This window comes from Microbacterium testaceum, assembly GCF_001476655.1.
Taxonomy (GTDB): domain Bacteria; phylum Actinomycetota; class Actinomycetes; order Actinomycetales; family Microbacteriaceae; genus Microbacterium; species Microbacterium testaceum_C.
This window is the reverse complement of the sequence record NZ_LDRT01000008.1, coordinates 1-45,179: the sequence shown is the minus strand read 5'-3', so window position 1 is coordinate 45,179 and position 45,179 is coordinate 1. Positions and strand designations below refer to the sequence as shown.

At 69.9% G+C, this 45,179-nt stretch carries 45 protein-coding genes; 33 read left to right on the top strand and 12 right to left on the bottom strand.

Annotation, left to right across the window (positions count from 1 at the left end; genetic code table 11):
• Positions 1-1,844: DUF6531 domain-containing protein (locus NS220_RS01895; RefSeq protein ID WP_193755242.1), on the bottom strand; the 1,844-nt coding region annotated here is incomplete at its 3' end.
• Positions 1,845-2,081: 237 nt separating this feature from the next.
• Here NS220_RS01895 and NS220_RS01890 point away from each other — a divergent pair.
• Both NS220_RS01890 and NS220_RS01885 read left to right on the top strand, forming a co-directional pair.
• Positions 2,082-2,717, top strand: coding sequence for a hypothetical protein (locus NS220_RS01890; RefSeq protein WP_058622410.1), 636 nt, complete (start codon positions 2,082-2,084; stop codon positions 2,715-2,717).
• Complete coding sequence (locus NS220_RS01885) at positions 2,714-3,088, top strand: amino acid transporter (RefSeq protein WP_081322933.1); 375 nt, start codon at positions 2,714-2,716, stop codon at positions 3,086-3,088. The genes NS220_RS01890 and NS220_RS01885 overlap by 4 nt, the downstream gene beginning before the upstream one ends.
• 29 nt (positions 3,089-3,117) lie before the next feature.
• On the opposite strand, the gene NS220_RS01880 is transcribed toward NS220_RS01885, so the two are convergent.
• Positions 3,118-4,158 (bottom strand): zinc-dependent alcohol dehydrogenase family protein, encoded by a 1,041-nt coding sequence (locus tag NS220_RS01880; protein ID WP_058622412.1) that lies wholly within the window; start codon positions 4,156-4,158, stop codon positions 3,118-3,120.
• 132 nt (positions 4,159-4,290) lie between these two features.
• On the opposite strand from NS220_RS01880, the gene NS220_RS01875 reads away from it, so the two are divergent.
• A complete protein-coding gene (locus NS220_RS01875; protein WP_058622409.1) occupies positions 4,291-4,599 on the top strand; it encodes an LPXTG cell wall anchor domain-containing protein in 309 nt (102 codons plus the stop codon).
• A 19-nt stretch (positions 4,600-4,618) separates the two neighbouring features.
• Here the strand turns inward: NS220_RS01875 and NS220_RS01870 are convergent, their stop codons facing one another.
• Positions 4,619-5,263: a hypothetical protein gene (locus NS220_RS01870; RefSeq protein ID WP_081322932.1), complete on the bottom strand. Its 645-nt coding sequence runs from the start codon at positions 5,261-5,263 to the stop codon at positions 4,619-4,621.
• Between the two features lie 143 nt (positions 5,264-5,406).
• On the opposite strand from NS220_RS01870, the gene NS220_RS01865 reads away from it, so the two are divergent.
• The 3 genes from NS220_RS01865 (at position 5,407) to NS220_RS01855 (ending at position 9,865) form a co-directional block, all read left to right on the top strand.
• The gene (locus NS220_RS01865) at positions 5,407-6,621 is read left to right on the top strand and encodes a HupE/UreJ family protein (RefSeq protein WP_058622407.1); all 1,215 of its coding nucleotides are present in this window, start codon (positions 5,407-5,409) and stop codon (positions 6,619-6,621) included.
• Positions 6,622-6,740: 119 nt separating this feature from the next.
• Positions 6,741-8,732, top strand: a complete 1,992-nt coding sequence (locus tag NS220_RS01860) for a purple acid phosphatase family protein (RefSeq protein ID WP_058622406.1) — start codon at positions 6,741-6,743, stop codon at positions 8,730-8,732.
• A 59-nt stretch (positions 8,733-8,791) separates the two neighbouring features.
• Positions 8,792-9,865: a WxL protein peptidoglycan domain-containing protein gene (locus NS220_RS01855; RefSeq protein WP_058622405.1), complete on the top strand. Its 1,074-nt coding sequence runs from the start codon at positions 8,792-8,794 to the stop codon at positions 9,863-9,865.
• A gap of 155 nt (positions 9,866-10,020) precedes the next feature.
• Here the strand turns inward: NS220_RS01855 and purB are convergent, their stop codons facing one another.
• From purB to NS220_RS01840, 3 genes are all read right to left on the bottom strand, one after another.
• Positions 10,021-11,400 (bottom strand): adenylosuccinate lyase, encoded by a 1,380-nt coding sequence (gene purB, locus NS220_RS01850; protein WP_058622404.1) that lies wholly within the window; start codon positions 11,398-11,400, stop codon positions 10,021-10,023.
• A 27-nt stretch (positions 11,401-11,427) separates the two neighbouring features.
• The gene (locus NS220_RS01845) at positions 11,428-11,934 is read right to left on the bottom strand and encodes a low molecular weight protein-tyrosine-phosphatase (RefSeq protein WP_058622403.1); all 507 of its coding nucleotides are present in this window, start codon (positions 11,932-11,934) and stop codon (positions 11,428-11,430) included.
• 147 nt (positions 11,935-12,081) lie between these two features.
• Positions 12,082-12,486, bottom strand: coding sequence for a phage holin family protein (locus tag NS220_RS01840; RefSeq protein WP_058622402.1), 405 nt, complete (start codon positions 12,484-12,486; stop codon positions 12,082-12,084).
• Positions 12,487-12,587: 101 nt separating this feature from the next.
• On the opposite strand from NS220_RS01840, the gene NS220_RS01835 reads away from it, so the two are divergent.
• The 4 genes from NS220_RS01835 (at position 12,588) to NS220_RS01820 (ending at position 17,335) form a co-directional block, all read left to right on the top strand.
• Positions 12,588-13,658, top strand: a complete 1,071-nt coding sequence (locus tag NS220_RS01835; RefSeq protein ID WP_058622401.1) for a histidinol-phosphate transaminase — start codon at positions 12,588-12,590, stop codon at positions 13,656-13,658.
• A gap of 123 nt (positions 13,659-13,781) precedes the next feature.
• A complete protein-coding gene (locus NS220_RS01830) occupies positions 13,782-14,912 on the top strand; it encodes a thiamine pyrophosphate-dependent enzyme (protein ID WP_058622400.1) in 1,131 nt (376 codons plus the stop codon).
• A complete protein-coding gene (locus NS220_RS01825; protein ID WP_058622399.1) occupies positions 14,909-15,886 on the top strand; it encodes an alpha-ketoacid dehydrogenase subunit beta in 978 nt (325 codons plus the stop codon). The genes NS220_RS01830 and NS220_RS01825 overlap by 4 nt, the downstream gene beginning before the upstream one ends.
• 114 nt (positions 15,887-16,000) lie before the next feature.
• On the top strand, positions 16,001-17,335 hold the full coding sequence (locus tag NS220_RS01820) for a dihydrolipoamide acetyltransferase family protein (protein ID WP_058622398.1): 1,335 nt from the start codon (positions 16,001-16,003) through the stop codon (positions 17,333-17,335).
• Here the strand turns inward: NS220_RS01820 and NS220_RS01815 are convergent.
• Positions 17,283-17,840, bottom strand: a complete 558-nt coding sequence (locus tag NS220_RS01815) for a hypothetical protein (RefSeq protein WP_153004108.1) — start codon at positions 17,838-17,840, stop codon at positions 17,283-17,285. The two genes, NS220_RS01820 and NS220_RS01815, sit on opposite strands and share 53 nt — an antisense overlap.
• A gap of 191 nt (positions 17,841-18,031) precedes the next feature.
• On the opposite strand from NS220_RS01815, the gene NS220_RS01810 reads away from it, so the two are divergent.
• Positions 18,032-18,802 carry an SDR family NAD(P)-dependent oxidoreductase gene (locus tag NS220_RS01810; protein ID WP_058622396.1) on the top strand — a complete coding sequence of 257 codons (771 nt, stop codon included), beginning with the start codon at positions 18,032-18,034 and terminating at the stop codon, positions 18,800-18,802.
• Between the two features lie 3 nt (positions 18,803-18,805).
• Here the strand turns inward: NS220_RS01810 and NS220_RS01805 are convergent, their stop codons facing one another.
• Positions 18,806-20,209, bottom strand: coding sequence for an MFS transporter (locus NS220_RS01805; RefSeq protein ID WP_058622395.1), 1,404 nt, complete (start codon positions 20,207-20,209; stop codon positions 18,806-18,808).
• A 209-nt stretch (positions 20,210-20,418) separates the two neighbouring features.
• On the opposite strand from NS220_RS01805, the gene NS220_RS01800 reads away from it, so the two are divergent.
• The 14 genes from NS220_RS01800 (at position 20,419) to rpsN (ending at position 31,086) form a co-directional block, all read left to right on the top strand.
• Positions 20,419-21,321: a MetQ/NlpA family ABC transporter substrate-binding protein gene (locus NS220_RS01800; protein WP_058622394.1), complete on the top strand. Its 903-nt coding sequence runs from the start codon at positions 20,419-20,421 to the stop codon at positions 21,319-21,321.
• Positions 21,318-22,343 (top strand): methionine ABC transporter ATP-binding protein, encoded by a 1,026-nt coding sequence (locus NS220_RS01795; RefSeq protein WP_058622393.1) that lies wholly within the window; start codon positions 21,318-21,320, stop codon positions 22,341-22,343. Before NS220_RS01800 ends, NS220_RS01795 begins: the two co-directional genes overlap by 4 nt.
• Positions 22,340-22,999, top strand: a complete 660-nt coding sequence (locus NS220_RS01790; protein ID WP_153004107.1) for a methionine ABC transporter permease — start codon at positions 22,340-22,342, stop codon at positions 22,997-22,999. Before NS220_RS01795 ends, NS220_RS01790 begins: the two co-directional genes overlap by 4 nt.
• A 121-nt stretch (positions 23,000-23,120) precedes the next feature.
• The gene (locus NS220_RS01785) at positions 23,121-24,122 is read left to right on the top strand and encodes a metal ABC transporter solute-binding protein, Zn/Mn family (RefSeq protein WP_058622392.1); all 1,002 of its coding nucleotides are present in this window, start codon (positions 23,121-23,123) and stop codon (positions 24,120-24,122) included.
• Positions 24,119-24,934, top strand: a complete 816-nt coding sequence (locus tag NS220_RS01780) for a metal ABC transporter ATP-binding protein (RefSeq protein ID WP_058622391.1) — start codon at positions 24,119-24,121, stop codon at positions 24,932-24,934. Before NS220_RS01785 ends, NS220_RS01780 begins: the two co-directional genes overlap by 4 nt.
• Positions 24,931-25,791: a metal ABC transporter permease gene (locus NS220_RS01775; RefSeq protein WP_058622390.1), complete on the top strand. Its 861-nt coding sequence runs from the start codon at positions 24,931-24,933 to the stop codon at positions 25,789-25,791. Before NS220_RS01780 ends, NS220_RS01775 begins: the two co-directional genes overlap by 4 nt.
• A gap of 43 nt (positions 25,792-25,834) precedes the next feature.
• A complete protein-coding gene (locus NS220_RS01770; protein WP_043361219.1) occupies positions 25,835-26,248 on the top strand; it encodes a Fur family transcriptional regulator in 414 nt (137 codons plus the stop codon).
• Positions 26,229-27,263, top strand: coding sequence for a permease (locus tag NS220_RS01765; protein WP_058622389.1), 1,035 nt, complete (start codon positions 26,229-26,231; stop codon positions 27,261-27,263). Before NS220_RS01770 ends, NS220_RS01765 begins: the two co-directional genes overlap by 20 nt.
• Positions 27,256-28,113 carry a TIGR03943 family putative permease subunit gene (locus tag NS220_RS01760; RefSeq protein WP_058622388.1) on the top strand — a complete coding sequence of 286 codons (858 nt, stop codon included), beginning with the start codon at positions 27,256-27,258 and terminating at the stop codon, positions 28,111-28,113. The genes NS220_RS01765 and NS220_RS01760 overlap by 8 nt, the downstream gene beginning before the upstream one ends.
• A gap of 88 nt (positions 28,114-28,201) precedes the next feature.
• A complete protein-coding gene (locus NS220_RS01755) occupies positions 28,202-29,533 on the top strand; it encodes a hypothetical protein (RefSeq protein WP_242864498.1) in 1,332 nt (443 codons plus the stop codon).
• A complete protein-coding gene (locus tag NS220_RS01750; protein WP_058622386.1) occupies positions 29,530-30,231 on the top strand; it encodes a DNA-3-methyladenine glycosylase in 702 nt (233 codons plus the stop codon). The genes NS220_RS01755 and NS220_RS01750 overlap by 4 nt, the downstream gene beginning before the upstream one ends.
• 138 nt (positions 30,232-30,369) lie before the next feature.
• The gene (rpmB, locus tag NS220_RS01745) at positions 30,370-30,606 is read left to right on the top strand and encodes a 50S ribosomal protein L28 (protein WP_013584774.1); all 237 of its coding nucleotides are present in this window, start codon (positions 30,370-30,372) and stop codon (positions 30,604-30,606) included.
• Positions 30,606-30,776 (top strand): 50S ribosomal protein L33, encoded by a 171-nt coding sequence (gene rpmG / locus NS220_RS01740; protein WP_013584775.1) that lies wholly within the window; start codon positions 30,606-30,608, stop codon positions 30,774-30,776. Before rpmB ends, rpmG begins: the two co-directional genes overlap by 1 nt.
• Positions 30,777-30,780: 4 nt before the next feature.
• The gene (gene rpsN / locus NS220_RS01735) at positions 30,781-31,086 is read left to right on the top strand and encodes a 30S ribosomal protein S14 (RefSeq protein WP_022878196.1); all 306 of its coding nucleotides are present in this window, start codon (positions 30,781-30,783) and stop codon (positions 31,084-31,086) included.
• Positions 31,087-31,164: 78 nt separating this feature from the next.
• On the opposite strand, the gene NS220_RS01730 is transcribed toward rpsN, so the two are convergent.
• Positions 31,165-32,607 (bottom strand): helix-turn-helix transcriptional regulator, encoded by a 1,443-nt coding sequence (locus NS220_RS01730; protein WP_058622385.1) that lies wholly within the window; start codon positions 32,605-32,607, stop codon positions 31,165-31,167.
• 408 nt (positions 32,608-33,015) lie between these two features.
• Here NS220_RS01730 and NS220_RS01725 point away from each other — a divergent pair, with 408 nt between their 5' ends.
• Both NS220_RS01725 and NS220_RS01720 read left to right on the top strand, forming a co-directional pair.
• Complete coding sequence (locus NS220_RS01725) at positions 33,016-33,303, top strand: HU family DNA-binding protein (RefSeq protein ID WP_013584778.1); 288 nt, start codon at positions 33,016-33,018, stop codon at positions 33,301-33,303.
• A gap of 154 nt (positions 33,304-33,457) precedes the next feature.
• Positions 33,458-35,452 carry a cytochrome c oxidase assembly protein gene (locus NS220_RS01720; RefSeq protein WP_058622384.1) on the top strand — a complete coding sequence of 665 codons (1,995 nt, stop codon included), beginning with the start codon at positions 33,458-33,460 and terminating at the stop codon, positions 35,450-35,452.
• 26 nt (positions 35,453-35,478) lie between these two features.
• Here NS220_RS01720 and NS220_RS01715 read toward each other — a convergent pair whose 3' ends face one another.
• Positions 35,479-36,564, bottom strand: a complete 1,086-nt coding sequence (locus tag NS220_RS01715; RefSeq protein ID WP_058622383.1) for a hypothetical protein — start codon at positions 36,562-36,564, stop codon at positions 35,479-35,481.
• A gap of 9 nt (positions 36,565-36,573) precedes the next feature.
• Positions 36,574-37,425 carry an NAD(P)/FAD-dependent oxidoreductase gene (locus tag NS220_RS01710; RefSeq protein ID WP_058622382.1) on the bottom strand — a complete coding sequence of 284 codons (852 nt, stop codon included), beginning with the start codon at positions 37,423-37,425 and terminating at the stop codon, positions 36,574-36,576.
• Between the two features lie 50 nt (positions 37,426-37,475).
• Here NS220_RS01710 and NS220_RS01705 point away from each other — a divergent pair, with 50 nt between their 5' ends.
• Together NS220_RS01705 and NS220_RS01700 are read left to right on the top strand one after the other, a co-directional pair.
• The gene (locus NS220_RS01705) at positions 37,476-37,910 is read left to right on the top strand and encodes a MerR family transcriptional regulator (RefSeq protein ID WP_058622381.1); all 435 of its coding nucleotides are present in this window, start codon (positions 37,476-37,478) and stop codon (positions 37,908-37,910) included.
• A 9-nt stretch (positions 37,911-37,919) separates the two neighbouring features.
• Entirely contained in the window at positions 37,920-39,302 is a 1,383-nt protein-coding gene (locus NS220_RS01700; protein ID WP_058622380.1) for an ATP-dependent DNA helicase, read from the top strand.
• Here the strand turns inward: NS220_RS01700 and NS220_RS01695 are convergent.
• Complete coding sequence (locus NS220_RS01695; protein ID WP_058622379.1) at positions 39,290-39,943, bottom strand: heme oxygenase (biliverdin-producing); 654 nt, start codon at positions 39,941-39,943, stop codon at positions 39,290-39,292. The two genes, NS220_RS01700 and NS220_RS01695, sit on opposite strands and share 13 nt — an antisense overlap.
• 205 nt (positions 39,944-40,148) lie before the next feature.
• Here NS220_RS01695 and NS220_RS01690 point away from each other — a divergent pair, with 205 nt between their 5' ends.
• The 4 genes from NS220_RS01690 (at position 40,149) to NS220_RS01675 (ending at position 45,051) form a co-directional block, all read left to right on the top strand.
• The gene (locus NS220_RS01690; RefSeq protein WP_058622378.1) at positions 40,149-41,420 is read left to right on the top strand and encodes a serine hydrolase domain-containing protein; all 1,272 of its coding nucleotides are present in this window, start codon (positions 40,149-40,151) and stop codon (positions 41,418-41,420) included.
• 7 nt (positions 41,421-41,427) lie between these two features.
• Positions 41,428-42,336 (top strand): EamA family transporter, encoded by a 909-nt coding sequence (locus NS220_RS01685; RefSeq protein WP_058622377.1) that lies wholly within the window; start codon positions 41,428-41,430, stop codon positions 42,334-42,336.
• A 120-nt stretch (positions 42,337-42,456) separates the two neighbouring features.
• A complete protein-coding gene (corA, locus tag NS220_RS01680) occupies positions 42,457-43,455 on the top strand; it encodes a magnesium/cobalt transporter CorA (protein ID WP_058622376.1) in 999 nt (332 codons plus the stop codon).
• Between the two features lie 72 nt (positions 43,456-43,527).
• Positions 43,528-45,051: an amino acid permease gene (locus tag NS220_RS01675; RefSeq protein ID WP_153004105.1), complete on the top strand. Its 1,524-nt coding sequence runs from the start codon at positions 43,528-43,530 to the stop codon at positions 45,049-45,051.
• Positions 45,052-45,179 lie beyond the last annotated feature (128 nt).

The window sequence follows — 45,179 nt, the reverse complement described above, 5'->3', positions numbered from 1 at the left end:
CCGTCGGGGGTGACGGTGCGGGTCTTGCGTCCGCGGGTGTCGTACGCGTGGACGGTGATGCGTCCTTCACGGTCGGTGACGGAGACGAGGTTGCCGGTGGGGTCGTACGCCATCGACTGGCGGTTGCCGTCGGTGTCGATGATCCCGACCAGGCGGCCCTTGCGGTCGGCGATCCACGTGTTCGCGTTCGACCCGTCACTGTCCGCGACCTCGGTGACCCGGCCGGAGAGGTAGGTGAAGCGAGTGTGACGCCCGAACTCCGTGGTCTGCTCCCGCACCCGCCGCTGCGCGTCGTACACGTTCGTGCACTCGATGACGCCGGTCGCGGCGGTGACCTGGTCGATGAGGTCGTCGTCGTTCCACCGGTACGTCCGCGTGCCGCCCGGACCGGTCACGGCGGTCAGGCGACGGCCCTCGTCGTAGAGGTACTCGACCCGGCGGCCATCCGAGGAGGTGACGGATGCGACGAGCCCGTCCGCGTACTCCACGTCGACGCGGCGGTCGCGGGAGTGCTCCAGCGCGACGATCGCGCCGGCGGCATCCCGGAGGACGGTGACGACGTTGCCGGCCCCGGCACCGGCACCGAGCCAGTCGCCGCCGGTGGTGAACGCCCACCACCCGCCGGCGTTGTCGGTGACGAGCAGCCCGTCGGGGGCGTCGAGGCCCCGGGCGCGGAGGTCGGCGGACGGCACGCGCGCCAGCCAGTAGTTCTCCCCCGTCGCTCGCGCCCACTCGCGCCCATCGACACCGAACACGACCTGCCGCCCGTCCGCCATCACGAACCGGGCATCATCGTCCGACAGCAACAGGGTGACGTCGAGGACCGACGACCACCCGACACCGAACACCCCCGCACCCTCGTTCAACGAGTTGTACATCCGTGTCAGCGACAACAGGCCCGTCGCCGCCGGGAACGGGAGATCGTTCTCCGGCTCCAAGAAGTTTCCCGTCGCAGAGTTCACGGGGTCGTTCACGAACCCCGTCGTCGGAGCCCCACCCCACGCCGTCGGCGGGTCGATCACCAGATCCTGCCGGGTCGCGGACACCCCCGCCGCCGCCAGCGACGCCGCCAACGCGGCATCCGACACCGTCCCGATCCCCCCATTGGTCCCGGCGTCCTCGAACGCCTGCGCGATCGTGTTCGCCCACGCCGAATCGTTCGCATTCGCATCCAGCCACGCCCGGAACCCCGACACCACGGGACTGACATCGATCCCACCGAAATCGCACGTCGACATGAAGTCGCTCGTCCACTCCGAGAGTCGACCCGGATGCGCCGACAGTCCCGCGTCCAGCTCCGCGTTGCCGGCGGCGAACGAGCGGAGGTTCTCCGGCCGCGCCGACGACGTCCCGCCCCCGCCTCCGCCACTGCCCGGTGCCGGCGTCTGCCGCGCCGAGGGCGTCAGAGCCGTGGACTGGAACACCGGCGGGCTGATCTCACCCGCGGTGGGCGGCGGCTCCTCACCGAAGATGTCATCCCACGTGGCATCCAGCCAGTTCGACCGCCGCGCCTCCACACGGTCGCGCCACTCCCGCGCCCGCTTCCGACGGGCGTTCTCCTCGCGCGCCGCATCGCTCAACCGCCCCATGAACGACGCGATGTCGCGCAGCCGGTACACCAGCTCACGGGCATCACCCGCGGCGATATCGGCGTTCGCGTTGAACAACTCCGAGAAATACCCCGAGAAATCCGTCCGCGCCGTCGCCGCATACGAGATCCGCGAGGCAGTCTGATCCTCGACGGAGTTCGCGGCCGCGTTCGCGGCGGACACAACGGCATCCGCCGCCGCAAAGTCATACGTCAGATCCGGCGCCCCATACACCTCGAGATCGACATCGCTCATCGAAACCCCCCCCATAGACGACGTGCGGCCACCCACCAACCGCTCATGGCGTCAGAAAGACTAGCTCGCGGGTCTGTGGCGAGCGGAAGACTTGCTTTTGGGCGTCGTCTGCGCCTAGGAAAAGCCACCTCGGCTGGGGATTGTCGATGAGGTCGACGGCATCCAGGCTCCCCGGAGGTCGGCCGCTCCCCGAGGAATAGACTGGATGCCATCGACACCGTTCTTCCGGGATCTTCCGTGGCCACTTCCTCTTCTGCGCGCGCTTTCGACGTGCGTCACCTGCAGCTCGCGCGCGCCCTTTTCGCCGCCATCGCCGCAGCGATGGTCACGTTCTCGTCGGATCACTCCGCGCCCGTCGGCCTCGCGGTCTTCAGCGGCTTCGCCCTCGCCACCGCGCTCGTCTTCGCGCTCTCGGCCTGGCTCGTCTTCCCCCACGGGCAGCGCGCGACGGTCATCGTGCTCGCGGTCGTCTCGGCGGTGGCGGGTATGGCGGCGAGCGTGCCCTCGTGGCGCGAGACCGGCTTCTTCTTCGGCATCGTCATCTCGTGGGCGGTCGTCAGCGGCCTGATCGAGGTCATCGCCGCTGTGCGCGACCGCCGAGCCGGTCGCACGGCCGCCGCCCCGCGCGACGGCCTGCTGATCGGCATCCTGACGCTCGTCCTCGCGGTCGTCCTTCTGATCACCAGCCCGCAGTACTCGCTCGGCTACGCCATCGAGGGCGCTGGCTCGTTCACCCTGACCGGGATCGTCATCGCCGTGGGCCTCTTCGGTGGCTACGCGGCGGTCGTCGCGGTCTTCCTGGCGATCGCGGGGTTCTCGCCCCGCCGCCCCGAGCCGATTCCGGCCGCACCCACCGAGGAGGCCGTGTCGTGACCGACAAGCCCGCCGAAAAACCGACCCGCCGCGACCTCATGAAGCCGATTCAGCTCCTGGGGCTCGCTTTCGGCGCCGCCCTGTTCGCCGGCTTCACCACGCTGATGTCGATGGGCTTCTTCCAGACGCGCCCCGCCGATGAGATCCAGCGCGCCCTGGTCGTCGGACTCGTCGCGGCCGGCGTGACGTTCATCGTCGTGCTCATCACCGTCGCGCTCCTCCTGCTCGTCGTCGATCCCGCGAAGGTCACCACGACCGTCGACCGGCCGTTGCTCCTGCCCCGCGACACTCCGGATGCCGCCGCCCCCGAAGCCGCGGGCACCCCCGAGGCTCCGCGCGCCGACGACGGCCCCGAGAAGTCCCGCGGCTGAGCCCCGCGCGTCAGGCGCGGCCCCGCGCGTCAGGCGCGCCGCGGGTCGATCATCGTCATGCCCGCCGGTGAGGCCGTGTCCATCGCGGGAAGCAGGGTCGTCGCCTCGCCCAGCCCGATCACGCGCTCGACGAGGTCGTGCGGGCGCAGGGCTCCGCTTTCGATGAGAGAGAGCATCTCGGGGTAGTCGACCGCGGCCATGCCGTGGCTGCCGAGAAGGTCGAGCTCCCACGCGATCACGCGCGCCATGGGCATGGCCGTCATCCCGTCGGCGGTGGGCAGCAGCCCGATCTGCACGTGACGTCCCCGTCGGCGCAGGCTCAGGACGGCGTCGCGCGAGGTCTGGGCACTCCCGACCGCGTCGACGGACACCTGACTGCCCCCTCCCGTGAGTTCGTGCACGGCGGCGGGGATGTCGGATCCGTCGGCGAGCAGTGTGTGCTCGGCGCCGAGCCGGGCCGCTGCCTCGAGGGCTGCGGGGGTGCGATCGACGACGATCACCCGTGCACCGAGAGCCACCCCGATCATGACGGCGCTGAGACCGACGCCCCCGGCGCCCACGACGGTGATCCACTCGCCGGCCTGCACGCGCGCCCGGCCGGTGAGGGCGCGATAGGCGGTGGCGAAGCGGCACCCCAGGGCCGCGGCCGCCTCGAACGAGACGCCGTCGGGGATCCGCACGACGTTCGTGTCGGCCGCGCGCAGCACGACCCGCTCGGCGAACGACCCCCACTGCGTGAAGCCGGGCTGCTGCTGGTCCGGGCACACCTGCGCGTTGCCGCCCACGCACCACTCGCACGCTCCGCAGCCCATCACGAACGGCACCGTGACACGATCGCCGACGTTCCAGCGCTGCACGCCTTCCCCGACCTCGACGATGACCCCCGCCAGCTCGTGGCCCGGCACGTGGGGGAGCGCGACATCATCGTGCCCGACCCACGCATGCCAGTCGCTCTTGCAGAGTCCGGTCGCGTGCACCTCGACCACGACCCCGCCGTCGGGGGCGGCCGGGGCCTCGACCTCACGCACCTCGAGAGCGGCGGCCAGGGCATCCATGATCATCGCGCGCATGGCATCCATTCTCCCGCCCTCGTCGAAGGCCGTCAGGACGCAGGTTCTTCGCCCCGCGTTTGACGGTCGGTTGATCGGTGCGGGAGCGTCGGCCACCTCCGCCCGGCACAGTAGGCCGAGGAAAGGGGTCTCGTGTCCGGGTTCTCGCGGGTCGCGCTGGTGTTGACGGTCGTCCTCGCCGCGGCACCGACCGCGGACCCCGGCACGGCCTCCGACACCCAGACCATCGTCGTAGAGGTGCCGGCGAGCAGTCGGCAGAGCCCCGCACCCACCCCGGTGCCATCCTCTCTCGACGGTGGGTCTTCCGCGGCCCCGGAGACGCGCGGGAACCTTCCGGCTACGGGACAGGATGCCGGGATGCTTGTCGTGGGGATCATCCTCGGGGTGGGGGCCCTCGCCGCCGGCGCCCTCATCGCGCGCTCCCGCCGTCGCGCCGGCTGACCGTCGTCGGCCCGCCGTGTCACTGCATCCAGAGCACGATTCCCCGTTGCCCCGTGAGCACCGAGGCGACGCCCGCGCGCACGGCCGCAGCCGCGCGTTCGGGCGTGAAGGAGGCGGGGTCGTACGCGGATGCCGTGCCGAGGCCCTCGCCACGGTAGGCGGCTCCCGTCCAGTCGGCCGCCGTCACGTTCTCGGTCGGCTCGGCCAGCTCCGCACCGACGACGAGGAACTGCCGATCGAGATGGCTCGCGGTCACCGTGGCGAGCGGGTCGACCAGGGCGTCGCCGGCGCTGATGATCAGGTCGGGATTCATGTTCATGGCGGCGACGATGCCGTCGATCATGTCGGCGTCGGCGTGCACGACCTCCAGGTCGGCCCGGGTCTCGGTCGCCCATTCCTGCACCGCCCGGACGAGCACGGCGGTCGGCGCGTCGTCGCCGACGGTGAGCAGGACGACACGGTAGCCCTCGGGCGCGCCCACTCCGTCCCACGATCCGGGCGACGGGGTGTGAGTCGACTCGGGCGCGGGAGGCGTGGCGGGGAAGAAGCCCGCACCGGGTGAACCGATAGGCGAAGGCTCCGGCCGCATCTCGCTCCATCCGGGCTCCGTGGAACACCCGGTCAGCAGGGTCAGGGCGACGATCGTCGCCACCGCGGTCATCATGCGCCTCACCGTCTCACTGTGCGCTCGCCGTGAGCGATGCGGGTGGCGCGCGGGAGAACGGCGGGCGCACGTTTCGTTTCCGTTCTCTCCGCCGCGTCCCGCCGTTCAGCACCGCGGAGCACCCTCGTGGCGGAAAGGTGTTCATGTCTTCAGTGGTCCGGCGCGCGGCGCGCGCCCTTCTCTTCCTCGTCGGTCTGGTCGCGCTCCTCGCCTCGGCGACGCCGGCGTCGGCGCACGGCATCCTCTCGGTGGTCTACGCCGACCTGTCCAGCGGCGGTCCGGGCGTCGTGCACACGAAGCTGCAGGTCGAGTACGACCTCTTCGTCGTCTCAGCGGCGGACGCGGCGAAAGACGACCCGCTGTACCGCGCCGGCATGGATGCCTTCACCGCCGGGGACAGCGACCAGCAGATCGCCGTCCTCCAGGCGCACCGTCCCGCCGTGTCGTCGTACGTGACCGAGCGCTTCCGCATCGACGCCGGGGGACAGGCGTGCGCCCCCACGCTCGCGGACGACATCGCCATGACGACGCAGGACGGCGTGCCCTACGCCGTGCTCGAGCTGGACGACGCCTGCCCGCCGTCCGAGAACGGGCACGAGGTCGTCTCCACGCTCTTCCCCGACAGCGAGGGCTTCGTCACCGACACCAAGACGATCCTCACCTACGCCCTCGACCTGCACGAGGGGAGCACGGTCCTGGATGCCGAGCACCCGTCGTTCACGACGGCGCAGTCGCCGCTCGAACGCTTCTGGGAGTTCTTCCGCCTCGGCGCAGAGCACCTGCTGACCGGGATCGACCACATCCTGTTCCTGCTCGCGCTGATCGTCGGCTCCAGGCGGTTGCGCGAGGTCGTGATCGCCGCCACGACGTTCACGCTCGCCCACTCGGTGACGTTCATCCTCGCGGCGACCGGGGTCGTCGCGGCCCCTCCCGAGCTCGTCGAGCCCACGATCGCGCTCTCTATCGCCGTCGTCGGCGCCTGGTACCTCTGGCGGTTGTGGCGCGGCGGCAAGGTCGATCAAGACCTGTCGCACGCCCACGGGTTCCTCCGCCTCGATCGAGCGGGATGGCTGCGGGTGGGGGTCGTCTTCCTCTTCGGACTCGTGCACGGGCTGGGCTTCGCCTCGGCGCTGGGCATCGACGAGCCGTGGTCGTGGACGCTGCTCTGGTCGCTGCTGGTGTTCAACGTCGGCATCGAGGCGGTGCAGATCGGCATCATCGTCGTCGCCTTCCCGCTGCTCGTCCTGCTGCGACGCCATTACCCCCGCATCGGGATGTGGGCGAGCGGTCTGCTCGCGGTCGTCGTCACGGTGGCCGGACTCGTGTGGTTCGTCCAGCGCGTCCTGGGCATCGAGTGACGAGCGTTGAGCGATTCGATAGGTGCACTGAGTCAAGCATTCATCCGATGGTCACCGCGCGGGCGGAGCGTGGGGGAGCCCGCCATCGCGGGTTCCCCCACCTAGAGAAATGGACAGTCATGCTCCCTTTCGCATCGACGTCGCACGGGACGCGCACGCGTCCGCGCGCCACGTGGATCGCAACGGCCGTCGTCGGCGTCTCGCTCGTGCTCTCGGGCACAGCGGTGGCATCGGCCGCGCAGGCCGACTCCCCGGCGACCCTCTCCGGCGTCATCCTCGGCGTCGGAGCCGACGAAGCACAGCGCATCGTCACCTGGTACTCCTCGGCCGACACCGCGCAGTCGGTGCAGGTCGCCCCGACCTCGACGCTCGTGAACGGCGAGTTCCCCGCGTCGGCCACGACGTTCTCGGCATCCGGGACCGCCAACATCGCCACGAGCGGCGGGTACAACCGCCACGCCACGATCACGGGCCTCGCGGAGAGCACGGGGTACTCGTACCGCGTGGGATCCGACGGCAACTGGTCGCCGACCTACGCGTTCAAGACGCAGTCGTTCGAGGGCGACTACGACTTCCTCTTCTTCGGGGACCCGCAGATCGGTTCGTCCGGTGACGTCGCGAAGGACCAGGCGGGGTGGCAGGACACCACGAAGGTCGCCCTCAGCGCCAACCCGAACGCCGAACTGCTCGTCTCGGGCGGCGACCAGGTCGACTCCGCGAACAAGGAAGACCAGTGGAGCGCCTTCCTCGCTCCCGACGAGCTGCGCCAGTACCCCTGGGTCGCCACGATCGGCAACCACGACGTGGGCGGCAAGGCCTACGAGCAGCACCTGTACACCCCGAACACCGACCGCTCGGGCGCGTACTACCGCAAGGGTGCCGCGAGCACCGGGACCGAGTCGGGCGGTGACTACTGGTTCATCTACAAGGACACGCTGTTCATCGACCTCAACAGCAACAGCTACGCCACCTCGCAGGGCGGCGGCGGCGACGACGCTCACGTGGCCTATGTCACCGACGTCGTGAACAAGCACGGCGCCGAGGCGAAGTACACGGTGCTCGTGTACCACCACGCGATCTACTCGCCGGCCGATCACGCGAAGGACGCCGACAACAAGGTCCGCCGTGTCGACTTCCCGACCGCGTTCTCGAAGCTCGGCGTCGACCTGGTCCTCCAGGGTCACGACCACAGCTACTCGCGCTCGTACGAGATCAAGAACGGCGCGAAGGCGAACGCCGGCGAGAAGCCGGGCCAGGACGAGGTCTTCGAGGGCCCCGGCGGCGTCGTGTACGTCACCGCGAACTCGGCATCCGGATCCAAGTACTACGACATCACCGCGCCGGACAACAGCGGCACGAGCGGTGCGGGAAACGGCGCCGACCCGCTGAACCCGAACAACTACTGGTACAACTCCGTCGAGAACCAGGAGCACGTCCGCACCTACGTCAAGGTCCAGGTGCAGAAGGACCAGCTCGTCGTCCAGAACATCCGTTCCGGCGACTGCTCGGCCCCGAACGCCGCCGTCGAGCTGAACCGCGTGCTGTGGTGCGGCCCGCAGAACGGCACGCAGCCGGCCGAGGCCGTCGGGTCGATCCAGGACGAGGTGACCATCCACCCCAACCACGGTGACGGACAGGACATCCAGGTCGACGTGCCCTCGGGTGCGCCGGGCGAGTTCGGCTGGACGATCAACGGCCACAACGGTCTGGTCGACCTCGGCACCGCCGAGGAGAAGAACCTCCAGTACTTCGAGGCGACAGGTCAGATCAACCCGATCGCCGTGACCGACACCCGTCGCAGCAAGGCGGCCTGGTCGGTCTCGGCGTCGGTGGGCACCTTCACCGACGGCACCAAGACCTTCGAGGGCAAGTACCTCGGCTGGACGCCGAAGGTCGTCACGGCGGGCGCGGGTGCGTCCGCGGGTGCGGCAGTCGGCTCCGGTTACGACGGCGGCGACGGCCTGTCCACCTCGCGGGTCCTCAGCTCCGCGGCCATGGGTCACGACCGTGGCGCGGGCGTCGTGGGCGCGGACCTCGACCTGAAGATCCCCAACTCGATCGACAAGGGAAGCTACCGCGCGACCCTAACCCTCACCGCGCTGGCCGGCTGACCAGCGAACCGGGCCGGCGGGGAGTTCGCTCCCCGCCGGCCTCTTCCGAAGGATCCCTCATGAACCGTTTCCCCCCTCTGCTCGCCGCGGCCCTCGCTCCGCTCGTGATCGCGGGCGTTCTGTTCGGCGGCACCCCCGCGGCCTCTGCCGCGACCGACGACGTCACCTGGACCGTGCGCACGGCGTCGAACGAGCTCGGTGCCGATCGCACGAACTTCTCCTACGCGCTGAACCCCGGGGCCCACCTCGACGACGGCCTCGTCATCGCGAACCGCGGCACCGAGGCCGTCGAGCTCGACGTCTACGCCGCCGACGGGTACACCACCTCGACGGGGGCCGTCGATCTTCGTCTCGCCGCCGAGGAACCGGTGGGCGTGGGCAAGTGGATCGTCGTTCCGCAGCATCACGTGTCGGTGCCCGGCGGGCAGACCGTCGAGGTGCCCTTCACGATCGACATCCCCGCCGATGCCACCCCCGGCGACTACGCCGGTGGCGTCGTGACCTCGCTCACCGTGGCCGATCAGACGGCGAACGTCAACGTCGACCGCCGTCTCGGTATCCGTGCCGGTATTCGCGTGGGCGGCGACCTGGCCCCGGCCCTCGCGGTCGACGATCTCCGCGTCGACTGGGACGGAGGCGCCGTGCCGTTCCTCTTCGGGGACGCCACCGTGCACTATCGCCTCCACAACGCCGGTAACGTCTCGCTCACCGCGACCGACGCCGATGCCGTCGCGGGCCCCTTCGGCTGGGGCGAGGTCGACGCGATTCCCGGTGACGCGGCCCCGGTCCTGCTCCCGGGAGAGTCCTGGCAGCGGGACGTGCGCGTTCCGGCCGTCGCCGCGATGGGGATGGTGTGGGCCTCGGTGACGGCGACGCCCACGGTGACCGATGCCTCGGGATCGACCACGGATCTCGACCCGGTCGTCGCCTCGGCGACGGGCTGGGCCGTGCCGTGGCCGCTCCTCGTCGTTCTGCTGCTCATCGTCGCTGCGGCTGTCTTCGGTCCCCGCTGGCTGCGCGACCGTCGTCGTCGTCGACAGGATGCCGAGGACGCCCGCGTCGCCAAAGCCGTGGCGCGTTCGCTCGCAGAGAAGGAGGCCGTTCCCACCGTGTCGGCGGGGCCGCTCTCGTAGTCCTCCGAGGGGTGCCGGCCACCCGGGTGTGGATGAACCGGCCGCCCGCTCGCAGAGGTCCCCTCAGGCGGAGTGCACGGCGGACACGCCGCGTCCCGGTGCCGCGGCCCGGTGTGTCCGCCGTTCGACTCCGCCCGGCGGCACGTCGCGGCGCTTTACAGCGCGTCGACCACCCGCGACGCCAGGCCCGCGTAGGCGGCGGGCGTCAGGGCGAGCAGGCGCTCCTTCGCGGCATCCCCGATGTCGAGGCCGCGCACGAACTCCGCCAGCTCGGGCCCGCCGACGCGGCGTCCGCGCGTCAGGTCCTTCAGCAGGGCGTAGGGGTCGGTGATCTGCGAGCGGCCGGCGGCGATCTCGGCGCGCACGACGGTCTGGATCGCTTCGGCGAGCACTTCCCAGTTCACGTCGAGGTCGGCGAGCAGCACGTCCTCGGCGAGCGAGATCTCGGTCAGGCCGCGCTGCAGGTTGTCGAGAGCGAGCAGGGAGTGCCCGAACGCGACGCCGATGTTGCGCTGCGTCGTCGAGTCGGTCAGATCGCGCTGCAGGCGGCTGGTGACGAGGGTGGACGCCAGGGTCGAGAACAGCCCGCCAGCGATCTCGAGGTTCGCCTCGGCGTTCTCGAAGCGGATCGGGTTGATCTTGTGCGGCATCGTCGAGGAGCCCGTGGCGCCGGCGACGGGGATCTGCGTGAAGTAGCCGAGCGAGATGTAGGTCCAGATGTCGGTCGCGAGGTTGTGCAGGATGCCGCCCGCGTGACGCGCGCGGTCGTAGAGCTCGACCTGCCAGTCGTGCGACTCGATCTGCGTGGTGACCGGGTTGAAGCCCAGGCCCAGCGACTCGATGAACTCCCGCGTCAGCGACGGCCAGTCGACGTCGGGCTCGGCGGCGACGTGCGCCGACCAGGTGCCGGTCGCGCCGGAGAACTTCGCGAGGTACTCCCCGGCATCCAGCTGACGGATGACGCGCTCCAGGCGCCACGCGAAGACGCCGATCTCTTTGCCCATCGTCGTGGGCGTGGCGGGCTGGCCGTGCGTGCGCGAGAGCATCGCGGCGTCGCGGTGCTGCACGGCGAGCTCGGCGAGAGCGGCCGTGACCGCGCGCAGCTTCGGCAGCCACACGCGCTCGACCGCGCGCTGCACGGTGAGGGCGTAGGCGGTGGAGTTGATGTCTTCGCTGGTGCACGCGAAGTGCGTGAGCTCGGCGAGCCCCGTGAGCCCGAGGGTGTCGAGGCGGTCGCGCACGAGGTACTCGACGGCCTTGACGTCGTGGCGGGTGACCGCCTCTTTCTCCTTGAGCCACGCGATCTCGTCGGCGCCGAACTCCTCGTAGAGCGCGCGGAGCTTCGCGCGGTCGGCGTCGGAGACCGGCGAGGTGCCGAAGAGCGAGCGGTCGGTGAGGGCGAGCAGCCACTCGACCTCGACCTCGACGCGGGCGCGGTTCAGGCCCGCCTCCGACAGGTAGTCGCCGATCTCGGACACGGTGGCGAAGTACCGACCGTCGAGGGGGCTGAGGGGCTGCGGAGGCAGAGAGGACACGGGTCTCCCGGGGGTCGCGCGAAAGGGTCAGCCCGCGGAACGGATGGCGGGCTCGAGCTGCCGGAACAGGGCGCGGCTGGCGCGTTCGATCATACCGAGCACCTCGTCGAACATCGGGGGGCCCGCGTAGTACGGATCGGGGACGTCGAGGGTATCGGCATCCGGGACGAACGACTGCAGCAGGGTGATCTTGTCGGCCGCATCGTCGTCGCGTGCCCAGCCGCGCAGGACGCGCTCATGGCTTCGGTCGAGGGCGACCACGAGGTCGTTGCGCTCGAAATCGGCGTACTGGAACTGCCGGGCGCGATGCGCGGACCCGTCGTAGCCGAGGCGTTCGAGAGCTTCGAGCGTGCGGTGGTCGGCGCGCTCGCCCACGTGCCAGTCGCCGGTACCGGCGGACGACGACGCGACATGCGCTCCGAGCCCGGAGGCATCGGCGAGATGGCGGAAGACCACATCGGCCATGGGGGAGCGGCAGATGTTGCCGCTGCACACGAACACGACGCGGAAGGGCGCGTCGGCACTCGCGGTCATCCCTCCATCATGGCGGGGACGAGGCGCGACCGCACGCCTCGATTCCCGGCGCAGGAGGCGGAGCCCGTCGAAGCATCCGGGTGGATTCGGGTCCCGGTCCCTTCGACGGCCTCGGGGACCTCGGTGGTGCGAGGCGGTCTCACCGCATCAGCGGCGTGAACGCTCGTCTCGACGAGGGCGCAGGATGCCGCCGAGCACGGCGTTGATGATGCCGATCAGCAGCGCCGCCACGACCGTGAGCCAGAACTCCCCGGTGCGCAGGCCCCAGTCCCAGTTCGACGTGATCACGGCGGTCAGCCACAGGAGGAAGCCGTTGATGACGAGCGAGATGAGTCCGAGCGTGAGGATGTACAGCGGGATCGCCACCACTTTGACGACCGTCCCGACGATCGTGTTGACGAGGGCGAAGATGAGCCCCACCAACAGCAGGGTGAGGGCAACCTGCAGCCACTCCCCGGGTGCGAAGGGGATCAGCTGCACCTGCAGAGCGGGAAGCAGTGTGACGATCCAGATGGCGAAGGCGTTGACGGCGACGCGGACGACGAAGCGCATGCTCCCACCCTGGCACGGGCCCCCTTCGCCGCGCAGGGGCTTGCGACAGATCCCGGCGAAGGCACTGACGCTTCCACCTGCCCCGCGGTTAGGCTCGCGGGGTGAGTGAAGAGCCGGTCCTCCCCCGTATCCGCCCCGAGATCGCCGCGCTGCCGGCGTACCGCCAGGGGCGGCAGGCCAGCGCCGACGCGTTCAAGCTGTCGAGCAACGAGAACCCCTTCGACCCGCTCCCGGGCGTGCTCGAGGCGATCCAGGCGGCATCCGGCATCAATAGGTATCCGGATGCCACGGCCGCCCGCCTCCGCGAGCGTCTCGCCGCACGGCACGGCGTCTCTCCCGACGACGTGCACGTCGGTGCCGGCAGCGTCTCGCTGCTCGCTCAGCTGCTCCTCGCCACGTCGGGGCCGGGCGACGAGGTCGTCTACGCCTGGCGCTCGTTCGAGGCCTACCCCTCGCTCGTCGCCGTCGCGGGGGCCACGAGTGTGCAGGTGCCGCTCACGGCGGAGTCCCGGCACGATCTTCCCGCGATGGCCGCGGCGATCACCGAGCGCACGCGCCTGGTGATCGTGTGCAGCCCGAACAACCCCACCGGCCCCACGGTCACGCACGACGACTTCGCCGCGTTCGTCGACGCCGTGCCCGCCGATGTGCTGATCGTGCTCGACGAGGCCTACGCCGAGTTCGTCACCGACCCCACCTCGGTCGAGGGAGACCGCGTGCGCGCGATCATCGCCCGTCCGAACATCGTCGTCCTCCGCACCTTCAGCAAGGCGTACGGCCTGGCCGGGCTGCGCGTCGGCTACGCCATCGGGCACACGCGGGTTCTGGATGCCGCGCGCAGCACCGCGATCCCGCTGTCGGTCACGGCGGCCGCCGAGGAGGCGGCGCTCGCGAGCCTCGCCGTCGAATCGGAGCTGCTGGAGCGCGTGGGCGTGATCGCCGAGCGACGCGACCGTCTCGTCGCACGTCTGCGTGAGGCGGGCTGGTCGGTCCCCGACGCCCAGGGGAACTTCGTGTGGCTGCCCGCGGGGGAGCGCACGCTCGATATCGCCGCGGCCTTCGAAGACGCCGGTCTCGTCGTGCGTCCGTTCGCCGGCGACGGCGTGCGCATCTCGATCGGTGAGGAAGAGTCGCTCGACCGCATCGTCGAGGTCGCCGCGGCGCACCGCTGACCCGCGGTGGCTTCGACGGGCTCAGCCACCGCGGCCCGCTTTGTCGATGATGGATGCCGAATCGCGGCATCCGTTGTACACCTCATGCGGTCGCGGGCATAGGACGAGCATTAGCGTGGGAACATGACCCCGCTCGACGATCCCGCTCTCGTGCGCGTTCTGGCAGCCGACGGCACGCTGGCCCCCACGCCCGCCGCCGAGCGCTACCTGCCGCTCATCGACGCCCTCACCGACGCCGAACTCGAGACGTTCTACCGCGACATGGTCTCGATCCGCGCGTTCGACGTGCAGGCCACCAACCTGCAGCGTCAGGGACAGCTCGCCCTGTGGCCGCCGTCTTTCGGGCAGGAGGCCGCGCAGGTCGGCTCGGCCCGCGCCGCCCGCGCGCAGGACCACATCTTCCCCTCGTATCGCGAGCACGTCGTGACCCGTATCCGTGGCGTCGACCCGCTCGACATCATCCGGCTCATGCGCGGACTCACCCACGGCGGGTGGGACCCGACCGACCCGAAGAACGGCAACACGCACATCTACACGCTCGTGCTCGGCGCCCAGACGCTGCACGCCACGGGCCTCGCGATGGGGCTCGTCTTCGACGGCAAGAGCGGCACGGGCGACCCCGAGCGCGACGAGGCCGTCATCGTCTACTACGGCGACGGCGCCTCGAGCCAGGGCGACGTGCACGAGGCGATGGTCTTCGCCGCGAGCTTCCAGACCCCCGAGGTCTTCTTCCTGCAGAACAACCAGTGGGCGATCTCGGTGCCCGTCGCGACGCAGTCGCGCTCGCCGCTGTACAAGCGCGGCGAGGGGTACGGCATCCCGAGCCTCCAGGTCGACGGCAACGACGTGCTCGCCAGCTACGCCGTGTCGAAGACCGCCCTCGACGAGGCGCGCGCAGGCTTCGGCCCCCGCGCGATCGAGGCGATGACCTACCGCATGGGCGCGCACACCACCAGCGACGACCCCACGAAGTACCGCACGTCCGACGAAGAGAAGGCGTGGGCCGGTCGCGACCCGATCGCCCGCATGCGCGCGTACCTCGAGGGACGCGGCGCCTCGCAGCAGTTCTTCGATGACGCGGATGCCGAGGGCCGCGCGCTCGCCGACGACGTGCGCGTGCGCACCAACGAGCTCGGCTCGATTCCGCGGGCGCACATGTTCGAGAGCGTCTACTCCGAGGCCCACGCGCTGATCGCCGAGGAGCAGCGCTGGCTCGACGACTACGAAGCGTCGATGGAAGGGGGCGCGCAGTGACCGAGAACCTCCCGATCAGTCGCGCGCTGAACGCGGGCCTGCGCCGCGCGCTCGAGACGAACGACCGCGTCCTGCTCATGGGCGAGGACATCGGCCCGCTCGGCGGCGTGTTCCGCGTGACCGAGGGCCTGCAGAAGGACTTCGGTCCCCGGCGCGTCATCGACTCGCCCCTGGCCGAGTCGGGGATCGTCGGCACCGCGATCGGTCTCGCGATGGGCGGCTTCCGCCCCGTGCTCGAGATCCAGTTCGACGGCTTCGTCTTCCCCGCCTTCGACCAGATCACCTCGCAGCTGGCGAAGATCACGAACCGCCACGAGGGTGCGGTGCGCATGCCCGTCGTCATCCGCATCCCCTACGGCGGACACATCGGCGCGGTCGAGCACCACCAGGAGAGCCCCGAGGCGTACTTCACGCACACCGCGGGTCTGCGCGTGGTCAGCCCCTCGAACGCGAACGACGCCTACTGGATGATCCAGCAGGCGATCGATTCGCCCGACCCGGTCGTCTTCCTCGAGCCCAAGGCCAAGTACTGGCAGAAGGGCGAGGTCGACCTCGAAGCTCCCGCCCTTCCGCTGCACGCGAGCCGCATCGTCCGCCGCGGCACCGACGTGACCCTCGTCGGCCACGGCGCGATGGTCACGACCCTGCTGCAGGCGGCGGCGCTGGCCGAGAGCGAGGGGACGAGCTGTGAGGTCATCGACCTGCGCTCGCTGTCGCCGGTCGACTACGGTCCGCTGCTCGACTCGGTGCGCCGCACCGGCCGCATGGTCTACGCGCAGGAGGCGCCGGGCTTCACCTCGCTCGGCTCCGAGATCGCCGCGACCGTCATGGAGAAGGCGTTCTTCGCGCTCGAGGCGCCGGTGCTGCGCGTGTCGGGGTTCGATGTGCCCTTCCCGCCCGCGAAGCTCGAGGGCACGTACCTGCCCGACGCCGACCGCATCCTCGAGGCCGTCGACCGGTCTCTCGCGTACTGACCCGCTCTTCCTCTCCCCGCCATGAACCGCGAGACTGCATCTCGCTGACGAAACCGCGACAGCCCGTCACCGTTTCGTCAGCGGAATGACGTCTCGCGAGCAAAGGACACCACCGTGACCGAGCAGACCTTCGTCCTCCCCGACGTCGGAGAAGGCCTCACCGAGGCCGAGATCGTGCAGTGGCGCGTCGCCCCGGGTGACACCGTCGCCGTCAACGACGTGATCGTCGAGATCGAGACCGCCAAGTCGCTCGTCGAGCTGCCGTCGCCGTACTCCGGCACGGTCGGCGAGCTGCTGGCATCCGAGGGCTCCACGGTCGAGGTCGGAGCGCCGATCATCACGATCGGAGCAGCGGATGCCGCCGCCCCGGCGCCGGCCGAGCCCGTCACCGTTCCGGAGCCCAGCGACCCCGGCGGGGCCGTGCTCGTCGGCTACGGCACCGGTGGCGCCGTGTCGTCGCGGCGGCGCAAGCCCGCCGAGCGCCCGGTGAAGGCATCGGTCGGTGTCGTCGCCAAGCCCCCGATCCGCAAGCTCGCGCGCGACCTCGGGGTCGATCTGTCGGCCGTGACGCCCAGCGGCCCCGCGGGCGAGGTCACCCGCGACGACGTCGTGAAGCACGCCGAGCAGGCGAGCGTCTTCCGCAACATCGAGACGCCCGAGTGGGGCACCGTGCGCGAGGAGACGATCCCGGTCGCCGCTCCCGCGGCGCCCGCGCCCGTGGCATCCGCCCCCGCCCCGGCCGCCGATGCCCGCGAGGAGTCGATCCCTGTCCGCGGCGTCCGCAAGGCCACCGCCAACGCGATGACCTCGAGTGCGTACTCGGCCCCGCACGTGTCGGTGTGGGTCGATGTCGACGCGTCGCGCACGATGGAGCTCGTCAAGCGCCTGAAGGCCTCACCCGACTTCGCCGACGTGAAGATCTCGCCGCTGCTGATCATGGCGCGTGCCGTGATCTGGGCGCTGCGCCGCACGCCGATGATCAACGCCGCCTGGGTCGACACCGAGGACGGCGCGCAGATCTCGGTGCGTCACTACGTCAACCTCGGCATCGCCGCCGCGACCCCCCGCGGCCTGCTCGTGCCGAACATCAAGGACGCGCAGGCGATGAACACGCGCGAGCTCGCCAAGGCGCTTGAGCACCTCACCCTCACCGCGCGCGAGGGCAAGACCAGCCCCGCCGACCAGACCGGCGGCACGTTCACGATCACGAACATCGGCGTGTTCGGCGTGGATGCCGGCACCCCGATCATCAACCCCGGCGAGGCCGGCATCATCGCCCTCGGCGCGATCCGGCAGAAGCCCTGGGTCGTCGACGGCGAGGTGCGCCCGCGCTGGGTGACCACTGTGTCGGGTTCGTTCGATCACCGCGTGGTCGACGGAGACGGGATCTCGCGGTTCATCGCGGACGTGGCATCCGTTCTGGAGGAGCCGGCGCTGCTGCTGGACTGAGGGACGGGAGACTCTCGCGAGCACCGGCTGGCCGCAGCCAACGTCGGGGCCACACGAAGTGCATCGTGCTGAGGCAGAACACGGCCCATCCTGAGACGAGGAACTGCCAGCCGTCCACGCCCGGCGAACCTGCTTCTGCTCCCGCCCGGGCGAGAACCACACCGACGATCAGGACGATGAAACCTCCCACGGCGCCGATCAGCGTGTACTCGCCGTGCGACAGCCACCACCGCCGAATCGGCGGGACGAGCCGGACCGGCAACCCGATCACCAGGCCGATCAGAGCCGACGGGATGGCCACGATGATCGGCAGGATGACCATCCCGATGAGCGTGAGCACCCCGTCGTACTCCGTCCACATCCCCCAGAGTGACGCTGCCGCCCCGACGCCGACGACCGCGCCTCCGCCGAAGACGTTGAGCAACGCCAGAGCGCGGGTGCTCTCGCCCCAGGGCGGCGGAGTCCAGGCTCCTACGGGGGTTTCTGCGGGGCGACCGGCTTCCATATCGTGATCCTGGCAGCCCGGAGGCGACAGCGTTCGCCGATACTTCGACGGCGCCGCATTCGTCTTGTCGCGTCATCGCTCCGAGGGCGACGTGCGCCATGAACGCGGCGTGGTGGCGGGCGACGCCGATATAGTGAAGCGCATTCACTAGGCATCGCCCCTCCATCGCCCGTCCGGGAAAGAGAGCCCCCATGTCCGACTCCCCCGACATCGCCATCGTCACGGGCACCGGAAGCGCCGACGGCATCGGCGCCGCGACCGCGCTCCTGCTCGGTCAGGCGGGCATGCGCGTGGTCGTCACCTCGACCACCGAGCGCATCCAGGAGAGGGTCGCCGACCTCCGCGCGGCGGGCATCGACGCTCGGGGCGTGGCCGCCGACCTGACGGTGCAGGACGGGGTGGATGCCGTACTCCGAACGGCGCGAGAAGCGTTCGGCGAGCCGACGGTCCTCGTCAACAACGCCGGCATGACCTCGGTCTCTCAGGCGGACTCGCCCGCCGCGATCGACGACATCACGATCGACCAGTGGCTGACCTCGCTGGACCGGAACCTCACCACCGCCCTGCGCATGACGCGCGCCGTCGTCCCCGCGATGCGCGCGGCCGGATACGGGCGCGTCGTGAACATGGCATCCCTCTCCGGGCCCGTCATGGCGTACACCGGTGACGTGGCGTACCACGCGGCGAAGGCCGGCATGCTCGGGCTCACCCGGGGCGCGGCGGTCGACGTCGCGGCATCCGGGATCACCGTCAACGCGGTGGCGCCCGGGTGGATCGCGACGCCGTCGTCGAGCGAGCACGAGATCGCGATGGGGCGCGCGACGCCCGTCGGGCGATCGGGGACCCCTCTCGAAGTCGCGGCTGCGGTGGCCTTCCTCGCGAGCCGGGGAGCGTCGTACATCACGGGTCAGCTGCTCGTCGTCGACGGGGCGAACTCCATCAACGAGGAGCGCGGGGCGTAGGGGTCATTCGGGCAGCGAAGCGCGCCTCCCGCTCGGGTTCTCGCGCGTCGGGATGAGAAGCGCCAGCACGAGCGCGACGGCCGCGGCACCGATTCCCAGCAGGAACGACACGTGGAACGCCTCGGCCGTGGGGATGCGCGTGTCGCCGTCGCCGGTCGAGAGCGTCGCGAGGACGACACCGACGATTGCGGCCGCCGTGCTCGTGCCGAGGGACCGGGCGAGGGCGTTGAGCCCGTTCGACGCGCCGGTCTCGCTGGGTGGGACGGCGCGCATGATGAGCATCGGCATGGCGGCGTAGCCGAAGCCGATACCGAAGCCGATGAGGATGTTGGCGACGACGAAGTGCCACACCTCGGTGGAGAAGAAGAGGCTGAAGCCGTACGCGAGGATCAGCGAGATCGACCCGGCGACGAGCAGCACTCGGGGGCCGATCGTGCGGGCGAGGTTGCCCGAGATGGGGGAGAGCACCATCATCACGAGCCCGGAGGGCATGACCACGAGGCTCGCGGCCAGCAGTGACAGCCCGAGGCCCACACCCGTCGCGAGCGGCAGCTCGAGCATCTGCGGGTAGGCGACGTTCGAGGTGAACAGGGCGAAGCCCATCGCGACCGAGGCGAGGTTGGTGAGCAGGACGGGGCGGCGCGCGGCGACCCGAAGGTCGAGGAGGGGGTTCTCGACGCGCAGCTCGTACCAGCCCCAGACGAGGAGGATCAGGATGCCGCCTCCGGCGAGGCCGAGAGTGAGCGGCGACGTCCAGCCCCAGGTGTTGCCGCGCGAGACGGCCAGAAGGACGCCGATCAGGCCGATCGCGAGCCCCACGGCTCCGAGGTAGTCGAAGCGCCCCGCCGTGCGCAGCACGCTCACGGGAACGATCCACACAACGAGCGCGAAGACGACGGCGCCGAGCCCGCCCGCGATCCAGAACAGCCAGTGCCAGTCGGTGTTCTCGGCCACGAGGGCGCTGATGGGCAGGCCCAGGGCGCCGCCCACCCCGAGCGTCGCGCTCATCAGCGCGATCGCGCTGTCGACGCGGTTCTCGTGCAGCACGTCGCGCATGATCGAGATGCCGAGAGGGACCACGCCCACCACCGCGCCCTGCAGCGCGCGGCCGATGATCAGGCCGATGATGCCGCCCGAAACGGCAGCGATCACCGACCCGGCGATCATCACGGCGAGGAGCACCAGCACCATGCGGCGTTTGCCGTACATGTCGCCCAGCCGGCCGGCGATCGGCGTGAAGACGGCCGCCGCGAGCAGCGTGGAGGTCACGACCCAGGCGGTGTCGTCGCGGGAGGCGTTCAGCAGCGTCGGAAGCTGCGACTGAATGGGCACCACGAGGGTGAACATGAACGACGAGCACAATCCCGCGAGGGCCAGGACGGCGACGACCGCCCCCTGGGGCGGCATCCGGGTGAGTCTTCTTCGCGCGTTCTCGTCCCGTGACATCGTTCCCCAGGCTATCTGCGGCTCGGAGGGGGCGGGTCGTCGCGCGGCTTCTGAGCGCGATCCGGCGAGGGGGCTGAGCCGGTTGTTCCGGCATGACACCGCGTGACGACTTGTGACCGCCCGTAACGCCCCGACTTTGGCATCCGCTCTGCGCATGTTCACGTGGAGTCATGACTTCACGCACCACCACGCGCCTGGCCACGATCCTCGGCGCGAGCACCGCAGCCCTTCTCCTGACCCTCACCGGGTGCGCCGGGGGAGCGGCATCCGCAGGCGACTCCTCGCGCATCGTCCTCGGTGCCGACGACGGCAATGAGGCGCACTGGACGGTGCTGAAGCAGAAGCTCGCAGGCGAAGGCATCGACCTCGAGGTGCGCACGATCAACGACGGCGTGCAGCTCAACCAGGGCGTGCAGGACGGCGAGCTCGACGTGAACCTCTTCCAGCACCTCATCTACCTGTCGCAGTTCAACGTCGAGAACAACGGCTCGCTCGTGCCCGTCGGCGCCACCGCCGTGTACCCGCTCGCGCTGTACTCGGAGCAGTACAAAGACGTGAAGGACCTGCCCGAGGGTGCCAAGGTCGCGATCCCGAACAACCCGACCAACCTCGCCCGCGGCCTGCTCAACCTGCAGACGGCCGGTCTCCTCACGCTGAAGGACGGCGGCACCGCGCTGTCGACCCCGGCCGACATCGTCACGAGCAAGGTCGAGCTGCTTCCGGTCGACACCAACCAGACCGTGACCGCTCTCAGGGACGGGAGCGCCCAGGCCGCGATCGTCAACAACACGCAGGCCCAGAAGGGCGGGCTCGGCGACGAGCTCATCATCTTCAAGGAAGACCTGAACAACCCGCAGCTCGCGCCCTACATCAACGCCTTCGTCACCCGCGACGACAAGAAGGACGACCCGCGCTGGGCGAAGCTCGTCGAGGCCTACCACTCGCCCGAGGTCGAGGCCGCGGTGACCGAGCTCAACCAGGGCAACCTCCAGTTCAAGACGGAGTGGACCGGCGCGCAGTTGCAGGACGAGCTGACCAGCCTCGAAGACGCCCTCAAGGCCCAGAAGGGATGACCGCGGTCATCGAGCTGCGGGGCGTCACCAAGAGCTTCCGCACCGATCGCCGCACCTCCTCCACCGCCGTCGACGACGTGTCGCTGATGGTGGAGGAGGGCTCGATCGTCGGTGTCATCGGCTACTCCGGGGCGGGCAAATCGACTCTCGTACGCCTGTTGAACGGCCTCGAGAAGCCGACATCGGGCACCGTCGAAGTGCTGGGCGTGAACGTGGGGGATGCCGGTGAGGCGACGCTCCGCGACCTGCGCCGCCGCGTCGGCATGATCTTCCAGCAGTTCAACCTCTTCTCCTCGCGGACGGTCGCCGCCAACGTCGCCTATCCGCTGAAGGTGGCGGGCTGGAAGAAGGCCGACCGCGACAAGCGCGTCGCCGAGCTGCTCGATTTCGTCGGGATCGGCGACAAGGCGCGGCAGTACCCGCGGCGGCTGTCGGGCGGGCAGAAGCAGCGCGTGGGCATCGCGCGGGCGATCGCGACCGACCCGCGCATCCTCCTCGCCGACGAGGCGACGAGCGCCCTCGACCCGCAGACGACCGCCGAGGTGCTCGACCTGCTCCGTGAGGTCAACCGTCGCCTCGGCATCACCATCGTCGTCATCACGCATCAGATCTCGATCGTGCACGAGCTGTGCGATCAGGTCATCGTGATGGACGGGGGCCGTGTCGTCGACAGCGGCGACACGTACCGCGTCTTCGCGCACCCCCGCGCCGAGCTCACGAAGCGGTTCGTCGCCGCGGTGACCCAGGGCGTGCCGGGGGGCGAGGCGCTGTCGGCGCTCGCCGCGGGCGGGGGCGAGCTCGTCAGCGTCGAGGTGAACGAGTTCACGAGCGAAGACGTGTCGGAGGTGTTCCACCGCCACGGCGCCCGCCACTCGGTCGTCTACGGCGGCGTCACCGACGTGCTCGGACGCCAGCTCGGCACGCTCACGTACCGCGTGCACGCCGACGACATCGACGCGATCGTCGCCGACCTCGCGGCGCACACCGACGTCGTGCTGCCGGCGAGGGAGGTGCGCGCGTGAACAAGTGGGACACCCTCACCCCGGTGCTGCTGCAGTCGATCGGCGAGACCGTCTACATGGTCGCCGTCTCGCTGCTCATCGCGGGCGTCGCGGGGCTGATCATCGGCGCCCTGCTGTACGCCACGCGGCCGGGTAACCTCTTCGAGAACCGCGTGGTCTTCTTCGTCGCGAACCTCGTGATCAACCTCATCCGGCCGATCCCGTTCATCATCTTCCTCACCGCCGTGGCCCCGGTCACGCGCGCGGTGACGGGGACCACCCTGGGGACGGATGCCGCGATCGTGCCGATCACGATCATGGCCACCGTCGTGATCGCCCGCGTCGTCGAGCAGAACCTCGTCGCCGTCGACCCGGGCACCGTCGAGGCCGCCCGCGCGGTCGGTGCGCGACGAATCGGCGTCCTGTTCGGCGTGGTGATCCCGGAGGCGCTGGCGCCGCTCATCCTCGGCTACACCTTCATGTTCATCGCCGTCGTCGACATGTCGGCCATGGCGGGCTACATCGGCGGCGGCGGCCTCGGAAACTTCGCGATCATCTACGGCTACCAGCAGTTCAACGCGCAAGCGACTTGGGTGACGGTGGCGATCATCGTGGTCATCGTGCAGGCCGGTCAGCTGCTCGGCAACGCGCTCGCGCATCGCATTCTCCGGCGGTGAGGTGCGCTCGCGAGGTCGCCGTTTCCTGCCGCCGTCCTTGCGGATGCCACCCCGCACACCGCGTCGGCACCCTCTAGAGGTGAGTTTGAGAACGGTTATCACTCGCTTTAGAGTGAATGTCATGACCCGACGCCTCCTCGCCCCTCTCGTCCTCGGTGCGGCCTCCGCGCTCGCTCTCGCCGGCTGCGCCGGCGCGTCGCCCTCGGCCGATACGACCGCGACCGCGGACGGCAAGGTGGCCGTCGTGGCATCCACCGACGTGTACGGATCGATCGCCGAGGCGATCGGCGGCGACTTCGTCGACGTGACGTCGATCATCACCTCGCCGACGCAGGACCCGCACGAGTACGAGGCGAGCGCGCAGGACCAGCTCACTCTGAAGAACGCGGGCCTCGTGATCGAGAACGGGGCGGGGTACGACTCGTTCATGGACGGACTCATCCAGGCCAGCGGGACGACCGCTCCCGTCATCACGGCGGTCGATTACAACCACGACTACCCGGGAGCCGAGTCGCACAGCGACGGAGCCTCGCCTGCGCCGAGCGAGAGCGGCGACGGCCACGACCACGCGGACGGCGACGGCCACGACCACATCGAGGGCTTCAACGAGCACGTCTGGTACGACCCGCACACCATCGAAGACCTCACCGAGGCGATCGCCGGCGAGCTCGGGAAGCTGTCTCCCGACCACGTGGCGGACTTCACCGCCAACGCCGACGCGTTCACCCAGCAGATCGCCGGTCTCGAGGACTCGCTCGGCCAGATCAAGGCGAAGGATGCCGGAGCGAAGATCTTCGTGACCGAGCCCGTGCCGCTGTACCTGACGACCGCGGCCGGCCTCGACAACGCCACCCCCAACGAGTTCAGCGAGTCGGTCGAAGAGGGTCAGGACGTACCTCCGGCCACCCTCCTCGAATCCCTCCAGCTGCTCGATTCCGGCCAGATCAAGGTCATGATCGTCAACCCGCAGACCGGCGGTGCCGAGGTGACGAAGGTCCAGGACGAAGCGAAGTCGAAGAACATCCCGGTGATCGAGTTCACGGAAACGCTCCCCGAGGGTCAGACTTACATCTCGTGGATGCAGAGCAACATCACAGCGCTGAGCGACGCGCTGGCCGCGTGAGCGCAGCGGCACCGCTGCGCATCCACGGCGCCGCCCTCGAGCGGGGCGGACGAGAGCTCTGGGCCGGGCTCGACCTCGAGGTCGAGCCCGGCGAGCTCGTCGCGGTGCTCGGCCCCAGTGGTTCCGGGAAGACCACGCTCCTGCGTGCGATCCTCGGCCTCGAGCGCTTGAGCACCGGGTCGATCGAGGCGCTCGGCGAACCCGTGCGCCGAGCCGGCAACCGCCACATCGGCTACATCCCGCAGCAGCGCCCGCTCCCGCGCGAAACGCCCCTGCGCGGTCGCGACATCGTCGGGCTCGGGGTCGACGGCCACCGTCTCGGTCTCCCGCTCTCGCGCAAGAAGGACCGCGCGCGCATCGACGAGCTCCTGGCGGCCGTCGGAGCCACCGCTTTCGGCGATCGGCCCGTGGGGCTCCTCTCGGGCGGCGAGCAGCAGCGCCTGCGCGTGGGTCAGGCCCTCGCCGACGACCCCGCCCTCCTGCTCTGCGACGAGCCGCTCACAAGTCTCGACCTCGCGAACCAGCAGGCCGTCGTCCGGCTCATCGACCGGCACCGCCGTGAGCGCGACGCGGCCGTCCTGCTCGTCACCCACGACATCAATCCGGTGCTCACGCGCGTCGACCGCATCCTCTACATCGCGAACGGTCGCTTCACCCTCGGCGCGCCCGACGAGGTGCTGACGACGGAAACTCTGAGCGCTCTCTACGGTGCCCCCGTCTACGTGGTGCGCGCCGGCGGACAGCTCATCGTCGTCGGAGCCCCGGATGCCGATGAGGCCCACCACCATCACCACGACGAGGATCACGCATGAACTGGTCCGACGTCGGCAATGCCCTCTTCGGGGGCGTGAGCCAATACGGGGCGATCCTCGAGCTGGTGCAGAACTCCGTCTACGCGGGGGCCGTCCTGGGGCTCGTCGGCGGTCTGATCGGCGTGTTCGTGATGCAACGCGACATGGCCTTCGCGGTGCACGGCATCAGCGAGCTGTCGTTCGCGGGGGCCGCCGTCGCCCTGCTGATCGGCGCCGACGTGGTCTCGGGCTCGATCGTGGGTTCGTTGATCGCGGCGGCGTTGATCGGCGTCCTCGGCGCGCGTGCCCGAGACCGCAACTCGATCATCGGTGTGCTCATGCCGTTCGGTCTGGGTGTCGGCATCCTGGCGCTGTCGCTGTACAACGGACGCAGCGCCACCCGGTTCAGCCTGCTCACCGGGCAGATCGTGTCGGTTCAGAGCGGACAGCTCGGGTGGCTCGTCGCGATCGGGGCGGTCGTGCTGGTCGCCCTGCTGCTGATCTGGCGCCCTCTGCGGTTCGACTCGCTCGACCCGCAGTCGGCGGCCGCCCGGGGAGTGAACACCACCGCTGTCTCGCTCATGTTCATGCTGCTGCTGGGACTGATCGTCGCCGTGGCGGTCCACATCATCGGGGCGCTCCTCGTGATGGCCCTGCTGGTCACTCCGGCCGCAGCCGCCATGCGGGTGTCCTCCGGACCCCTGTCGGTCCCGGTGCTCGCGGCGCTGTTCGGGTTCGTGTCCGCGGTGGGCGGCGTGCTGCTCGCGGTGGCGGGGACCCTCCCGGTCAGCCCCTACATCACCTCGATCTCGTTCCTCATCTACCTCGTGTGCCGCGTGATCGGCGCCCGCCGGGACCGGACGACGCGAGCCGCGTAGAGCGCCCAGCCGATTCACCGGTCACCTGGCTAAACTCGGGGCCATGGTCCAGCGCAACACGTGGCAGCGAGAACGGGTGCGCGAAGCCCTGTCCGGTGCGGGCGGCTTCGTCAGCGCCCAAGCGCTCCACGCGACCCTGCGCGATGAGAACACCGGCATCGGCCTGGCCACCGTCTACCGCACCCTCGCGGGGATGGCCGCCCAGGGTGACGCGGACTCCCTGCAGAGCCCCGAGGGCGAGAACCTCTTCCGCGCGTGTGAGACCCGCGGTCACCACCACCACCTGATCTGCCGTTCGTGCGGCGTCGCCGTCGAGATCGCCGCGACCGACGTCGAGGAGTGGGCCCAGCGAACCGCCGCGCAGCACGGCTTCACCGAGGCCGAGCACGTGGTCGACATCTTCGGCATCTGCGCCGACTGCGCCCGCGCGCGGGCCCGTGAGCGTGGCGACGAGTAGTCGCACCGCGACGCCGTCGCCGCAGCGCACCGGCGCCTCCCGCACTCTCGTCGCTCTCGGCCTGGGTGTCGTCGTGGTCGCGGCGCTCTTCTTCGTCGACGTCTTCGCCCCGACGTTCTTCTCCCAGCCGCTGCCCACCCGCGCGCAGGACGGGCTGACGCTCGCCCTCAGCGTGCTGATCGAGTCGCTGCCCTTCGTCGTCCTCGGCGTGGTGCTCTCGATCATCGTGCAGGTGTGGGTGCCCCCGGGGGCGATCGAGAGATGGATGCCGCGCGCGCCGTGGGCGCGCCGAGCGGTGCTCTCCCTTCTGGGCATGTTCATCCCCGTGTGCGAGTGCGGGAACGTGCCCTTCGCCCGTGGTCTGCTCATGCGCGGCTTCGGTGTCTCCGACACCCTCACCTTCCTGGTCGCGGCCCCGATCGTGAACCCGATCGTGATCATCAGCACGCACGCCGCGTTCGGCTTCAGCGATGGCATCCTCGTGGCGCGCCTCGTCGGCGGCTTCCTGGTCGCCAACCTGATCGGCTGGCTGTACAGCCGGCATCCGGATCCCGACAAGCTGCTCACCGAGCGGTTCCTCGAGACGTGCGAGATCGTGGTCCAGGAGCGCGGCGACCGCGGTCGGCGCACGCTCGCGCAGCTCGTCGTCGAACTGCGCTCGGTCATGCCGGCGCTCATCATCGGCTCGCTGCTGGCGGGTGCGGTGCAGGTGCTCATCCCGCGGAGCGCGCTGCTGGCGATCGGGTCGGACCCGGCGCTGTCGATCGCCGCGATGATGGCCCTCGCGATCGTGGTCTCGCTGTGCTCGAACGTCGACGCCTTCTTCGCCCTGTCGTTCGCGTCGACGTTCACCCCGGGCTCGATCGTCGCCTTCCTCGTGGTGGGGCCGATCATCGACCTCAAGATGATGGCGCTGCTGCGCACGACGTTCTCCACCCGCGTACTCGTGGGGATGACAGTGGTCGTCGTGCTGTTCGCCTTCTCGCTCGGAACGGTGGTGAACCTCCTTGTCTAAAACCGGTGCCCTCGCCACCCGCTGGCTCGGAGTGGGCCTCACGGCGTGTCTGTCGATCACGACGATCACCCTGTGGGTCACGGGGCGGATGTCGCTCTACATCAACCCGGATTCGGCGTGGTTCGCCGTCGGGATGTCGATCGTCGCGCTCATCGGTGCGATCGCGTCGTTCGCCCTCCCGCTCGGGGCGGAGGCCGATCACGGGCACGACCACGAGCACGGCCACGCGCCCGCGGCGGCGTCCGCGCGTCGCGAGGCGTTCGCGCATGCCGATCACACGCACAGCGACCCCGCCGACGCTCACGACCACGCCGCGCACGACCACCTCGCGGCCCGCCCGCGTCTGACGCCTGCCGGCATCGCCGCGTTCACGGGCGGCGTTCTCGCCTCGACCGCCGTGGTCGCCGTGCTTCTCACCCCCGCGGCCTCGCTGTCGACCGAGCTCGCCGTCTCGCGCGACGTGGGCGCCGCGCCCCTCTTCGCCGGGTCCGACGTGATCACTCTGGCCGCGTCCGGCGACACCTCGAAGTTCGGTGTGGGCGACTGGTCGGCGGTCTTCGCGCACGCGACCAACCCCGAGACCTTCGACGGCAAACCGGTCACCCTCACCGGGTTCATCACGCCGGGCGGCGACGGTGCGACCTTCGACCTCACGCGACTGGTGATCACGCACTGCGTGATCGACGCGCAGACAGCGCGCCTCCCGATCGCCGCGACGGGGGATGCGCCGGCGAGCGGGCAGTGGGTCACGGTCACGGGCACGGTGCGATCCAGCGGCGACGGCAAACTCGAGGTTCACGCCGAGCAGGTCGCGGCGATCGACGAGCCGGCGGACCCGTATGAGTATTGAGGCGCGGCGCCGGGGCGGTGCCGACTCTCGTCGGGCACGCGCGCGACGACGACAGGGTCGCGGGTACCTTCTCGCTTTCGGCGCGGTGATGCTCGCCCTCGTGCTCGTGGGCGGTGTCGGAGGTGTGGTCGCCGTCGCGCAGGGGCCCCGCGTGACGGATGTGCAGGTCGACCCGGCGGCCGGGATCGCGGCATCCGGATCCCGGGTCATCCTCACCACGACGCAGTCGCTCGAGAAGGTCGACGCGTCGCAGGTCCAGGTCGACCCTGCCACGCCCTTCACCGTCGACACGTCGGGGCGCAGCGTGGGGATTCGATTCACCCTGCCGCTGCGCGACGACTCCGACTACACCGTCACCGTGAGCGACGTGAAGGGGCTCGGCGCCGGCCCCGGGTCGACCCTCACCGAGACGTTCCGCACGCCGCCCCTGCAGGCCTACCTGATGCAGCGTGGCACCCCCGAGGGCGACACGATCTTCCGCACGGACCTCGAGGGGAAGGCCGGGCTCCCGGTGTTCACGGACCCCCACATCGAAGACTTCCGGACGACCGCGAATCACCTCGTCATCTCGACGCGCGACGGCGACGACGCCCGCGTGATCGTGACCGACCTGGACGGCAACAACCCGCGGGACGTGACGCTCCCCGGCCCCGGCTTCGTCTCGAACCTTCAATCCGCCGACAGGGGCGAGCGGTTCGGATTCACTTTCTCGGATGCCACCCTCGGCGCCGCGGGCGGGCGCGAGAGCCGCCTCTTCACGGCGTCGGCCGCGACCGGGGACGCCCCGGTCGAGGTGGGGCTCAACGGCGGAGACGTCCGGATCGCCGACTGGCGTTTCGTGCCCGACACCGACAGCATGCTCGTGCTCACCTTCGACTCGCGTCTCCTGCTGACCGACGCGGTGGGCGGGAACGCCGCCCCGCTCGGAAGCGCGGTGGCGATCGACGGCATCGCGCGGGGGTCATCGGTGGCGATCGTCGAGCGCATCGAAGGGGTGCGCGAGATCAACCTCACCGACGGGTCGGAGCAGGAACTGGTGCAACCCGTGGATCCTCCCGGGACGCCGGGACGTGCGACGCCGGTTCCCGGACTCGGCGCCGGAACCGTCCGCTCCTTCGCCGACATCGGCCCCGACGGGGCGTACCGGTCGACCATCGTCGGCCACGTGGACACCGACGGATCGGTGCGGAAGCTTCTCGACGTCCCCGGGACCGACACCGTGCTGCAGACGTGCGTCTCTCCGAGTGGGCGCTACGCGGCGGTGCTGGTGGCCCCTCAGGCCGTGAGCAATCCCTTCGACCGCTACCAGCTGCCCCTCCCCGGCAAGCTCCTGACGCACCTCGTCGAGCTCGACACCGGTCAGGAGCTCGTCGCGTTGCAGGGCTTCGACCTGTCGTGGTGCCAGGTTCCTCCGGGATGACGCGTTTCGCGACCCGGAGCGATCTCTCGGCCCTGCCGGTGGAGGTCGCGCCGCTGCTGCTCGGCGCCGTGCTCGAGACCGAGGTCGAGGGGGAACGGGTCGCCGTCCGCCTCACCGAAGTGGAGGCGTACCACGGACTCGGCACGGGCGACCGGCCCGACCCGGGTTCTCACGCGCGCATGGGTCCCACGGCGCGCAACGCGACGATGTGGGGCGAGCCCGGTCATCTGTACGTCTACCTGAGCCACGGCATCCATTCCTGCGTCAACGTCGTGTGCGGCCCGGCAGGGGTGGCGGGTGGGGTACTCCTGCGCGGAGGCGAGATCGTCGAGGGGGCGGACATCGCCGAACGGCGCCGTCTCGAACGACGGGGCGCCGTGCGTGCGGGGCGCGATCTCGCGCGCGGGCCGGGTCGTCTGGGCGACGCGGTGGGGCTGCGCCATCCGCGACACGACGGGATCGACCTCGTGACGGGCGAGGTGCGCGCGGGCGCACGGGCTCGGCTGCGATGGCCGGACGAGCCGGTCGGCGCCGTCGCGACGGGACCGCGCGTGGGGGTGGCGGGGATCGCCGGCACCGCGGCGTTCCCCTGGCGCTTCTGGATCGAAGGGGATGCCACGGTGTCGGCGTTCCGCTGGGGGCGCGGCGCCGCGGAGGCGGCGGGGAGTCAAGTCGACACGCCGACCGTGCTAGACTGACCCCTTGTCTGCGCGCACTCCAGCACGCAGTTCGCATCCCTCCTCCTGATCCCGGCTTTCCGTCGTGCTCAGACGGGGTGCAGACAAGGGATCTTGGGTGGCACCGTCCGGTGTCACGGTACAGAAGGAGACATCACCATGGCAGCAGTGTGCCAGGTGACTGGAGCGGTTCCCGGCTTCGGTCACAACATCTCGCACTCGCACCGCCGGACGAAGCGCCGCTTCGACCCGAACGTGCAGAAGAAGACCTACTTCGTTCCGTCGCTGGGTCGCAACATCAAGCTCAACGTCTCGGCGAAGGGCATCAAGGTCATCGACGCGCGCGGTATCGAAGCCGTCGTTCGTGACCTGCAGGCGAAGGGCGTGAAGCTGTAATGGCGAAGAAGGCTCAGGACGTTCGTCCGATCATCAAGCTGCGTTCGACCGCCGGCACGGGGTACACCTACGTGACGCGCAAGAACCGCCGCAACAACCCCGACCGCATCGTGCTGAAGAAGTACGACCCCGTGGTCCGTAAGCACGTCGACTTCCGAGAGGAGCGCTAAGCACATGGCTAAGAAGAGCAAGATCGCGCGCAACGAGCAGCGCAAGGTCGTCGTCGAGCGCTACGCCGCGAAGCGCGCCGAGCTGAAGAAGACCCTGGTCGACCCCAACGCGACCGACGAGGCCCGCGAGGCCGCCCGCGTGGGCCTGCAGAAGCTCCCCCGCAACGCGTCGCCCGCGCGCGTGCGCAGCCGCGACGTCATCGACGGCCGCCCCCGTGGTGTCCTCACGAAGTTCGGCGTCTCGCGCGTCCGCTTCCGTGACATGGCACACCGTGGCGAGCTGCCCGGTGTGACCAAGTCGTCCTGGTAAGCACCAGACACCTGTCCGAAGGGCGGGGTTCCGACAGGAGCCCCGCCCTTCGGCGTTCCTCCCGCCCGCGGCGGGGTGTCAGAACCCGCGCCTGAGCAGTTCCTCGACGGCCTCCGCGCGCCCGCTCACGCCGAGCTTGCCGTAGATGGAGCGCACCTGGCTCTTGACGGTGTTGAGAGATACTCCCCGCTCTCGAGCGATATCCGTCAGGTTGCGCTCGGACGACAACAGCGCAGCCAGTTCCCTCTCGGCGGGGGTGAAGCCGACGATCTCTCCGGCGGGTACCGCCGGAGCGGCGACGGCGGGCAGGAACTCCTGGATGCCGGCGACGACCGGAGCCAGCTCGGGGCGAGTGCTCACCACGATGTCGAACAGAGCCAGCGTCTCGTCGAGGGGCAGCATGATGAACGGCGTGATCGATCCGCCGGTCTGGGAGATCAGCAGAAGAGCAGCCTCCATGCTCTGCTCGGCACGACGCGCGCTTCCCACTCGGGCGAAAGCGATCGCGCGACGTAAGAGCGTCGGGGTGAGGGTGCGGAGGCAGTGATTGCCCTCGTCGGCGAGACACCCGTCCGTCTCGGCGAGAAGTTCGCGCTCTCTCCCGAGCAGGAGCAGAGCTGCGGCGCGCTGCATGTGAAAGCAGATCCCGTGGCCCGGTCGCGTCTGCGCTGTCGACAGGACGGCCAGAGCTTCGCGGTACTCGCTGCGCGCCACGAGGATGTCGGAGCGGATGCAGACCAGGAAGTCGCGGATCATGCGGTGGCTGCGGTGGCGGGGGGATCCGTACGTGAGCTGCCAGGTCTCGGCGAGAGCTCCGGAGTAATCCCGTTCGAGGAGTCCGCGCATGACGTCGATGGCGGACGCCGAGTACTGCCAGTACGGATCGTCGGGCCGTGTCTCATGCAAGGCCCGCGAGACTTCCGCCAGTCGAGTCGGCTGCAGCCGTGCGGAGGCGACGAGCGATTCGGCCAGCAGTGCGAGGTAATCGGTTTCCTCGACCGGCCATCCGTGGGTCGAGAAGAGCGTCTTCGCCGCGGCCATGTCCTCTTCGCTGCTCTCGTACTCGCCGTTCAGCGCGTGGCCGAGGGCGAGAACGCAATGGGCGCGGTACGAGATCGCCTCGCTGTCGGCGAAGAGGAGGGCCTCGGCGCCGTACCGCGCGCCGATCTGCGGCCATCCCAGGGCGCAGCAGTATTCACCGGCGGCGGCGAGGAGCTGGGCTCGCGCGCCGCTGGACAGGTTGGCGCCGCGGGTGAGCCGTGTGTCGTCGAAGTAGTGGCCGATGAGATCGAGGCCGTCGGAGAGCGCATCACGGCGGGCCCGCGACACGAGGACCGCTGCCAAGGTCAGCGCCGTCGTGTCCGTCCAGACCGGCGGCAGGGGCGGCGGCTGCGCTTCGGCGAGAAGCGCGAGGTGGCGTTGCTCCGGGATCCCGTGGCCCGGCGCCAGGCGGGCGGCCGTCGTCACGACGGCCGCATGGAAGGCGGTACGGGCGTTGATCGAAGCCTGTGTGCCCGGCATCCCTCCCCCTCTCACGACAGAGTTCGTCTGGTTCACCCGGGGCTGGTCGCCGCTCCGCTGCCGTCTAACCTGTCTGGGGACAAACATATGAAGTTTGGCGGATGTTCGCTGACCGGATCCCGGTGCATCGCCCGTGCGATTCACGCACTCTCTCACCCACTCCGCCGGGCAAATTCGCCTGTGGTGCTCACCCGTAGGGACGCGGATGCCACCCGAACGCGCTTGCGAGCCGGGTGTCGACACCGTTTGTTGCGACACGCCGGGTGCTTCGCGGGGGAAATGTCCCAAAATCCCCGTAATTCCGCGGTTCGGTTGATACTGTCGAGGCGGTCTCCCGACCACCGAGGAGAATTCCTCCTCGTCCGATGTAACGAGAGGCGACGGCATCGTCGCCTGGAGGACAACCACATGGCTGACAAGTCCATCACCAAGACCGAGCTCGTCGCGAGCATCGCCAGCGCGACCGGGCAGAGCCAGTCCGCCGTGTCGGGCGTGCTCGACTCCCTCTTCTCCACCGTCTCCGAGGCGGTCGCCAAGGGCAGCAAGGTGTCGATCCCCGGCTGGATCGCCTTCGAGCAGGTCGCCACGTCCGCTCGCACGGGTCGCAACCCGCAGACCGGTGAGGAGATCTCGATCCCCGCCGGCAAGCGCGTCAAGGTCACCGCGGGCTCGAAGCTCAAGGCAGCCGTCAAGTAAGACGACGCCGTACCGCGACAGAGGGGGATGCCGAGGCATCCCCCTCTGTCCGTTTCACGGGCGCGCCTTCTGCGCGATGTCGACGTGGTTCGACGTCGTGCGGGTCGAGAGGCCGGGGCGTCCTCCCGGGTGTTCCCCGACGTAGTCTGGGTGGGTGAACGCCCGTGCCCTCCGCGTGGCGGGACCCGTCATCCTCGTCGTGGTCTCGCTCATCGCCGTCGTCGTGGGACTGGCGTACGGCGGCGGCGCCGCCCAGCCCCTGCTCGCCGACCCCGGCCCCGTCGTGCGGTGGGGCCTTCCGCTCGCGACCCTCGTGGTCAATCTGTCGGCGGCCACGATGGTCGGCTCCCTCGTGCTGGCGCTGTTCGCCCTCGAAGCGGGGGAGCGCCCGTTCGAGTTGGCGCTCGACACCGCCTCGATCGGCGCGGCGATCTTCACGGTCGCCTCCGCGGCGACCGGGTACCTGACGTTCCTCAACATCATCAACGCCAAACCGACCCTCGATCCGCTCTTCGGACAACAGCTCGGACGGTTCCTCGTCGAGAGCGAGATCGGCCCCGCATGGTTGATCACCACGATCGCCGGCGCGGTGCTCACGGTGCTGACGTTCGCCGTCCGCTCGTGGGTGCCGACCATGATCGTCGCGATCCTGGCGCTCGCCGCCCTCGTGCCGATGGGGACGCAGGGCCATGCCGGGACGGAGGCCAGCCACACGGCGGCCGTGACGTCCCTGGTGCTGCACATCGTCGCCGCCGCGGTGTGGCTGGGCGGCCTCGTGCTGCTGGTCGTCGTGCGCCCGGCGATGTCGCGGACCCAGTTGCAGACCGTCCTCCTGCGCTATTCCTCCATCGCGCTCGCGGCGTTCGTCGTCGTGGCCGTCTCGGGGACGGTGCGCGCCTCGATCGGACTGCTGGGGTGGGAGAACCTGTTCTCGCCCTACGGCATCCTGGTCCTCGTCAAAGTCGGCGCGCTCCTCGCGATGGGGGTCCTGGGTGCGTGGTACCGCCGCCGGCTCATCGCCCGCATGGCGGACGAGCAGGGCTCGCGGCGCTTCTGGGCGATCATCGTGCTCGAGCTGGTGTTCATGGGCATCGCGAGCGGGGCGGCGGCGGCCCTCGCCCGCACGCCGCCGCCGATCGCCCCACCGCTGGTCGGGCAGACGCCGGCGGAGATCCTCACCGGATCCCCCCTGCCGCCCGAGCTGACGATCGAGCGCTGGTTCACCAGCTGGGACATCGATCTGCTGTGGGCGTTCGTGGTGGCGTTCGGGCTCTTCTTCTACCTCGCCGGTGTGTGGCGTCTGCACCGCCGTGGCGACGGTTGGCCGATCTACCGTACGGTGCTGTGGTGCCTCGGCATGCTCGCGGTGTTCTGGATCACCTCGGGTCCGGTGAACGTCTACCAGGACTACCTGTTCAGCATGCACATGATCGGGCACATGCTGCTGTCGATGGCGATCCCGCTGATGCTCGTATCGGGCGCCCCCGTGACCCTCGCCGCCCGCGCGATCCGCAAGCGTGACGACGGGACGCGCGGCGGACGCGAGTGGATCCTCTGGGCCGTGCACAATCCGATCGCGAAGGTGCTCACGAACCCCTACGTGGCGGCGGGACTGTTCATCGGCTCGCTCTGGGCGTTCTACTACACCGACCTCTTCCGGTGGTCGCTGTACGACCACCTCGGCCACATCTGGATGGTCGCCCACTTCCTCGTCACGGGCTACCTGTTCGTGCTGAGCCTCATCGGGATCGACCCGGTGCCGTATCGCCTCCCCTACCCGATGCGCCTCCTCGTTCTCATCGCGATCATGGCGATGCACGCGTTCTTCGGCATCGCGATCATGATGAACTCCGGCCTGATGGTGGCCGAGTGGTTCGGAGCGATGGGGCGCACCTGGGGAGCGACGCCGCTGGAAGACCAATACGTCGGTGGTGGTGTGGCGTGGTCGGTCGGGGAGATCCCGACCCTGATCCTCGCCATCGCCGTGGCGATCCAGTGGAGCCGCAGCGACGAACGCCAGCAGCGCCGACGCGACCGGCACGTCGACCGTGTCGGCGACCTCGAGCTCGACGCCTACAACGAGGAGCTCGCGCGACTCGCGGCGCGCGATGCGCGCGTGGCCGAGCGCGACGCGGCTCGTCGGGGCTGAGACGCGCCCGCGAAGACGCGTCGACCTCAATCGGCGCGGGCGCTCCCGCTGACGAGGATGGATGCCGTGCCGTCGGGGAGCACCGTGATCTTGCCGTCGACGGCGAAAGGGACGTCCTCGTCGACGGTGCGGACGGAGCCGTCGAAGATCGAGCGGATGGCGACATCGATGTGCGCGACCGCGTCGGTGGTGGGGATGCGCCACCCCGCCCCGTCGGGGACGACTGTCACCTTCGGCTGCTGGGCGATCGACCACGACGGCGCCCCCTCGATGCGGTTGCGGACCGTGTAGCCGAAAGGGCACCCGGTCGGTTGGAGGACCTTCTGTTCGGCGCAGGTGGTGAGGAAGTCCTCGACGCGTTGCTGCACCACCGAGACGAACTCGTCGGTCGGCTGGGCCTGCACGTCGACGGGGATACCGGTCAGCGGGGCGTCTGCCAGCACGGCCACCCCGGGGGTCGCCGAGATCGGGGTGTCGACCGACACCGAGTACAGGCCGGGTGAGAACACCAGGAGGGGGACGGCGGCGGAGGGGTCGGCATCCGCGCTGTCGAGCGAGACCTGCCGCTTGTCGATCTCGAAGCCGTTGACCGAGAAACGCATGGACCCGCGTACCGACAGATCCACGACCGCGAGCGGGCTGGTCGCGAAACGCCAGCGGGGGAGCAGGCCGGCGTTCCCGTCGCTCGTGACCGCGAACGTCGTCCGGCCCGCATAGCTCCCGGCGCGGTAGGTGACGCTGACGCGCGTGACGTCGCCGTCGCTCTGCTCGGCGACCACCTGTGCGTCGCTCAGGCCGCCCAGCGCATCGGGACGCAGGAGAGCCTCGGAAGCGGTCGACGGCAGCCCCGCCGCCTCGAGCTCGGCGGCGTCGATCGCGACCCCGGGCACAGCGAGGGCCTCCGCGGTGCGACGGTCCTCGAGCAACGCGAGGTAGTGCCGGACGAAGGCGCTCGGACTGTAGAACTCGCGGTACAGGGCGCCGGCACCGGCGGCCAGCGCGAGGAACAGCAGCACCCCGACCACGCCCAGGGCGGTGAGCTCGATCGCGAGCCGCGGGCGCGCGGAGCGGACACCCTCGGGCGTCGCGGGGCCCCCGCCTGCGTTGTCCACACCCCCAGTCTAGGAAGCGGTCGTCACCCGCGCCTGTGCGTCCGCCTGCACGACGGCGACGGCCGCGAGCTGGCCAGCGGCGATCGCGTTCGCCAGTGACGCCATGGGCCCCGCGAAGTGATCGGGCTGCGCCATGTCGCCGACGGCGTAGACGCCCTCGACGCTCGTGCGTCCGAACGGGTCGACGCGGACGGCACCCGACTCCTGCCGCTCGAGGCCCAGCTGATCGGCGAACGGCGCGCGCTGGGTGGACGTCGGCGCGATGAAGGCCCCGGCCACGTCGTCGGTCGTCCCGTCATCGAGGGTCAGGCGCAGACCCGCGGGGGAGTCGCCCACCCCGGTGAGTCGGGCCGGATCGATCACGACGACCTCGGATGCCACCGGCTCGAGCATCGCGGCCAGCATCGCGGCGTGCGCGGTGCCGTTGAGCACCGCGACCCGCTGACCGGCGAACTCGTGGCCGTGGCAGAACGGGCAGTTGGCGACCCGGTCGCCCCAGTGGGCGTCGATCCCGGGGATGGGTGGCAGCTCGTCCGCGAGCCCGGTGGCGAGGATCACCGCGGTCGAATGCACCGGCTCCCCGTCGACCGTGACCACGACGACGCCGTCGGTCGCGGAGACCGCGTCGACGGCGGCATCCCGGATCTCCACGGTGTCGTACGCCGCGATCTCCGCGCGTCCGAGTCGGCGGAGCTCGGCCGGGTCGCGGCCGTCGTTGGTCAGCAGGTTGTGGGCATGCGGCACGGTGCCGTTGCGGTACGCGCCGGAGTCGACGAGCAGCGTGCGCCGGTGCATCCGCCCGAGGGTGAGAGCCGCCTGCAGGCCCGCGGGGCCGCCGCCGATGATGATCGCGTCGTACATGGGGAACTCCTTCGCTTGCGTTCGGAACCATCGTGTGACTTCATGTCGACATGAAGTCAATCGGAGATGCGGCGGCGCGATTCGGACTCGAGACGCACGTGCTGCGCTACTGGGAGGACGAGGGGCTGTTGCATCCGGAACGGGATGCCGCCGGCCGCCGCCGCTACTCGGACGACGACAGCGTCCGGATCGCGATCATCCTGCGGAACAAGGCGGCGGGCATGTCGCTCGAGCAGATCCGTGTGCTGCTGGACAAGGGCGCGCCGGACCGGCATCGGGTGCTCGAGGAGCACATCGCCGAGCTCGAGCGGCGCGCCGCCGACATCGCCCAGGCGCGGGCGATGACCGAGCACGCCCTGCGCTGTCGATCGCACGACATCACGCAGTGTCCGCGGTTCCGCAGCCACGTCGCGGATGTGCTCTCCGGGGAGGCGCGGTGGCTGCTCATCCACACCGAGCCGACGGGCGAAGTCCCCGCGAACTAGCATGAATCGGTGACCACCCCGCCTCTTTCCGCCGAGCAGCAGGCGCTGTTCCGGTTGATCGAGGACACCCGGGAGCACGTGTTCGTCACGGGCCGGGCCGGCACCGGCAAGTCGACGCTCCTGCAGCACCTCGCGTGGAACACGCAGAAGCAGATCGCCGTGTGCGCACCCACGGGCGTGGCGGCGCTCAACGTCGAGGGGCAGACCATCCACTCGCTGTTCCGCCTGCCGATCGGCCTCATCGCGAACGGCGACATCGACCAGAACGACGCCACACGCAAGATCCTCAACGCAATCGACACGCTCGTGATCGACGAGATCTCGATGGTCAACGCCGACCTCATGGATGCCATCGACCGCTCCCTCCGGCAGGCCCGGGGTCGGCGGTCGGAGCCGTTCGGCGGCACCCAGATCGTGATGTTCGGCGATCCGTACCAGCTCGCCCCCGTGCCCCCGCGGGGCGACGAGGCGCGGTACATCGCCGACCACTACCGCTCGTTCTGGTTCTTCGACGCCAAGGTGTGGTCGGGCGAGGCGGCGAGCGACGGGCTCATCGACATCGGGCGTCACGGGGCAGATCTTCACGTCAACGAGCTCGTCGAGATCCACCGGCAGTCCGACCCGGGCTTCAAGACGCTTCTGAACGCGGTGCGGTACGGACGCGTGACGGCCGAGATGGCCGGCATCCTGAACACCGCCGGAGCCCGCACGCCCCCGCACCCGGCCGACGGCGAGCATCCGATCATCACGCTCGCCACCCGCAACGACCGCGTGAACAGCATCAACCGTCGCCACCTCGACGAGCTCATCGGTCGCACGCAGACGGCCAACGCCGAGATCTCGGGCGACTTCGGGCGCGGGGAGGCGAACTACCCGGCCGAGATGGAGCTCACGCTGAAGGTCGGTGCGCAGGTCATGTTCCTCCGCAACGACGCGGCGCAGTTCGGCGAGGCACCGCGCTGGGTCAACGGCACCATCGGCACCGTGACGCGAATCGCCGGGGACAGCGTGCGCGTCGAGGTCGACGGCATCGCGCACGATGTCGAGCCGGCTGTCTGGGAGAGGTACCGCTACGCGTACGACCCGGGTACGAAGAACCTCTCTCGCGAGATCGTCGCGGAGTTCACGCAGTTCCCCCTCCGGCTCGCGTGGGCCGTCACGATCCACAAGTCGCAGGGCAAGACGTACGATCGCGCGGTCGTCGACCTCGGGGCGGGGGCGTTCGCTCCCGGACAGACGTATGTCGCCCTCAGCCGGCTGACCTCTCTCGACGGTCTCTATCTGTCCCGACCGCTCCGGCCGAGCGACATCCGCGTCGACGAGGACGTCCGTCGCTTCATGAAGCAGGCGTGGCTCGGTCGCCGAGAGGGCAACGAGGCTCAGGCGACCTGAGACGCCTTCGCCCGCGCGAGGTCTGCGAACAGCTCGGTGTTGAACCGGTAGGCGACCAGCACCTCGTCGATCACGCGGGCCTTCTCGTCGTCGTCCCACGGCACGGCGTCCAACTGCTCGCGATAGACGTTCTTGAACGCCCGCGGGTCGGCGATGTCGCCGAACAGGAAGAACCCGATCCCGTTCGTGTCGAAGCCGAAGCGCCGCTGCATGAGACGGCCGATGAACGGTCCGCCGGACAGGTCGCCGAGGTACCGCGTGTAATGGTGCGCGACGAAGCCGCCGGGCCAGGTGGCGGCGACGCGACGGATGCGCGACACGTACGCCTGCGTCGTGGGCAGCGCCGTGATCTGGGTGCGCCAGTCCGGACCGAGGAGGAACGTGAGGTCGGCTTCCAGAGCGGGCAGGCGCGTCAGCTTGTCGCTGAGGAAAACGGATGCCACGGGGTCGTGCCGCATGCGCGGAGCCGCGCTCTCGAGCGCCTCGTAGATGAACCACTGCTGCGCGACGAGAGCGATGTAGTCGTCGCGCGAGCCCGTGCCGTTCAGGAGGTCCGCCATGAAGCCGTCGCACTCGTGCGGGGAGTGGGCGCTGCTGGCGCGCTCGCGAAGAGCGGCGGAGAACGGGACGACGGCGTTCATGGGGCCATCTTACGCATAAGGTTAGGCCAACCTAACCCCCGATTTCCTGTGGTTTCCCGCAGGGACGGGTACGCGCCGCGTTCTCGACCGAGATGTAATGGAGACGTGACGCCCGCGGAGCGCAAGCGGCGGATTCCCCCAGGTGGCGTGTGTTTGAATCGTGAAGCGCGTGCTTCGTCGCGCGCGGATTCCAGGGGGTTTCGGTATGCGGACATGGCGTCGATCTGCGGCGGCCGCGATCGTCGGCGCGGGTGTCCTCGCCGTCATCCTGAGCGGATGCACCCCCGAGAGCACGGTCGCGGTCAACGTCCCGGCACAGGTCGACGCCCCGTTGGCCGATCAGACCGTCACCGAGCTGCGCGGTGCCGTGACCACGGCGATGGCCGCCACCGGATCGAGCGGGGCGATCGTGGGCGTCTGGGTGCCCTGGAGCGGGACGTGGGTGTCGGGTCTCGGCACGCAGGGGCCCGGCGGGGCCGAGGTCACCGCCGACCTCGACTTCCGCGCGGCCGATGTGACCGGCGCGATGACCTGCGACGTCCTCTACGACCTCGCCGCCGACGGCACCGTCAAGCTCGACGACCCGGTCACGACATGGGTCAGCAACCTGCCCGGCTACGACGACATCACGCTCCGGATGCTCTGCAACGGCACCTCGGGACTCGGGTCGTACTCATCGGTGCTCCAGGGCGTCGAAGGGAACAACCCGGACCGGGCGTGGAACGCGCGCGAGCTCCTCGCCTACGGGATCTCCAGCCCGCGGCGCAACGCTCCCGGGGCAGCCTTCGCCGACTCGGACACCAACTACCTGATCGCCGGGCTCGCCGTCGAGCGCGCGACCGGAGAATCGCTGTCGGATCTCATCCGTGAGAGAGTCACCGAGCCGCTCGGGCTTTCCGGCACGGCGCTGCCGGGGCCGACCGCCGCCGCGCCCTCCTCGTCGGCGCTCGAGGGGTTCCGCTCGCAGCAGAACCCCGACGGCGGATGGACCTGCGATCAACCGCAGGACGTCACCGTGCTCTCGGCGAGCTTCGGCGGGGCCGCGTCCGGCGCGGTCACCGACATCACCGACCTCGGGCGCTATACGCAGGCGCTCGCGGCGGGTGCCCTGCTGCCCGCGGGGAACGACCGATTCTCGTCGCCCCTGCCGGTCAGCGCCGACGATCCGACGTGGTTCACCGCGGCGGGAGGCGCCTACCAGGCGGGCTCGCTCATCGGACAGTTCGGTGCGACGGCCGGATACATGGTGGGCTCGTTCGCCGATCCTCAGACGGGCATGACCGTCTCGGTGGTGTTGAACAACTCCGCGGGCAACCAGAAGACGGCGGCCTGGCTCGCCTGGGAGCTCGCCGCGATCGCCTCGAAGGCCCCCGCCGCGTCCGGGCAGACCGCCCCCGAGGCCGGACTGCCGTGGACGGCCCAGCAGATGCGCGACGGCATCGTCGGCAACGCGATCTGCGCCGTCCCCGCCTCGTGACCCGGGAATGAAGGCGCCCGGCGGCCCGCAGTCGGCGGCGGCGCTGGTCCTGGTCGGTCTGGCGTGCCAAGAAGTGGGCGCGTCCTTCGCCGTCATGCTCTTCCCGCAGACGGGGCCGCTCGGCATCGTCATGCTGCGTCTGCTGTTCTCGGCGCTGTTGCTGCTGATCATCGCCCGTCCGCGGGTACGCGGGCATTCGGCGGCGGACTGGCGCGGTGTGGTGGCGTTCGGGCTCGTCCTCGCGACCATGAACGGGCTGTTCTATCTAGCCCTCGAGAGGCTGCCGCTCGGGGTCACCGTGACCATCGAGGTCCTCGGCCCTCTGGCCCTCTCGATCCTCACCGCCACCGGTCTGGCGCGCTGGATCTGGGCCGCCCTCGCCCTCGCCGGGGTCGCGGCGCTCGGGGCCGGCGGGTGGGAACGACTCGATCCGCTCGGAGTGCTGTTCGCCCTCGGCGCGGCGGTGAGTTGGGCGCTCTACATCCTCGCCTCGGCGCGCGTCGGGCGCGCCTTCCCGCGCCTGGACGGCCTGGCCCTGGCCATGGCGATCGGTGCCGTGATCGCCCTCCCGCTGGGCATCGTGCAAGCCGGCGCGATGCTGCTCCGCCTCGACATCCTGGCTCTCGGGGCCGCGGTCGCGGTGCTGTCGTCGACGGTGCCCTACGCCCTCGAACTCGTCGCGCTCCGGCGGCTGCCGGCGTCCGCTTTCGCCATCCTCATGAGCCTGGGACCGGCGACCGCGTCGACCGCGGGATTCCTCCTCCTCGGCCAGCACCTCTCCTGGCTCGAGGTCGGCGGCATCGCCCTGGTGATCGCGGCGAGCATCGGCGCGGTGACGGCCGCCTCCCGCCGCACGCCGGGCGCGCGGCATCCGGGATCCGCTCCGGACGAGCCCCTGAGCGAACCCGTCGGCTGACGGTGCCGTCGAGGTCGTTCGTTATGGCCCGGCTGTGAATCTCGTCCGCAAGAGCGCCCTCTCTCGGGCCCGCTCGGCCCACGTCATCGTTCGTCCACCTGCGGGGCGTAGAACTGATACATGCCCATCATCGATAGCGCCGTGTACGTCGACGGCCACCGCATCGAGAACCCCGCCAGCCTCGACCAGACGTTCGAGTACATGGAGGATCACGGGGGGATGGCGTGGATCGGTCTGCTGCGGCCCTCGCCCGAAGAGCTCGAACGCGTCGCCGCGGAGTTCTCGTTGCACCCCCTCGCCGTGGAGGACGCTCTCGCCGGGCACCAGCGCGCCAAGCTCGAGCGGTACGGCGGGAACCTCTTCGCGGTGCTGCGTCCCGCGCGGTACATCGACGAGACCGAGACGGTCGAGTTCGGCGAACTCCACGTGTTCGTCGGCCAGGACTACGTCGTCACCGTGCGGCACGCCGAGGTACCCGACCTCGCGCGCGTGCGCCACCGCCTGGAGGAACAGCCCGAACTGCTGGCCCGGGGCCCCGAAGCGGTGCTCTACGCGATCTTCGACGAGGTCGTCGACCAGTACGACCCCGTCGCCCGCGGGCTCCAGAACGACGTCGACGAGATCGAGGACCAGCTCTTCGGAGCAGGGGGGACCGAGCTGACCCAGCGCATCTACGAGCTCGCCCGCGAGGTCATCCACTTCCAGCGGGCGGTGGAGCCGCTGCGCGACATGCTGCAGGCGCTGCTGCGCGGAGCCGAGAAGTACGGGGTCGACATCGAGCTGCAGCGATCGCTGCGGGACGTGCTCGACCACGTCCTGCGGCAGTGCGACAAGCTCACGTCGATGCGGTCGATCCTCGACAACGCGCTCACCGTGAACGCGACGCTCGTGACGCAACGGCAGACCGAGACCTCGCTCGAGCAGAACGAGCAGGTGAAGAAGATCTCGGGATGGGCGGCGATCCTCTTCGGCCCCTCGCTGATCGGCGGGATCTACGGCATGAACTTCAAGAACATGCCCGAGTTGGACTGGGAGTTCGGCTACCCCATGGCCCTCGTGCTGATGGTGGTCGTGTCCGCCGGCCTCTGGCTGACGTTCAAGGCCAAGAAGTGGCTGTAGCAGGCGGCATCCGGAATCCCGACACTCGGCGCGCTTGCTGGACAGATGGTGCGTGAAACGAATGATGGGTACGTGACTGACTCCACCCCCCGCTCCGGCGACGCTGCCGAGCAGATCCACACCTCGACCGTTCAGCTCGAGGACGCCGGGTACCACAAGCGGCTGACGTCGCGTCAGGTGCAGATGATCGCCATCGGCGGTGCCATCGGCACGGGGCTCTTCCTCGGAGCGGGCGGGCGCCTGGCGCAAGCCGGCCCGTCGATCGTCATCTCGTACGCGGTGTGCGGGCTCTTCGCGTTCTTCATCCTTCGAGCGCTCGGCGAGCTCGTCCTGCACCGACCGACCTCGGGCTCGTTCGTCTCGTACGCCCGTGAGTTCTTCGGCGAGAAGGCCGCCTTCGTCTCGGGGTGGTTCTACTGGATCAACTGGGCGACGACGACGATGGTCGACATCACCGCCGCCGCGCTCTACATGAACTTCTTCGGCAAGTACGTGCCGTGGATCGGTGCCGTTCCGCAGTGGGTCTGGGCGCTCGCCGCCCTGGTGACCGTGCTCGCGGTCAACCTGGTGTCGGTGAAGGTGTTCGGCGAGCTGGAGTTCTGGTTCGCGCTGATCAAGGTCGCCGCACTGGTCGCGTTCCTGCTCGTCGGCATCTACTTCGTGATCTTCGGCACGCCGACCGGCGCGCCCACCGGGTTCTCGCTCATCGCCGACAACGGCGGGTTCTTCCCCAACGGCATCCTGCCCGCGATCATCCTCATGCAGGGCGTGGTCTTCGCGTACGCCTCGATCGAGCTCGTCGGAACCGCGGCCGGTGAGACGAAGAACCCCGAGAAGGTCATGCCGCGCGCGATCAACTCGGTCATCTTCCGCGTCGCGATCTTCTACGTCGGCTCCGTCCTGCTGCTCGCCCTGCTGCTGCCGTTCACGGCGTACTCGAAGGACGAGAGCCCGTTCGTGACCTTCTTCGGCTCCATCGGGGTGCCGGGCGTCGACGTGATCATGAACCTCGTCGTGCTCACCGCGGCGCTGTCGTCGCTGAACGCGGGGCTGTACTCCACCGGCCGCATCCTGCGCTCGATGGCGGTGGCGGGCTCCGCGCCGAAGTTCGCGGCGCGCATGAACAAGGCGGGCGTGCCCTACGGCGGCATCGCGATCACCGCATTCGTCGCCCTCTTCGGTGTCGTGATCAACTTCGTGGCACCGAGCGATGCGTTCGAGACGGTGCTGAACGTCGCCGCCGTCGGCATCCTGGTCACTTGGGCGACCATCATGCTCTGCCAGATGAAGTTCAAGCGCCTGGCCGACCGTGGAGAGCTGGTCCGCCCGAAGTTCCGCCTGTTCTGGGCGCCCTACACGGGCTACGCGACGCTCATCTTCCTCGCGATCGTGCTGGTGCTGGTGTTCATCGACTCGCCTGCGACGCTCGTCGTCGCGATCGTCGCGAGCCTGCTCGTCACGGCCGGATGGTTCGCGTGCCGGAAGCGCATCGCCGAGCTCGCCGCCGAGCGCGAGGGCTACACGGGCACGGTGCCCGTGGTGCCGAGCCCGTTCCCGCAGCCGCGCGAGAAGAAGGCGCGCGGCACGAAGGACTGATCCGCGCGGGGTGGGCGCGGCGCTCGGGCTCGCGCGGGCCGGGGATGCCGGCATCCCCACCGTTGAGTGTCCAGAACACGCCGTTATGCCGGGGGCGGTTACGGCGTGTCTTGGACACTCAACGGGCG

What these genes read in the sequence shown, in the direction of transcription:
- NS220_RS01880 (WP_058622412.1), bottom strand. Translation starts at nt 4,158, where the DNA reads ATGCGCGCGATGATCATGGATGCCCTGGCCGCCGCTCTCGAGGTGCGT.
- NS220_RS01870 (WP_081322932.1), bottom strand. Translation starts at nt 5,263, where the DNA reads ATGATGACCGCGGTGGCGACGATCGTCGCCCTGACCCTGCTGACCGGG.
- NS220_RS01865 (WP_058622407.1), top strand. Translation starts at nt 5,407, where the DNA reads ATGTCTTCAGTGGTCCGGCGCGCGGCGCGCGCCCTTCTCTTCCTCGTC.
- NS220_RS01860 (WP_058622406.1), top strand. Translation starts at nt 6,741, where the DNA reads ATGCTCCCTTTCGCATCGACGTCGCACGGGACGCGCACGCGTCCGCGC.
- NS220_RS01855 (WP_058622405.1), top strand. Translation starts at nt 8,792, where the DNA reads ATGAACCGTTTCCCCCCTCTGCTCGCCGCGGCCCTCGCTCCGCTCGTG.
- NS220_RS01845 (WP_058622403.1), bottom strand. Translation starts at nt 11,934, where the DNA reads ATGACCGCGAGTGCCGACGCGCCCTTCCGCGTCGTGTTCGTGTGCAGC.
- NS220_RS01840 (WP_058622402.1), bottom strand. Translation starts at nt 12,486, where the DNA reads ATGCGCTTCGTCGTCCGCGTCGCCGTCAACGCCTTCGCCATCTGGATC.
- NS220_RS01830 (WP_058622400.1), top strand. Translation starts at nt 13,782, where the DNA reads ATGACCCCGCTCGACGATCCCGCTCTCGTGCGCGTTCTGGCAGCCGAC.
- NS220_RS01815 (WP_153004108.1), bottom strand. Translation starts at nt 17,840, where the DNA reads ATGGAAGCCGGTCGCCCCGCAGAAACCCCCGTAGGAGCCTGGACTCCG.
- NS220_RS01810 (WP_058622396.1), top strand. Translation starts at nt 18,032, where the DNA reads ATGTCCGACTCCCCCGACATCGCCATCGTCACGGGCACCGGAAGCGCC.
- NS220_RS01805 (WP_058622395.1), bottom strand. Translation starts at nt 20,209, where the DNA reads ATGCCGCCCCAGGGGGCGGTCGTCGCCGTCCTGGCCCTCGCGGGATTG.
- NS220_RS01800 (WP_058622394.1), top strand. Translation starts at nt 20,419, where the DNA reads ATGACTTCACGCACCACCACGCGCCTGGCCACGATCCTCGGCGCGAGC.
- NS220_RS01795 (WP_058622393.1), top strand. Translation starts at nt 21,318, where the DNA reads ATGACCGCGGTCATCGAGCTGCGGGGCGTCACCAAGAGCTTCCGCACC.
- NS220_RS01785 (WP_058622392.1), top strand. Translation starts at nt 23,121, where the DNA reads ATGACCCGACGCCTCCTCGCCCCTCTCGTCCTCGGTGCGGCCTCCGCG.
- NS220_RS01775 (WP_058622390.1), top strand. Translation starts at nt 24,931, where the DNA reads ATGAACTGGTCCGACGTCGGCAATGCCCTCTTCGGGGGCGTGAGCCAA.
- NS220_RS01770 (WP_043361219.1), top strand. Translation starts at nt 25,835, where the DNA reads ATGGTCCAGCGCAACACGTGGCAGCGAGAACGGGTGCGCGAAGCCCTG.
- NS220_RS01755 (WP_242864498.1), top strand. Translation starts at nt 28,202, where the DNA reads ATGCTCGCCCTCGTGCTCGTGGGCGGTGTCGGAGGTGTGGTCGCCGTC.
- NS220_RS01750 (WP_058622386.1), top strand. Translation starts at nt 29,530, where the DNA reads ATGACGCGTTTCGCGACCCGGAGCGATCTCTCGGCCCTGCCGGTGGAG.
- rpmB (WP_013584774.1), top strand. Translation starts at nt 30,370, where the DNA reads ATGGCAGCAGTGTGCCAGGTGACTGGAGCGGTTCCCGGCTTCGGTCAC.
- rpmG (WP_013584775.1), top strand. Translation starts at nt 30,606, where the DNA reads ATGGCGAAGAAGGCTCAGGACGTTCGTCCGATCATCAAGCTGCGTTCG.
- rpsN (WP_022878196.1), top strand. Translation starts at nt 30,781, where the DNA reads ATGGCTAAGAAGAGCAAGATCGCGCGCAACGAGCAGCGCAAGGTCGTC.
- NS220_RS01730 (WP_058622385.1), bottom strand. Translation starts at nt 32,607, where the DNA reads ATGCCGGGCACACAGGCTTCGATCAACGCCCGTACCGCCTTCCATGCG.
- NS220_RS01725 (WP_013584778.1), top strand. Translation starts at nt 33,016, where the DNA reads ATGGCTGACAAGTCCATCACCAAGACCGAGCTCGTCGCGAGCATCGCC.
- NS220_RS01710 (WP_058622382.1), bottom strand. Translation starts at nt 37,425, where the DNA reads ATGTACGACGCGATCATCATCGGCGGCGGCCCCGCGGGCCTGCAGGCG.
- NS220_RS01705 (WP_058622381.1), top strand. Translation starts at nt 37,476, where the DNA reads ATGAAGTCAATCGGAGATGCGGCGGCGCGATTCGGACTCGAGACGCAC.
- NS220_RS01695 (WP_058622379.1), bottom strand. Translation starts at nt 39,943, where the DNA reads ATGAACGCCGTCGTCCCGTTCTCCGCCGCTCTTCGCGAGCGCGCCAGC.
- NS220_RS01690 (WP_058622378.1), top strand. Translation starts at nt 40,149, where the DNA reads ATGCGGACATGGCGTCGATCTGCGGCGGCCGCGATCGTCGGCGCGGGT.
- NS220_RS01685 (WP_058622377.1), top strand. Translation starts at nt 41,428, where the DNA reads ATGAAGGCGCCCGGCGGCCCGCAGTCGGCGGCGGCGCTGGTCCTGGTC.
- corA (WP_058622376.1), top strand. Translation starts at nt 42,457, where the DNA reads ATGCCCATCATCGATAGCGCCGTGTACGTCGACGGCCACCGCATCGAG.